The organism is Pseudomonas sp. Leaf129 (assembly GCF_001423465.1).
GTDB lineage: Bacteria > Pseudomonadota > Gammaproteobacteria > Pseudomonadales > Pseudomonadaceae > Aquipseudomonas > Aquipseudomonas coleopterorum.
This window is the reverse complement of sequence record NZ_LMOC01000012.1, coordinates 57,672-100,248: the sequence shown is the minus strand read 5'-3', so window position 1 is coordinate 100,248 and position 42,577 is coordinate 57,672. Positions and strand designations below refer to the sequence as shown.

The window sequence follows — 42,577 nt, the reverse complement described above, 5'->3', positions numbered from 1 at the left end:
TGAAGACCGAAGCACTTCCTCACTGCCTGAACGACTAACTCATTGATTAACAAGGCGTTTATCGTTTCGGCTGCGCCGGAAGTGGGGCGAATTATAGACACTTCGAATTCGCCGTCAAGCCCTTGTTTTGAATTATTCGATTTTTAGCGTAATGCGGGCGAAAGCCTTCTTGCCGGCCTGTACAACATGAGTTGCGCCCAGCGGGAAGATGAATGCGCGGTCTACCACAGCACCGTCGACGCGAACACTTCCGGCATTGAGAAGATCGCGCGCGCCTGCGGCGTTCTTGACCAGCCCTGCCTTATTAAGGATAGCCGCTATAGGCATGTCTTCAGCGGCTGCGACATCCACTTCCGGCAAATCTTCTGGCAGCTCACCCTCCTTCATGCGGTTGCCCGCTGCCTTATGGGCGCTCTGTGCCGCTTCCTCGCCATGGAAGCGCGCAACGATCTCTTCGGCCAGCTTGATCTTGATGTCACGCGGATTGGCACCGGCTTCCACATCCGCCTTGAAAGCGTCGATCTCATCCATGCTGCGGAAGCTGAGCAGCTCGAAGTAACGCCACATCAGTGCATCGGGAATGGATACCAGCTTGCTGTACATGATGCCGGGCGCTTCCTGAATGCCCACGTAGTTGCCCAATGACTTGGACATCTTCTTGACACCGTCCAGACCTTCCAGCAACGGCAAGGTGACGATGCACTGGGCATCCTGACCATAAGAGCGCTGCAGCTCACGCCCCATCAACAGGTTGAATTTCTGGTCGGTACCGCCCAGCTCGACGTCTGCCCGCAGGGCAACGGAGTCATAACCCTGGACCAGGGGATAGAGGAACTCGTGAATCGCGATCGGCTGGTTGCTGGTGTAGCGCTTGTCGAAATCATCGCGCTCGAGCATACGGGCCACGGTGTACTGCGAAGCCAGGCGAATGAAGTCAGCTGGGCTGAGGACGTCCATCCAGGTGGAGTTGAACGCCACTTCTGTTTTGGCAGGATCCAGGATCTTGAACACCTGGGCCTTGTAGGTCTCGGCATTCTCCAGCACCTGCTCACGCGTCAGCGGTGGACGTGTGGCGCTCTTGCCACTGGGGTCGCCGATGGAGCCGGTGAAGTCACCTATAAGGAAGATGACCTGGTGACCCAGCTCCTGGAACTGTCGCAGCTTGTTGATCAGCACGGTGTGGCCCAGGTGCAGATCCGGGGCGGTGGGATCGAAGCCTGCCTTGATACGCAGGGGCTGACCGCGCTTGAGCTTCTCGACCAGTTCGGATTCGACCAGCACCTCTTCAGTGCCGCGCTTGATCAGCGCCAGCTGCTCTTCAACAGACTTCATATAAGGTCCTACAACGCTCGGATTCAAAAGGCTCAACGATACAAGATCACCGGTCAAATACAAGGCGCGGGCACAGATGTGACTCATTGGCGCCAAGCAAACGTCTGCGAGCTTGCTTTGGAGGGGTTTTGGTTATATTTTATACAGTTATTTCATCTTCATCATGTCATTCATCTCATCTTTCCATCTTTAAAAGTCAAAAAATCACCTATGACCAAGCAACCGCCTAAAGCGCCGCCGCTTTATCCGAAGAGCCACCTTGTGGCTGCCAGCGGCCTGGCCGCCCTCCTCAGCCTTGCCTTGCTGGTATTTCCTTCCAGTGATGTAGAAGCAAAACGCACGAACATGAGCCTGGAAATGCCGGCTCCCGTCGAACAGCTCAAGGACGCCGAACAAGACACCCCGGTTGCCCCGATCGCCGAACAGGCAGCCCCTGCACCCTTTGCCCAGATTGAAACGCCTGCCTCGACCGACACCGAGCACGCTGCACAGCCATCCGAGCATCAAGCCCCCCACGTTGCTACAACCAAGGAAGCACCCGCTGCCAAGGAAGTCGCTGCCGCGAAGAAAGAGCCGGGACATCGTCAGGTGGTGGTTGCCAAGGGCGACACGCTTTCCACGCTGTTCGAGAAGGTCGGTTTGCCGGCGTCGACCGTGGCCGACGTCATGGGCAGTGACAAGAAGGCCAAACAGTTCACTCAGCTCAAGCGTGGACAACTGCTGGAATTCGAACTGTCGCCGGAAGGCGAATTGCTCAGCCTGCACAGCAAGGTCAGCGACCTGGACACCATCCGGCTGACCAAGGCTGGCACGGGTTTCGCCTTCGAGCGTGAAACCAGCAAGCCGGTGACTCGTGAAGCGTATGCCCATGGCGTGATCAAGAACTCGCTGTCGCAGTCAGCGGCGCGTGCCGGGCTGTCCCATAGCCAGACGATGGATATGGCCAGCATCTTCGGATATGACGTGGACTTTGCTCAGGATATTCGCCAGGGCGATGAGTTCGACATCATCTACGAGCAGCGTGTACTCAACGGCAAGGTCATCGGTACCGGCGGCATTCTCGCTGCGCGCTTCACCAACCGCGGCAAGACCTATACCGCAGTGCGCTATACCAACAAGCAGGGCAACAGCAATTACTACACCGCCGATGGCAACAGCATGCGCAAGGCGTTCATCCGTACCCCGGTGGACTTTGCCCGCATCAGCTCGCGTTTTTCGATGGGCCGCAAGCATCCGATTCTGAACAAGATCCGTGCGCACAAGGGCGTTGACTATGCTGCGCCGCGCGGTACGCCGATCAAGGCGGCCGGTGACGGCAAGATCACCTTGGCCGGTCGTCGTGGCGGCTATGGCAACACCGTGATCATTCAGCACGGCAACAGCTACACCACGCTGTACGGACACATGCAGGGCTTCGCCAAAGGCATCAAGACCGGTGGCAGCGTCAAGCAAGGCCAGGTGATCGGTTACATCGGTACCACCGGTCTGTCGACAGGTCCGCATCTGCACTACGAGTTTCAGGTAAACGGCGTGCACGTCGATCCTCTGGGCCAGAAGCTGCCAATGGCTGACCCGATCGCCAAGTCCGAGAAACAGCGCTTCAACCAGCTGAGCCAGCCGCTGATGGCGAAGATGGACATAGAGCGCAGCACCCTGCTGGCGAGTAAGCGCTGAGCCATGGCGTACTACCTTGGGGTCATGTCCGGCACCAGTCTTGATGGGCTGGACATCGCCCTGATCGAGCAGGATCAATCCACTCGGCTCGTGGCAACACACTACGTGCCCATGCCCGAGGCATTGCGCAGCCAGCTACTGGAACTGTGCGCCAGCGGGCCGGATGAAATCGCTCGAGCTGCCGTCGCCGAGAACCAGTGGGTAGCACTGGCAGCCGATGGCATCTCTGCCTTGCTGGCCTCACAGCATCTTGCACCTGCCGACATCCGTGCGATTGGTAGCCACGGACAGACTGTGAGGCACGAGCCAGCTCGGGGCTTCACCGTGCAGATCGGCAATCCGGCGTTGTTGGCGGAGCTGACGCAGATCACCGTCGTGGGCGATTTTCGCCGACGCGATGTGGCCGCCGGCGGTCAGGGTGCACCCTTGGTTCCAGCCTTCCACGAAGCGCTGTTCGGTGCCGAAGGCGAGGCGCGTGCGGTGCTCAATGTGGGTGGCTTCAGCAATCTCAGCCTGATCGGCGGCAATCAGCCAGTAAGCGGTTTCGACTGCGGACCTGGCAACGTGCTGATGGATGCCTGGATTCAGCTCAAGCGTGGCCAGAACTATGATCGAGCAGGCGCCTGGGCAGCGACCGGTACGCTGCAACCGCATTTGCTGAGTGCTCTGCTAAGCGATCCATTCTTCGCTGGCAGCGGCCCGAAAAGCACGGGGCGCGAGGTATTCAACCTGAGCTGGCTGCAACGACACCTGGATAGCCTTCCTAAGTTCGACGACGCCGACGTTCAAGCAACGCTTCTGGAGCTGACCGCGCAAAGCATCGTACAGTCGCTGCGTGTCGCCCAGCCGAGCACTCATGCACTGCTGGTGTGCGGTGGCGGGGCTCACAACCAGGCCCTGATGGCGCGACTGCAAGCCTTGCTGCCGGGAACTCGGGTCAAGAGCACGGCAGCGGCGGGTGTCGATCCGGATTGGGTCGAAGCCATGGCTTTTGCCTGGCTGGCTGATTGCTGCCTGCAAGGCGTTGCGGCCAATCGGCCTAGTGTGACCGGCGCGCGAGGCCTGCGAGTGTTGGGCGCCATCTACCCGGCCTGAAGCTGGATACCTGAAACGCAAAACGCCGTGCAATTGCACGGCGTTTTTCATGGGCGCTGGCTCAGATCGAGAAGGACTGACCGCAACCGCAGGTGGTGCTGGCGTTGGGGTTGTTGATCACGAATCGCGAACCTTCCAAGCCTTCCTGGTAATCAACCTGTGCGCCGGCCAGGTATTGGAAGCTCATGGGATCGACCACGAGACTGACGCCTTCGCGCTCGACGATGGTGTCGTCTTCGGCGACGTCTTCATCGAAGGTAAAGCCATACTGGAAGCCCGAGCAGCCGCCACCGGTGACGAAGACGCGCAGCTTGAGACGATCGTTACCCTCTTCATCGACCAGGGTCTTGACCTTGATGGCAGCCCCTTGGGTGAATTGCAAAGCCATGGGGGTAAAGGATTCGACGCTCATGTAGAAGTTCTCCCGGCGTACGCCGTCATAATGCTCAATGGCGGCATTATCCTCTTCTCCTACGAAAATGGTCAAGAATTAGCCAGTAGCTAAAGCAGAGAGGCCCGCAACGCGGGCCTCTGGGCGATGCTGCGGAAATGGTCAGGGCAGCATGCCGGCGTGGGACAGACCGAAGCGTTCGTCCAGACCGAACAGGATGTTCATGTTCTGCACGGCTTGGCCCGACGCGCCTTTGACCAGGTTGTCGATGACCGAAAGCACGACCACCAGGTCGCCACCCTGGGGGCGGTGCACGGCGATGCGGCAGACGTTGGCGCCGCGCACGCTGCGGGTTTCGGGGTGGCTGCCGGCTGGCATGACGTCGACGAAGGGTTCATCGGCGTAGCGTTCTTCATACAGCGCCTGCAGATCGACCGACTTGTCGACCACCGTGGCATACAACGTGGAGTGGATGCCGCGGATCATGGGTGTGAGGTGGGGGACGAAGGTCAGACCCACCTCGCCACCGGCGGCGCGACGCAGGCCTTGGGTGATTTCGGGAAGGTGACGGTGGCCTTTGACCGCATAGGCCTTCATGCTTTCGCCAGCTTCGCAGAACAGTGAACCTACGCTGGCGCCGCGACCCGCGCCACTGACGCCCGACTTGCAGTCGGCGATCAGACGCGTGTTGTCGGCCAGTCCAGCCTCGAGCAGCGGCAGGAAGCCCAGCTGGGTGGCCGTCGGATAGCAGCCTGGCACGGCGATCAGGCGCGCCTGGCGGATCTGCTCGCGGTTGACCTCGGGCAAGCCATAGACGGCATCGGCCAGCAGCTCGGGCGCACCGTGCGGCTGACCGTACCACTTGGCCCACTCATCGGCATCCTGCAGGCGGAAGTCGGCGGACAGGTCGATGACCTTGGTACCTGCTGCCAGCAACTCGCCGGCCAGGGCGTGGGCGACACCGTGGGGGGTGGCGAAGAACACCACGTCGCAGGCACCCAGGGTCTTGATGTCCGGGACGCTGAACGCCAGGCCGTCGTAGTGACCGCGCAGGTTGGGGTACAGGTCGGCAACCGGCAGGCCAGCCTCGGATCGGGAGGTGATGACCTCTACCTGCGCCTGCGGATGCTGCGCCAGCAGACGTAGCAGTTCGACTCCGGTGTAACCCGTGCCGCCGACGATACCGACCTTGACCATACACTGCCCTCTTCACGATGCGACTGGAAAGCCTTCGATGATAGGGGCCTGGGGCTTGAGTCACAACCGTTGAGATGACTCGAACGCCGACAGACTCTACTATCGACGCTACCGTGAACCTGAGAAGACCGAAAATGCTTTATCTATGGATCAAGGCTCTGCATATCGTCAGCGTTGTCTGCTGGTTTGCCGGGTTGTTCTACCTGCCTCGCCTGTTCGTCTACCACGCGCAGAGCGAGGACACCGTCAGCCGCGAACGCTTTGCTGTCATGGAGCGCAAGCTTTATCGCGGCATCATGACTCCGGCGATGATCGCCACGTTCATCTTCGGTATCTGGCTGATTGCACTCTCGCCGGGCTGGATGAGCCAGGGATGGATGCACGCTAAGCTGACCCTGGTCATATTGCTGACCGGCTACCATCACGTGTGCGGTGCGCAGATGAAGCGCTTCGCACGTGGCGAGAACAAACGCAGCCATGTGTATTATCGCTGGTTCAACGAAATTCCAGTGCTGATCCTGCTGGCCGTTGTGATCCTGGTGGTGGTCAAGCCGTTCTGAGGTCACGCACAAGCTGCGAGCCCAAACGTGAACGCGCGCGGTAGAATGTCCATATGAAACCGCGCCAGCTTGCCTGGCGGGGGTATGGAGAATTCGATGACCCGTTATGCCATGATCACAGGCGCGTCGGCAGGCTTGGGCCTGGCCATGGCCGAAGCCCTGGCCAGGCGTGGGCGCAGCCTGCTTCTGGTAGCGCGCCAGCGTGACCAGCTTGAAATCATTGCCGCTGAACTGACGCAGCGCTTTGGTGTGGAAGTATTGTTTCGTGCCTGCGACCTGGGCGAACCCCTGCGGCTCTCGGGGTTTCTGTTGGAGCTTGAAGAAAGCGAACGCCAGATCGACCTGTTGGTGAACTGCGCGGCCGTACGCTCCTATGGGCACTTTCTGGCTCAGGACTGGAGCCAGGAACAGGATCTGATCGAACTGAACGTTCTAGCCCTCACCCGCCTCTGTCACGCCTTGGGCAATGCCATGGCCGTGCAGGGCGGCGGGCAGATTCTCAACGTCGCCTCGCTGGCCGCCTTCCAGCCCGGCCCGTGGATGAGCAGCTACGCGGCGAGCAAGGCCTATGTGCTGCATCTCTCCGAGGGACTGCGCGAGGAACTCAAGCAGACCGGGGTAAAGGTTTCGGTGCTGTGTCCTGGGCCGGTACGCTCCAGCCAGCGGCGCATTCCGCGCTTGGCGAACAGTTCGCAGGTGCTGGATCCCGAGCAGGTAGCGCTGCAGACGGTGCGAGCGCTGGCCCGCAATCGCGCGGTGATCGTGCCCGGGCGGCGCAATGCCTGGCTGGCCAGGGCTCCGCGCCTGGGCTCACGGTGGCTGACGCGCATCGTGAGTGGATGGATCAACAAGGCTTTCGCCCCCCATTGAAGCTGGCAAGGCTGGGCGCTGGGCACAAGCCTCAGTACACTGAACCTTCGACTGCCATGGAGATGCATTGTGGATACTTTGTTTACCAAGATCATCAACCGGGAGATTCCGGCCAAGATCATCTACGAGGATGACCAGGTACTGGCCTTCCACGATATCGCGCCACAGGCCCCGGTGCATTTTCTGGTGATCCCGAAAAAACCCATCCGCACGCTCAACGACTTGACCGAAGACGACAAGGGCCTGGCTGGACATATCCTGTTCACCGCCCAGCGGTTGGCCAAGGAGCTGGGTTGCGAAGAGGGCTTTCGAGTGGTCATGAACTGCAACGAACTGGGCGGTCAGACCGTCTACCACATACACATGCATGTACTGGGACAGCGCCAGATGAACTGGCCGCCCGGTTGAGCGGCATTCATGCAGGCCAGGTTTTCAACGGAGGTGCCCATGGCTACCCAGCGTCACTACTCGCCCATTGATCGTTTGCTGCTGCAGGCCGATACGGCCATGCGCACGCTGTTACCGTTCAGCGGACATCCATCGCGCCCCTCGCCGGCGCTCGTCCAGCCCGAGGTGACGATGGACAAGCAGCAGAGTCGGCACGTGGCCGGCCTGATGCGCATCAATCACACCGGTGAGGTCTGCGCTCAAGCGCTGTATCAAGGACAGGCCCTGACCGCGAAGCTGCCCCAGGTGCGCAAGGCCATGGAGCATGCGGCCGAAGAGGAAGTGGACCACCTGGCGTGGTGCGAGCAGCGCATTCGGCAACTGGGCAGCCATACCAGTGTGCTCAATCCGTTGTTCTACGGCATGTCGTTCGGTATCGGCGCGGTAGCGGGCGTCATCAGTGACCGGGTGAGCCTGGGTTTCGTGGCGGCGACCGAGCATCAGGTGGTCAAGCATCTGGATGAGCACTTGCTGCAACTGCCCGCCGAAGACGTCAAGTCGCGGGCGATCCTGGCGCAGATGCGCAGTGATGAGCAAGCCCATGCCGAATCGGCCCTCGACGCAGGCGGGGCCAGGTTTCCGGCGCCGTTGCGCTTTGGCATGAGCCTGTTGGCCAAGGTCATGACCAAGAGCACCTACCGGATTTGATTGTTTGCGGCAGGTAGAACAGGGGCGCTCGATGAGCGCCCTTTTCGCATGTCCTTGAAGTCAGCCCAGCTCGACGATTTCGTAGTCATGAGTGATGTCCACGCCGGCGCGACCCAGCATGATGGATGCCGAGCAATACTTCTCTGCCGACAGCTCCACTGCACGCTTGACCTGAGCTTCTCTCAGGCCGCGGCCCTTGACCACGAAGTGCAGGTGGATCTTGGTGAAGACTTTCGGGTCTTCGCTAGCGCGTTCGGCTTCCAGAAAGGCTTCGCAGCTTTCGATGGGCTGGCGCGATTTCTTGAGGATGCTGACCACGTCATAGTTGCTGCAGCCGCCCAGGCCCAGCAGCAGCATTTCCATGGGGCGCACGCCGAGGTTGCGGCCGCCGCTCTCGGGAGGTCCGTCCATGACCACGACATGGCCGCTACCTGACTCGCCCAGAAACATGGCCTCGCCGGCCCACTGAATACGCGCCTTCATCTTTCCGGACTCCCGTGTTCATAAAGCGGGTGAGCTTAACACAGCGCACCTGTAACAATTCGCGAGGTCGAAACGGTCAAATCCCACGTTCTGCAGTCAAATGCCGTGTGACCCCACTATGCGTCTGATAAACTGACGCCAATGTACTGGCGTATTGCCGTGATTCATGCAAGATCGATTGCCCTTTCCGGAACCAAGCCATGACTGCTGCCGCGCACAAGATCAAGAACCTCGAAAAGCTGCTTGCGCAAGGTCAGCGCCATCGATTTGCCGCGAAGACTACGCTGATCGCGGCCGGTGCACGGGATGACATGCTTTCATTGATTCTCAAAGGCTCGGCAACGGTGATGATCGAAGCCGAGGAGGGTCGGGAGTTGGTGATTGCCTACCTCAATCCCGGAGATTTCTTTGGTGAGCTGGGCCTTTTCCAATCAGTCCATAGCACACAGGCACACGATGCCTGTGTACGCGCCAGGACCGAATGCGAAGTGGTGCAGATCAGCTATGCGGCGTTTCGCGAGTTGGCGCAGCAGGAGCCGGACATGCTCTATGCCGTGGGTGGGCAAATGGCGCAACGTCTGCGCGACACCACGCGCAAGGTGGGCGACCTGGCGTTCTTCGATGTGACTGGGCGGGTAGCTCGTTGCTTGCTGGATCTGTGCAAGCAGCCCGATGCGATGACCCACCCCGACGGTATGCAGATCAAGATCACGCGTCAGGAAATCGGCCGCATCGTGGGTTGTTCACGGGAGATGGTCGGACGGGTTCTCAAGGACCTGGAAGAGCGCAGCGTGGTCCACGTGAAGGGCAAGACCATGGTGGTGTACGGCACCCGCTGACCGTCAGGCTCAGGCCAGTGCCGTCAGCATTCGGGTATAGACGATTTGCAGTTCGTCGATCAGACCCGAGGCGGGGTGACGCTCGTGCAGTGCTATATGGCTGGAAGCCTTGACGCGCTGCTCCAGCCCACACTGCTGATTGAACAGATTGACGGCGGCCGCCATCGATTCGCGCTCGTCCTCCATCAACATCGCTCCGTGAACCAATACCACCGGACGCGTGCCGCTCAGGCCCTGGCGCCAGCGCTGTGCAGTGCCCACCCATTTGCGGCCGTCGAGATTGACGTTGAAGCGGCCATCGCAGAAGGCGCCTTCTATTTCGCCCAGTGACGCGCTGCCACCCAGGCGCTCGAGGGCGTCGAGCAAGGGCTGGCACAGGCGGCGGTAGGCCGTTTCGATACGGTGCTGATCACCTTCCTGCTGCGGGGCCACGTACACCAGCGCAACGTTGATGGTCGAGGGCGACTGTGGCACCGGTTCACCGCCAGTCTCGCGCAGCAGCACAGGCCAGCCGCTGGCAGCCGATGCGAGGCTGGCCTGCTCGAAGCCATCGAGGCGGCTCATGCGTCGCGGCATCACCAAGGTGCGATCGGTCGGGCACCAGAACAGCAGGCCCCAAGCCTGCTCGCCCTTGCAGACGCTGCCGAGCAGATCCTGCTCGGCGCGCAACCCCTGTTCCGTAGGCAAATGCTCAAGCATGAGGGGCGATACTCGTGTGAGGTGAAGGTCAGGAAGACCGTTGGCTCAGGGGAAGAACAGCCGCTGCAGTTCCACGCCTGGATCTTCGGCCCGCATGAACGCTTCGCCGACCAGGAACGAGTAGACCCCGTTGATTTCCATTAGCTGGACATCGGCGCGGTTGAAGATGCCGCTCTCGGTGATCACCACGCGATCACGTGGAATACGCGGCAGCAGGTCCAGGGTGGTTTCCAGGCTGACGTCGAAGGTGTGCAGGTTGCGGTTGTTGACGCCGACCAGCGGGGTGTCCAGGGTTTTCAGCGCGCGCTCCAGTTCATTGCCGTCGTGGACTTCGACCAGCACGTCGAGGCCAACGCCCTTGGCGACAGCGGCCAGCTCGGCCATTTGCGCATCCTGCAGCGCCGAGACGATCAACAGGATGCAGTCCGCCCCCAATGCGCGCGCTTCGACCACCTGATAGGGGTCGATCATGAAGTCCTTGCGGATCACCGGCAGCTGGCAGGCAGCGCGCGCCTGTTGCAGGTACAGGTCCGCCCCTTGGAAATAGTCGATGTCGGTCAGCACCGACAGGCAGGTAGCGCCGCCTTTCTCGTAGCTGGCGGCGATGTCGGCGGGTACGAAGTGCTCGCGGATGACACCTTTGCTGGGCGAGGCTTTCTTGACCTCGGCAATGACCGCCGGCCTCTTCGAAGCGGCCTGGGCGATCAAGGCCTGGGCAAAACCACGCGGCGCATCGGCTGCGGCGGCAAGGCGCTCGAGTTCGGCCAGGCCGACTCGCTCGCGGCGCTCGGCCACTTCCTGCGCCTTGCGCGCCAGTATGTTCTCTAACACCGTAGGCACGCTCATGCTTCGTTCTCCTGCTTGAATACAGCGGTAAAGGCACCCAGCTCCTCGAGCTTTTCGCGGGCCAGGCCGGTATGCAAGGCATCGTGCGCCATGGCCACGCCCTCTTGCAGGCTGCTCGCCACATCGGCGGCGTACAACGCTGCGCCGGCATTGAGGACGATCATTTCGGCGGCTTTCTCGCCATGTTCGGTCTTGCGTCGACCCAGCGCATCGCGGATCAATTCGAGCGAAGCCGCCGGGCTGTCGACCACCAACCCGTGCAAGCTCTGGCTCTTGATGCCCAGGTCTTCGGGCTCGACCCAGTATTCGGTAACTTCGCCATCCTTGAGCTCGGCGACGAAGGTTGGCGCGGCGAGGCTGAACTCGTCCAGACCGTCGCGCGAATGCACCACCAGTACGTGTTTGCTGCCCAGGCGCGCCAGCACTTCGGCCAGCGGTCGGCACAGGGCCTGGGTGAACACACCGACCACCTGATGCTTGACGCCTGCCGGATTGGTCAAGGGCCCGAGCATGTTGAACAGGGTCCGCAGGCCCAGATCACGGCGCGGGATGGCGGCGTGTTTCATGGCGCTGTGATGAGCCTGGGCGAACATGAAGCCGATGCCGACGCTGTCGATGCAACGGGCGACCTGAGTGGCGTCCAGATTGAGGTAGACGCCGGCAGCTTCGAGCAGGTCAGCGCTGCCGCTCTTGCCCGAGACCGCACGGTTGCCATGCTTGGCCACCGTGCAACCGGCCGCCGCGACGACCAGTGCCGAGGCAGTGGACACGTTGAAGATGTTGGCGCCATCGCCACCGGTGCCGACGATGTCGACCACCTTGTCCAAGGTCCGCAGTTCGACCTTGCTCGCCAGCTCGCGCATCGCCGACACGGCGCCGACGATCTCGTCGATGGTCTCGCTTTTCATGCGCATGCCCATCATGAAGGCGCCGATCTGCGCTTCGCTGCATTGGCCGGTCATGATGTCGAGCATCACCGTGCGCATTTCCTCGGTGCTGAGGTCCAACTGGCTGACGATACGGGTCAGCGCGCTTTTGATATCCATGGGTATCCCTTAGCCCTGGCGGCTGCCGCCGGTCTGCTTGAGAAAGTTGGCGAACAGCTCGTGGCCTTGCTCGGTCAGGATCGATTCGGGGTGGAACTGCACACCCTCGACATTCAGGGTCTTGTGCCGCAGGCCCATGATCTCGTCCACCGTGCCGTCTTCGTGTGTGGTCCAGGCCGTCAGCTCCAGGCACTCGGGCAGGGTCTGCGCCTTGACTACCAGGGAGTGATAGCGGGTGACGGTCAATGGGTGGCTGAGACCTTCGAATACACCCAGGTCGGTGTGGGTGATCGGGCTGGTCTTGCCGTGCATGACCTGCCGAGCGCGCACCACGTCACCGCCGAAGGCCTGGCCGATCGACTGATGGCCCAGGCAGACGCCAAGGATGGGCAGCTTGCCGGCAAAGTGGCGAATGACGTCAAGAGACACACCGGCTTCGTTGGGCGTGCAGGGTCCGGGCGAAACGACGATGCGCTCCGGGGCCAGGGCCTCGATTTCGGCGATGGTCAGTTCATCGTTGCGGATGACCTTGACGTCAGCGCCAAGCTCGCCCAGGTACTGGACGACGTTGTAGGTAAAGGAGTCGTAATTGTCGATCATGAGCAACATGGTGCTTAACCTCTCGAATCTGCTGACGGGTCACCGGTTGTCTGGAACCGGTGAACACTGGCTTGCCGGGTCCGGTATCAGTCTGGCGATTGCTCGGCCAGGGCCACGGCCTTGAACATGGCGCGACGCTTGTTCAGCGTTTCTTCCCATTCCAGGGCAGGCACCGAGTCGGCCACGATGCCGCCGCCAGCCTGCACGTGCAGTTCACCGTTCTTGATGACCGCGGTACGGATGGCGATCGCGGTATCCATGTTGCCGTTCCAGGCGAAGTAGCCGACCGCACCGCCGTAGACACCGCGTTTGACCGGCTCCAGCTCGTCGATGATTTCCATGGCGCGGATCTTTGGGGCACCGGACAGGGTGCCAGCCGGCAGGATGGCACGCAGGGCGTCCATGGCGGTCAGACCCTGCTTGAGGTGGCCGGTCACGTTGGACACGATGTGCATCACGTTGGAGTAACGCTCGATGACCATCTTCTCGGTCAGCTTCACCGAGCCGACTTCCGATACCCGGCCCACGTCGTTGCGGCCCAAGTCGATCAGCATCAAGTGCTCGGCGATCTCCTTGTCATCGGACAGCAGATCGACTTCCAGCGCATGGTCTGCTTCTTCGGTCGCGCCGCGCGGGCGGGTTCCGGCAATCGGCCGTACCGTGATCAGGTCGTCCTCGACCCGTACCAGCACTTCGGGCGAGCTGCCGACCACATGGAAATCGCCGAAATTGAAGAAGTACATGTAGGGCGTTGGGTTGAAGCAGCGCAACGCGCGGTACAGATCGATCGGTGCTGCCTTGAAGTCGATGGACATGCGCTGCGAAGGGACCACCTGCATGACGTCGCCTGCCAGGATGTATTCCTTGATGGTGTCGACGGCGCCTTCGTAGTCCGATTGGGTGAAACTGGAACGAAACACCGGGTCGGCAGCCTGCGGACGATTGAAGTCCAGCCCGCGGCGCGGCGCGATGGGCTGGCGCAGGCGGTCCATCAGGGCTTCGAGCTGATCGCGGGCCTGCTCGTAGGCATCGGCCTGCGCAGGATCGGCCAGGACGATGGCGTGCATCTTGCCGGCCAGGTTGTCGAACACCACCACCGCATCGGAGACCATCAACAGGATGTCCGGAACGCCCAGCGGATCCGGGTTCGGGCACTGGCCCAAACGCTTCTCGACGTAACGCACGCAGTCATAGCCGAAATAGCCCACCAGGCCACCATTGAAGCGTGGCAAGCCAGCGATGGTCGGCACGTTGTAGCGGGCCTTGAAAGTCTCGACGAAGGCCAGCGGGTCTTCGACATCGCAGGCTTCGATCTCGACGCCGTCGCAGGTCACGCTGGCATGGTAGCCGTGCACGCGCAGGACGGTGCGGCACGGCAGGCCGATGATCGAGTAGCGGCCCCATTTCTCGCCGCCCTGCACCGATTCCAGCAGATAGGAATTGGGCTGGTCGGCCAGTTTCAGGTAGATGGACAGGGGTGTGTCGAAGTCGGCCAGGGTTTCGTGGGCCATCGGGATACGGTTGTAGCCTTCGGCGGCCAGGCGCAGAAATTCTTCGCGGGTCATGATTCAGCCTCGTGATGGAGGGGTCGAACGGTCTGTGGGCAAACGCTGGAACGGGAAAGTCAGGCGCGCCAACGCCAGCGGGCCAAGGCCTTGATGACTTTCATCCAGAGTTTGCGAGTGACCACCACGATGGAATCTCTATGAGCGGGGGAGTTGCCGTGGGCCAACGTTATCCCAGTGGCCGGATCGAAGCAACCAGGCATCAGTGCGCGCAGATCGTCGATCACCAGTGCCGGTGATTCCTCCGCGATCGGTCGGCCATGGTTGTAACCGTAGCTGAGCGCGATACAGGTCACGCCCGCGGCCTTGGCGGCTTGCACGTCACTGCGCGAATCGCCGACGAACAAGGCGTGCTGCGTCTTGACCTTGGCCATTTTCATGACGAACAACAGGGCTGCCGGATCGGGCTTCTGCTGGGGTAGCGTATCGCCGCCGATGATCCACTTGAAATAGCGTCCCAGGCCCATCTGGTCCAGCAAGGGCGCGACGAAGCGTTCCGGCTTGTTGGTGATCAGGGCCATCTTTACGCGTTTCTTGTGCAGCCATTTGAGGGTTTCGTGAACCCCCGGGTAGACCTGGGTCAGGCCATGGCTTGCGGCATAGGCCGCTGAAAACAGCTCGAGGGCGTGTTCGGTGTCCGCCTCGTCGATGTGCTGGTGATCGATGCCGCCTGCCAGCGCACGGCGAACCAGCACGCGGGCACCGTTGCCGATCCATTCGCGCACGGCTTCGATTCCGGCCGGCTCACGGCCCAGCTGGGCCAGCATGGTATCGACGGCTGCGGCCAGGTCAGGCACCGAGTCCACCAGGGTGCCGTCCAGGTCGAACATCACCAAGCGCGGCAGACTGCCGGGAAACAGCCGCTCCAGCGCGCTCATGAGCGGGCCAGCGTCAGTTCCGTGCGCATTTGCTCGATCACGTGGCGGTAGTCGGGCGCGTTGAAGATGGCCGAGCCGGCGACGAAGGTGTCGGCACCGGCTGCGGCGATCTCGCGAATGTTGCCCACGTTGACGCCGCCGTCGATTTCCAGGCGGATGTCGCGCCCGCTGGCGTCGATCAGGGCGCGTGCTTCACGCAGTTTGTTCAGGGTGCCGGGAATGAACTTCTGGCCGCCGAAACCGGGGTTGACGCTCATCAACAGGATCATGTCGACCTTGTCCATGACGTATTCGAGCAGGTTCAGCGGGGTTGCCGGATTGAAGACCAGACCGGCCTTGCAGCCGCCTTCGCGGATCAACTGCAGCGAGCGGTCGATGTGCTGAGTCGCTTCAGGGTGGAAGGTGATGTAACTGGCACCCGCCTCGATGAAGTCACCGATGATACGGTCGACCGGGCTGACCATCAGATGGACATCGATGGGCGCACTGATGCCGTACTTGCGCAGCGCCGCGCAGACCATCGGGCCGATGGTGAGGTTGGGGACGTAGTGGTTGTCCATCACGTCGAAGTGGACGATATCGGCGCCCGCGGCGAGTACGTTATCGACTTCTTCGCCCAGGCGGGCGAAATCCGCAGAGAGGATGGACGGGGCAATTGCGAAGGGCTGCATGGCGCACCTATTCAGGCTGGAATCACGGTGGCGCGCATTGTAGCTCAGGTGCGATGGGCGGGCGAATCGCGCTGGAACGCATTGCAGAACCGGGGGCGGAGCAAAGGGGGAACATTCGCTGTGAACGACCTTTGCGTGGATGGCACTAAGCTATAGGCTTGGAATTTCAACCGGTGTCGAACACAAGAATCATTGATCTGGACGGAAAGTACCGATGAAAGCTGTTCACATCAGAGCGGTCTGCCTGGCATTGCTCGTTCCGCTGCACGGCTTTGCGCTGGCCGAGGACGCCGCACCGGCGAAGGGTGCGGCGGATGTTCGTCAACCTTTGCCTGAGCGCAGCGTCGAGGATGCCCAGGCACTGGAACGTCAACTGCCTGCCAGCGAGCAGCAACAGTTGCAGGCCGGCAGCGACGAGTTCCTGTCGCTGTGGCGTCCAGCCAATACTGCCGATGCGCAGGGTACGGTCATCATCGTGCCAGGTGCCGGGGAAACCGCGGACTGGCCGCAGGGCGTGGGGCCGTTGCGGCGCAAGTTGCCGGACGCGGCGTTCAACAGCCTGAGCCTCAGCCTGCCGGACCTGGTCAGCCAGATGCCTTCGGCCAGGCCAGCCGAGAAGCCGCCATTGCCGGTGACTACCGAAACCCAGGCGACGCCGCCGGACGCCGGCGCCGGGGTGGAAAAGGCCACAGCGCAGGATGCCGAAGCGGCCAGCCCCGAGGTGCAGTTGCAAGACCCGATGAAGGTGGACGCCGAGCGCATCTTTGCGCGCATCGAAGCAGGCATCGCTTTCGCCCAGCAACACAACTCGCGCAGCATCGTATTGGTAGGTCATGGCAGCGGTGCCTACTGGGCGACCCGCTACATGGCCGAACGGCAACCTGCACACGTCCAGCGACTGGTGTTGGTTGACACGCGCACGCCGGACAATGCACCCCAGCAGATCGACGAGTTGGCCGCATTGCTCAAGGTGCCGACCACGGACATTTTCTACAGCGATCGTCAGGCGGCGGCCGCTGCTGCGCAACTGCGTCTGCAAGCCAGCAAGCGCAACAAGGGCGCGGTGTATTCCCAGGTTTCGCTCAAGTCGCTGCCGGACAGGGATGCACAGGCCGAGCAGTTGTTCCGGCGGGTCAAGGGTGCCTTGAGCGCACAGTAGACGATTGCGCGCTCGCCAGCGGACCGGCCCATCAACGCAGATCGCGGCGCTCGCGGATCAGGCTGTAGGCGTTGTGCAGCTCACGGGTGCGGTCGGTCGCCTCGCGAATCTGCGCCGGGGTTGCGCCACTGCCGACCAGCTTGTCGGGGTGATGTCGGCTCAAGAGGCGCCGGTAGGCGCGCTTGATCTGATCCGGCTCGGTGGTCGAGGACACTCCCAGCAAACGCATCGCTTCTTCGTAGGCACCGCCACGCTTGGTCACCGGTCTGTGGCGCGGCTCGTAGTCTTGCCCAAGCCCCTGCACGCGCGCCGACGACCAGCCCAGCCACTTGCCCCAGGTGACCACCAGCTCGCGTTCGGCGGTTCCGGCGCGACCATCGGCCCAGACCATCCGCCAGCAGGCACGCAGCATGCCTTCGGCGGAATTGGGTTGATGCTTGAGGCGCAGCAGGTGCCCGCGCAACTGATCACCCCCCGCCTTGCCCCGATTGAATGCACCGATGGCGCGGCGACGTGCCTGCTCGTTGAGGTTCAAAGAGCGCATTTCCAGGCGCGCCTGCTGGATATGCGCCGCGAGCACCTGGCCTTCGGCCTTGGCCACCCGGCCCAGCAGGACGAACAACAGCTCTTCGTCGCGCAGCACCGACTTGCCCTTGAGCCGATCCAGCAACTCCCCCCAGGTCTGTAACCTGAGATGGCGATCCAGCGCTTGACCAAGCACCAGGCCTAGCAGCGCGCCTGGAATGTCGGCAATGGCATAACCTGCCGCTGCGCCGGCTACCGTTGCGGGCCACAGCATATCAACCCCGCTCGGCCAGGAGCCGATCCAGGTCGCTCAGCCGCTGCGGCGTGCCGACGTCGATCCACTGACCCCGGTAGTGCTCGCCGGTCACCTGCCCCACGTCCATCGCGCGGCGCAACAACGGCGCGAGCTTGAAAGCGGTTTCGCCATGGCCGTCGAACAGCTCGGGGTCGAGCACGGCGATGCCGCTGTAGGTCAACCCGGGCTGGTCGCGCACCTGGCCTTCGAGCAGGGTGAAGTCACCCTGCGGATGCTGGGCCGGGTTGTCGACCAGTACCAGATGAGCCTGGCCCGCCAATGGGCCGCGCAATTGGCTGAAATCGTAGTCAGTCCAGATGTCGCCATTGACCACCAGAAACGGTGCATCACCCAGCAGCGGTAACGCCTGACGAATGCCGCCGCCGGTTTCCAGCGGTTCGGTCTCGCGCGAATACTCGATGGCCACACCATAACGAGCGCCGTCGCCCAGGTAGTCTTCGATCTGCTGGCCCAGCCAGGCGTGATTGATCACCACTTCGTTGAAGCCCGCCTTGGCCAACGCGAGCAGGTGGTATTCGATCAACCGTTTGCCACCGACGCTCAGCAACGGCTTGGGCGTGGTCAGGGTCAGCGGGCGCATGCGCTCGCCCTTGCCTGCCGCCAGGATCATGGCTTTCATGAGGACACTCCAAGGCTTTTGAACAGTTGACCCAATTCAGCCAGCTCGGGACGCCGCGCCAGTACCGTTTCTATATAAGAGAAGAAACGCGGTACGTCGGCCAGGTAACGGGGTTTGCCGTCACGATGGCAGATACGGGCGAAAATGCCGATCACTTTAAGATGGCGCTGCACGCCCATCAGGTCGCTGGCACGGCAGAACTCGGCGAAGTCCAGCTGCACCGGTATGCCCTGCTCGCCTGCCTGCTCCCAGTAACGCTGCAGCCATGCCTGCACACGCTCCTCTGGCCAGCTGAGAAAGGCGTCCTTGAACAGGCAGGTGATGTCGTAGGTGACCGGGCCGTAGACCGCATCCTGAAAGTCCAGCACGCCTGGATTAGGCTCGCTGACCATGAGATTGCGCGGCATGAAGTCGCGATGCACCAGTACCTTGGGCTGCGCCAGGGCGCTATCGATCAGGCGCGTGCTCACGCGCTGCCAGGCCGCCAGTTGCTCGGCGTCCAGCTGTTTGCCCAAGGCCTTGCCAACGTACCATTCCGGAAACAGTTCCAGCTCGCGCCGCAGCAGCGCCACGTCGTAGCTGGGCAGGTCGCCGCTGGCCGGTAGTTTCTGCAGCGCCAGCAAGGCGTCGATGGCGTCGGCGAACAGCGCTTCGGCGTTGTCCGCATCGATCACGTCCAGGTAGGTCTGGTGGCCAAGATCGCTCAACAGCAGGAAGCCACGTTCCAGGTCCTGGGCATGAATCTGCGGCACATTGAGGCCGGCAGTCGCCAGCAATTCGTCGATTTTCACGAACGGCGCGCAGTTTTCCTGGGGCGGTGGCGCGTCCATGACGATAAAACTGCGACCCTGGCCCTGCCAGCGGAAGTACCGACGAAAACTGGCATCGCTACTGGCCGCAGTCAACGTGGCCGGGGGTACGGCGCCCCATTCACGAGCCTGGAAGAGTTTCTCCAGTTGCTCGTCGAGCCATGTTTTGAGGTGTTGCAGGCGTACATCTTGATCAGGCATTGCAAGGGTCTCCGACGGCGCTAGCCGTCAAGCGGGTCATGCTTTATTATCCAGCATCTTTTTCAGACCATCGAGAGGCGTGCGGCCCCCCCGCGGGCAAGATGGCACGCAGGAAGCCCGGACTAATAAGATGGCATTGAAATCCCCCGCGTTTCGTAAAAAATTTCCGTTGCTGGTCACTGGCGGTTTGCTGGTGATGCAACCCATGGCCACCCAGTTCGTCTTTGCTGCAGAGCAATTCGACTGCCAAGTTTCCGCTGCCGGCGCCTGGGACTGCAACCCCAAGGCCCCGGCTGCGCAGCTGCCGCCACGCCCCGTGCACGACGGCGCGGCGGTGGCAGGCAGTGGCGGCGGCTCTTCGCGTGAAGAGAAGACCGTCGGCCCGGTGGCCGTCACCCAGAGCAAGGGCCGTGGCCTGACCTCGCGCAGCGCCGACTACAGCCACTTGGACTGGGTACCGCGCAGCAAGCTGACTGCCGCGCAACTGGCCGAAACCGGGCCGTACTGCTCCGGTGCGTACATCGAACCCGTGCGTCCCGGCATGAGCGACAACACGCCCAAGAGCGAGTCTCCGACCTTCATCGGCGCCAAGGCTTCGCGCTACCAGACCGAAGAGCAGATCGCTTCGCTGGCCGGTGACGTGGTGATGCGCCAGGGCAGCATGCAGATCGAGGCCGACGAGGCCAGCCTGCATCAGGCCGAGAACCGTGGCGAGCTCAACGGCAACGTCAAGCTGCGCGACAACGGCGCGCTGGTCGTGGGCGACCACGCCCAGGTCCAGCTCGACACCGGCGAAGCCCAGGTCGACAACGCCGAATACGTGCTGCACAAGTCGCGCATCCGCGGCAGTGCGCTGTACGCCAAGCGTGCCGAAAACGCGATCATCCGCCTCAAGGACGGTACCTATACCACCTGTGAGCCGGACAGCAACGCCTGGCAGCTCAAGGGCAACAACATCACGCTGAACCCGGCCACCGGTTTCGGCACCGCGACCAACGTCACCCTTCGCGTGAAGGATATTCCGGTGCTGTACACGCCGTATATCTACTTCCCGATCGACGACCGTCGCCAGTCCGGCTTCCTCCCGCCGTCCTTCGCCACCGACAGCGACAGCGGCTTCACCCTCGTCACGCCGTACTACTTCAACCTGGCGCCCAACTACGACGCCACGTTGTATCCGCGCTACATGGCCAAGCGCGGCGTGATGATGGAAGGCGAGTTCCGCTACCTGACCAAGACCAGCGAAGGCCAGTTCGGTGGTGCGTACCTCAACGACGAGAACGACGATCGCCGCCTGCAGTCCGACTACGACAAGACTCGCTGGATGGTCAACTGGCAGCACAAAGGTGGTCTGGATTCACGCCTGACCACTGAAGTCGACTACACCGACATCAGCGATCCTTACTACTTCCAGGACCTGCAGTCCGACCAGATCGGCGTCGAGCGCCACGACTGGATCAACCAGCAGGGTGCCCTGACCTATCGTGGCGATACCTACACCGCACGCTTGAACGTCCAGGCGTACAAGCTGGCGACCGTGGCGGACATCACTCCGTACAACCGCATGCCGCAGATCACCTTCAACGGTGCACTGCCTTACCATCCGGGTGGTCTGGACTTCACGTACAACAGCGAGATCGTTCGTTTCGAGCGTGATCTGCGCACCGGTACGTTCATCAACGAAGATGGTTTCAGTGATCGCCGTATCGACAACAACGTCTCCGGCCTGGCCCGTGCCAACGGCAACCGCCTGAACCTGGAACCTGGTGTGGCCCTACCGCTGAACTGGAACTGGGGCTTCGTGCGTCCGTCGCTCAAGTACATGTACACCCAGTACGACCTGGATCTGGACAGCCGCGGCAAGAACACCCTGCTGGCCGACGAGCGTTTCAGCAGCTCGCAGAACCGTGGTGTACCGATCGCCAGCATCGACAGCGGCCTGTACTTCGATCGCGACACGCAGATGTTCGGTACCAACTTCCGCCAGACTCTGGAGCCGCGCCTGTTCTACCTCTATGTACCTGAGGAAGACCAGACCGACATTCCCGTGTTCGACACCTCGGAAACTACCTTCAGCTACGGTTCATTGTTCCGTGAAAACCGCTTCACCGGTACCGACCGCGTGGGCGACGAGAACAAGCTGTCGCTGGGCGTGACCAGCCGCTGGATCGAAGACAACGGTTTCGAGCGTCAGCGTGTCAGCGTCGGTCAGGCCCTGTATTTCCGGGATCGCGAAGTGCAACTGCCGGGCGTCGACTTCAAGACCCGCGACGATGCACAGGCCAACGTTTCGCCGTACGCCCTGGAATACGAATACCGCTTCAACCGCGACTGGCGCTTCAGCTCGGATTTCAACTGGGATCCAGACAGCCGCAGCACTCGTTCGGGCAGCGCGATGTTCCACTACCAGCCTGAAGACAACCCCAACAAGGTGGTCAACCTGGGCTATCGCTACCGCGACGACACCGTGCACTACGATTCGGCGACCGGTCGCTGGACCTTCGGTGGCGACTACGGTCAGCCGGGCGATCCGAACTACGTGAAGGACTACTACAAGATCCAGCAGCATGACTTCTCGGTCATGTGGCCGATCGTGCCGCAGTGGAGCGTCATCAGCCGCTGGCAGTTCGACTACAACCGCAACCGCACGCTGGAAGCCTTCGGTGGTTTCGAGTACGACAACTGCTGCTGGAAGATGCGTCTGATCAACCGTTACTGGGTTGACTACGACGAATACAGCCAGGCCGCCCCGCAGAACGAAAAAGGCGACCATGGCATCTTCCTGCAAATCGTGCTGAAGGGCCTCGGTGGCGTGGTAGGCAATAAGGTTGAGGGTTTCCTCGACAAGGGCATTCAAGGTTATCGTGAACGTGAAGACCAAGCTATGTGATCTGCTGCGCCCAGTCGTGCTGGGCGCCATGCTGCTGGGCACCACGGCGCACGCCGCGGTGCAACAGCTGGACCGTGTCGTGGCCATCGTCGACAACGACGTGGTCATGCAAAGTCAGCTCGACCAGCGCGTCAAGGAAGTGCAGCAAACCATCGCCAAGCGTGGCGGCAGTGGTGGCGTGCCTCCCGCCAGCGTCCTGCAACAGCAGGTGCTGGAACGCCTGATCGTCGAGAATCTGCAACTGCAGATCGGCGAGCGTTCCGGCATTCGCATCACCGACGAAGAACTCAACGGTGCCATCGCCACCATCGCCCAGCGCAACAACATGTCGACCGCGCAGTTCCGCGCCGCATTGGCGCATGACGGCCTGTCGTATGACGATGCGCGCGAGCAGGTGAAGCGCGAGATGATCATCAGCCGCGTGCGTCAGCGTCGCGTGGCCGAGCGCATCCAGGTGTCGGAGCAGGAAGTGAAGAACTTCCTCGCCTCGGACCTGGGCAAGATGCAGCTGTCCGAGGAACTGCACCTGGCCAACATCCAGATCCAGGTTCCGGAAAGCGCCAGTTCGGCGGCCATCCAGGCAGCGGCCAGCAAGGCCGAAGATATCTATCGCCAACTCAAGCAGGGTGCCGACTTCAACAAGCTGGCCATTGCCAGCTCGTCGAGCGAGAACGCCCTCGAAGGCGGCGACATGGGCTGGCGCAAGCCGGCGCAATTGCCACCACCTTTCGATCGCATGCTGAGCACCATGCCGGTTGGTGATGTCACGCAACCAGTGCGCACGCCTGTGGGCTTCATCATCCTCAAGGTGCTGGACAAGCGCGGCGGCGGCGTCCAGACCGTCGACGAAGTGCATGTACGCCACATTCTGTTGAAGCCGAGCGAGATTCGCAGTCCGGCGCAAACCGAAGAGCTGGCGCGCAAACTGTACGAGCGTATCGAGAACGGCGAAGACTTCGCCACCCTGGCGAAGAATTTCTCGGAAGATCCAGGCTCGGCACTCAACGGTGGCGACCTGAATTGGGTCAACCCACAGTCGCTGGTACCCGAGTTCCGCGAAACCATGGCCTCGACACCAGTGGAATCGGTCTCGCGTCCATTCCAGACGCAGTTCGGCTGGCACGTTCTGCAGGTACTCGGCCGCCGCGCGACCGACAACACCGAGCAGGCTCGCGATCAGCAGGCAATGAACGTGTTGCGTAACCGCAAATACGACGAAGAGCTGCAGACCTGGATGCGCCAGATCCGCGACGAAGCCTACGTTGAAATCAAGCTGCCTGGCGCCGACCAGGCCGCACAGTGACACCCAAGCGTTTCGCATTGACGCCCGGCGAACCGGCGGGCATAGGTCCTGACCTATGCTTGTTGCTCGCCGCGCAACCCCAGCCTCACCCCCTGATAGCCATCACCAGTCGTGACCTGCTCGCCGAGCGGGCCGCGCAACTGGGGCTGGCCGTCAGTCTGCTGGCAGTCGATGCCGACGCCCTCCCCGACCATCCTGCGCCCGCTGGCAGTCTGTACGTATGGGATACACCGCTGGGCGCGCCTGTGCGTACAGGTGAGCTGGATACAGCCAATGCCGCGTTCGTGCTGCAGACCCTGACCCGTGCGGCCCAAGGCTGTCTCGACGGTCTGTTCGCAGGCATGATCACCGCGCCGGTGCACAAGGGTGTCATCAACGACGGTGGCATCGCGTTTTCCGGACATACCGAATTCCTCGCCGACCTCACCGCGACCGAACAGGTAGTGATGATGCTGGCCACCGGCGATCTGCGCGTGGCGCTGGTGACCACTCACCTGCCGCTGCGCGACGTAGCCGACGCAATCACCTCCGAACGCCTGGAGCGGGTCACTCGCATTCTGCATGCCGACCTGCAGGGCAAATTCGGCCTGGCTCGCCCGCGCATCCTGGTCTGCGGCCTCAACCCGCACGCCGGTGAGGGCGGCCACTTGGGTCGCGAAGAAATAGACATCATCGAGCCCACCCTGGAGCGTCTACGCACCGAGGGCATGGATCTGCGTGGGCCGCTGCCTGCCGATACGCTCTTCACTCCCAAATACCTGCAGCATTGCGACGCGGTGCTGGCGATGTATCACGACCAAGGCCTGCCCGTACTCAAGTACAAGGGCTTTGGCGCGGCGGTCAACGTCACCCTGGGGCTGCCAATCATCCGCACCTCCGTGGACCATGGCACCGCCCTCGACCTGGCCGGGACCGGCAAGGTCGATACCGGCAGCCTGCGCGTCGCCCTCGACACCGCCTATCGAATGGCCGAGACATTTTAATGACCGAGCAATACCAACACCGGGCGCGCAAGCGCTTTGGTCAGAACTTTCTTCATGACGCCGGCGTTATTGACCGTATCCTTCGCTCGATCCATGCCAAGCCCGGTGAACACCTGCTGGAAATCGGACCGGGCCAGGGCGCGCTGACCGAAGGCCTGCTGGGCAGCGGCGCGCAACTGGACGTCGTGGAACTGGACAAGGACCTGGTGCCGATTCTCAATCAGCAGTTCGCAGGCCGTGACAACTTCCGTCTGCACCAGGGCGACGCGTTGAAGTTCGACTTCACCAGTCTGGGTGCCGAGCCCGCTACCCTGCGCGTAGTCGGTAACCTGCCGTACAACATTTCCACACCGCTGATCTTCCATCTGCTGCACAACGCCCATCTGATTCGCGACATGCATTTCATGCTGCAGAAGGAAGTGGTCGAGCGCATGGCTGCAGGGCCTGGCGGTGGCGACTGGGGTCGTCTGTCGATCATGGTTCAGTACCACTGCCGCGTCGAACACCTGTTCAACGTCGGACCCGGTGCGTTCAATCCACCGCCCAAGGTCGATTCGGCCATCGTGCGACTGGTGCCTCATACCACCCTGCCCCATCCGGCCAAGGATCACCGCCTGCTCGAACGTGTCGTCCGCGAAGCGTTCAACCAGCGCCGCAAGACCTTGCGCAATACCCTCAAGGCGTTGCTGCCCAATGAGGCGATCGAAGCGGCCGGCGTCGACGGCAGCCTGCGGCCCGAGCAACTCGACCTGGCAGCTTTCGTACGCCTGGCCGATCAATTGGCCGAACGAAGCGACGCGCTCTGACCTCTAACGTGGACCACGCGTTGGTCCACAGGCCCTCTATTTGACCTAGACTGACCTGAACCGGCCGACGCCGGCTACATTCGCTCTCGTTTTCAAGGCCTTTTGCATGTCCGATCCTCGCTATCAGATCGACGTCAGCGTCGTGACCCGTTTCCTGCCCGAACAGTCCCAACCCGAGCAGCATCGTTTTGCTTTCGCCTATACCGTGACCGTGCTCAACAACGGGCAACTGCCGGCTCGCCTGCTATCACGTCATTGGGTGATCACCGATGGCGACGGCAAGGTCGAAGAAGTCCGTGGCCCGGGCGTGATCGGCCAGCAACCGCTTATTGCTGCAGGCGCGAGTCATACCTACTCAAGCGGTACGGTCATGGCCACCACCGTGGGCAACATGCAGGGCAGTTATCAGATGCAAGCCGAGGACGGCAAGCAGTTCGAAGCCGTAATCGCGCCGTTTCGCCTCGCCGTGCCGGGAGCTCTGCACTGATGGCGGTGTACGCAGTCGGTGACTTGCAAGGCTGTCTGGAACCCCTCGAGTGCCTGCTGCAGCGGGTCGCCTTCGACCCGACGAAAGACACCTTGTGGCTGGTGGGTGACCTGGTCAATCGCGGACCGAGCTCGCTGGAAACCCTGCGCTATCTGTATGCCATACGCGAGTCGGTGGTCTGCGTGCTGGGCAACCATGACCTGCACCTGCTGGCGGTAGCTCACGACGCCGAACGACTCAAGCGCGGCGATACTCTGCGCGAGATCCTCGAAGCGCCAGACGGCCCGCAACTACTCGACTGGCTGCGCCGCCAGAAGCTGCTGCACTACGATGAGCAACGCAATACCGTTCTGGTTCATGCCGGGATTCCGCCCCAGTGGTCGCTGCGCAAGGCCCTGCGTCTGGCCGCCGAAGTCGAGACGGCCCTGCGTGACGACAACCTGTTTCAGCCCTATCTGGATGGCATGTACGGTAACGAGCCGAACAAGTGGGACAAGGAACTGCAGGGCGCCGCTCGTCTGCGTGTGATCACCAATTACTTCACCCGCATGCGCTTCTGCACCGCTGACGGCAAGCTCGACCTCAAGGGCAAGGAAGGCGCCGACACCGCGCTGCCCGGTTACGCGCCCTGGTTCGCGCACAAGGAGCGCAAGACCCGCGACCTCAAGATCATCTTCGGCCATTGGGCGGCCCTGGAAGGTCGCTGCGACGCGCCGGGCGTTTTCGCGCTCGACACCGGTTGCGTATGGGGCGGCGCGATGACCCTGCTCGACGTCGACAATGGCGTGCGCCTGTCATGCCAATGCACCGACCAGGGCGGGGCAATTACACCCGAACCGATGCCTGCGGCAGATTTCCCTCCCCCCGGCGACAAACGCTAGAATGGATGCCCAGCCCAGGAGCCTGCCCATGACCGAATTCCAACGCATCCCTCCGCAACAAGCCCACAGCCTGCGCGAACAGGGTGCCGTGGTGGTCGACATCCGCGATCCGCAGACCTTCGCGGCCAGCCACATCACCGACTCCACGCACCTGGACAACCACTCGCTGCACGATTTCATCAAGGCAGCCGACCTGGACAAACCGCTGGTCGTGGTCTGCTACCACGGCAACTCCAGCCAGAGCGCCGCCGCCTATCTGGTCAGCCAAGGGTTCTCCGACGTCTACAGTCTGGATGGTGGCTTCGAGTTGTGGCGCACCACCTTTCCGAGCGAAACCAGCCAGGCCTGAATCCTCGGCGGCGGGCAAGGCGCGACGAATTTTTTTTCGCGCGCCGACGCCGCGCCCCACGGGCCTTCCCGGCATCGGCGCAAAGCCTTACCGAGACTTAATTGCGCATCCGCCCTTGAAGTCCCCGATTACCAACTATCCTTTAGCTCAGGCCATCCATAACAGGGGAGAGCCGGTACACCGGCGCGCGGGTCAATCGGTAAAGACTACATGGGTGTTCTGGGGGGTATACGGCCACCAAGGGGTTCAGGTGACCGCCAGCATCAACTGAGTGATCCGACGTCGGCTCCACGTATCGAGCGAGGTGACGTCATGAGTATTTTTAGCCACTTCCAACAACGCTTCGAATCCACACGCCAGGAAGAGCTCTCATTACAGGAGTACCTCGAGCTGTGCAAAAAGGACCGTAGCACCTACGCCTCCGCCGCCGAGCGGATACTGATGGCGATCGGGGAGCCCGAATTGCTCGATACGTCGACCAATTCCAGGCTGTCGCGCATCTTTTCCAACAAGGTGATCCGCCGCTACCCCGCCTTCGAAGACTTCCACGGCATGGAGGAATGCATCGACCAGATCGTGTCGTACTTCCGCCATGCTGCGCAGGGTCTGGAAGAAAAGAAACAGATCCTGTACCTGCTCGGCCCGGTCGGTGGCGGCAAGTCGTCGCTGGCCGAGAAGCTCAAGCAGTTGATCGAGAAGGTGCCGTTCTATGCCATCAAGGGCTCGCCGGTGTTCGAGTCGCCCCTGGGCCTGTTCAATGCCACCGAGGACGGCGCGATCCTGGAGGAAGACTTCGGCATTCCGCAGCGCTACCTGAGCACCATCATGTCGCCTTGGGCGACCAAGCGCCTGGCTGAATTCGGCGGCGACATCAGCCAGTTCCGCGTGGTCAAGCTTTATCCTTCCATCCTCAACCAGATCGCCGTGGCCAAGACCGAGCCGGGGGACGAGAACAACCAGGACATTTCCGCGCTGGTGGGCAAGGTGGACATCCGCAAGCTGGAGGAATACCCGCAGAACGACGCCGACGCCTACAGCTACTCCGGTGCCCTGTGCCGCGCCAACCAGGGGCTGATGGAGTTCGTCGAGATGTTCAAGGCGCCGATCAAGGTGCTCCATCCGTTGCTGACTGCCACTCAGGAAGGCAACTACAACAGCACCGAAGGTCTGGGCGCGATTCCCTACTCCGGCATCCTGCTTGCGCACTCCAACGAATCGGAATGGCACAGCTTCCGCAACAACAAGAACAACGAGGCGTTCATCGACCGGATCTACATCGTCAAAGTGCCGTACTGCCTGCGCGTGAGCGACGAGATCAAGATCTACGACAAGCTGCTGTTCAACAGTTCGCTGTCCAAGGCCCACTGCGCACCCGACACCCTGAAGATGCTCGCCCAGTTCACCACCCTGTCGCGGCTCAAGGAGCCGGACAACTCCAACATCTACTCGAAGATGCGCGTGTACGACGGCGAAAACCTCAAGGACACCGATCCCAAGGCCAAGTCGATCCAGGAATACCGCGACACAGCAGGTGTGGACGAAGGGATGAATGGTCTGTCGACGCGCTTCGCGTTCAAGATCCTGTCCAAGGTGTTCAACTTCGATCCACACGAAATCGCCGCCAACCCGGTGCACCTGCTTTATGTACTGGAGCAGCAGATCGAGCAGGAGCAGTTCCCTGCTGAGGTGCGTGAGCGCTACCTGCGCTTCCTCAAGGAATACCTGGCTCCGCGCTACATCGAGTTCATCGGCAAGGAGATCCAGACCGCGTACCTGGAGTCCTACAGCGAGTACGGCCAGAACATCTTCGACCGTTACGTGCTGTACGCCGATTTCTGGATTCAGGATCAGGAATACCGCGATCCGGAAACCGGGGAAATCCTCAATCGCGTGGCCCTCAACGAAGAGCTGGAGAAGATCGAGAAGCCGGCCGGCATCAGCAATCCGAAGGATTTCCGCAACGAGATCGTCAACTTCGTGTTGCGCGCCCGCGCCAACAACAATGGCAAGAACCCGACCTGGCTCAGCTACGAGAAGCTGCGCGTGGTGATCGAGAAAAAGATGTTCTCCAACACCGAGGATCTGCTTCCGGTCATCAGTTTCAACGCCAAGGCCAGCAAGGAGGACCAGCAGAAGCACAACGATTTCGTCACTCGCATGGTCGAGCGCGGCTATACCGACAAGCAGGTACGTCTGCTGTCCGAGTGGTATCTGCGGGTCAGGAAGTCGCAGTGATCGCGCGGTAAGCTTCAGGCAGCGAAGGGCCCGGACGGACATGACCGTCCGGGCGCCTCGCCGCTCTCGACTTGTGGCTTGCAGCCAGGCTGCCCGGAGGCCTAATGAGCTATGTGATCGACCGACGCCTCAATGGCAAGAACAAGAGCACGGTGAACCGCCAGCGATTTCTGCGGCGTTACCGTGATCACATCAAGAAGGCCGTGGAAGAAGCGGTCGGCCGCCGCTCCATCACCGACATGGAACACGGCGAGCAGATCAGCATTCCCGGTCGCGACATCGACGAACCGGTGCTGCATCACGGCCGTGGTGGCAAGCAGACCGTGGTGCACCCCGGCAACAAGGAGTTCACGGCCGGTGAACACATCGCTCGCCCCCAAGGCGGTGGGGGTGGCGGCAAAGGGCCTGGAAAGGCGGGCAACTCCGGCGAAGGCATGGACGAGTTCGTGTTCCAGATCACCCAGGAAGAATTCCTCGAATTCATGTTCGAAGACCTCGAACTGCCCAACCTGGTCAAGCGCAACCTCAGCGGTACCGACACCTACAAGACGGTACGCGCCGGGATAAGCAACGAGGGCAACCCCTCACGCATCAACATCATCCGCACCCTGCGTTCCGCCCACGCGCGGCGCATCGCGCTCTCGGGCAGCAGCCGCGCCAAGCTCAAGGCGGCCAAACTCGAACTCGAACGCCTGAAGATCGAAGAGCCAGACAATTTCGGTGACATCCAGGCCCTGATGGGGGAAATCGAGAAGCTCAGCGCCCGCATCCATCGAGTGCCCTTCCTCGACACCTTCGACGTGAAGTACAACCTGCTGGTCAAACACCCCAACCCCAGCTCCAAGGCGGTCATGTTCTGCCTGATGGATGTGTCCGGCTCCATGACCCAGGCGACCAAGGACATCGCCAAGCGGTTCTTCATCCTGCTGTACCTGTTCCTCAAGCGTAACTACGACAAGATCGAGGTGGTATTCATCCGCCACCACACCAGCGCCCGCGAAGTCGACGAGGAGGAGTTTTTCTATTCTCGCGAGACTGGCGGCACCATCGTTTCCAGCGCGCTGAAATTGATGCAGGAAATCATGGCGGCGCGCTACCCGACCAACGAGTGGAACATCTACGCGGCCCAGGCCTCGGACGGCGACAACTGGAACGACGACTCGCCCATCTGTCGGGAAATCCTCACCAAGCAGATCATGCCGTTCGTGCAGTACTACACCTATGTGGAGATCACGCCGCGCGAACATCAGGCGCTGTGGTACGAATACGAGCGCATCAGCGATTCGTTCGCCGATACGTTCGCCCAGCAACAGCTGGTGTCGGCCGGGGATATCTATCCGGTCTTCCGTGAACTCTTCCAGCGCAGGTTAGCGACATGACCGCCAGAGAGCAGAAGCGTCAACCCATCTCCACGGGCTCGGAATGGACGTTTGAGCTCATCCAGACCTATGACCGGGAAATCAGCCGCATCGCCGAGCGCTATGCGCTGGACACCTACCCCAACCAAATCGAGGTGATCACCGCCGAGCAGATGATGGATGCGTACGCCTCGGTCGGCATGCCGCTGGGCTATCACCATTGGTCCTACGGCAAACACTTTCTCAGTACCGAGAAATCCTACACGCGCGGTCAAATGGGGCTGGCCTACGAGATCGTCATCAACTCCGATCCGTGCATCGCCTACCTGATGGAAGAGAACACCATCTGCATGCAGGCGCTGGTGGTGGCTCACGCCTGCTACGGGCACAACAGTTTCTTCAAGGGCAACTACCTGTTCCGCACCTGGACCGACGCCAGTTCGATCATCGATTACCTGGTGTTCGCCAAGTCCTACATCATGAAGTGCGAAGAGCGGCATGGTATCGATGCCGTGGAAGACCTGCTCGACTCCTGCCACGCGTTGATGAACTACGGTGTCGATCGCTACAAGCGTCCGTATCCGATTTCCGCCGAGGAGGAACGTCGCCGCCAGGCCGACCGCGAGGAACACCTGCAGCGCCAGATCAACGATCTGTGGCGCACCATCCCCAAGGGCGCCGACAAGAACCGCGAGGAGGACAACGCCCGGTTTCCGGCCGAGCCGCAGGAGAACATCCTGTACTTCATCGAGAAACACGCGCCGTTGCTCGAGCCATGGCAACGCGAGATCGTCAGGATCGTGCGCAAGATCGCGCAGTACTTCTATCCCCAGCGCCAGACCCAGGTGATGAACGAAGGCTGGGCGACGTTCTGGCACTACACCCTGATGAACGACCTCTACGACGAGGGCCTGGTCACCGACGGTTTCATGATGGAGTTTCTGCAGTCGCACACCAGCGTGGTGTTCCAGCCGGGTTTCGACAGCCCCTACTACAACGGTATCAACCCCTATGCGCTGGGTTTTGCCATGTACCGGGACATACGGCGCATGTGCGAACACCCGGACGACGAGGATCGCCGCTGGTTTCCCGAGATTGCCGGCAGTGACTGGCTGTCGACGATCAAGTTCGCCATGAGCAGCTTCAAGGACGAGAGCTTCATCCTGCAGTACCTGTCGCCCAAGGTCATTCGCGACCTGAAGCTGTTCAGCATCATGGACGACGACCAGCGCGACGAACTGCTGGTGCCGGCGATCCACGACGAGAACGGCTACCGCACGATCCGTGAAACCCTGGCGGCGCAATACAACTTGGGCAACCGCGAGCCCAACGTGCAGATCTGGAGCATCGATCGACGCGGTGACCGCTCATTGACCCTGCGTCATCAGCAACACGACCGCAAGCCGCTGGGCGAATCCACTGAGGAAGTGCTTAAGCACCTGCACCGTTTGTGGGGCTTCGACATCCATCTGGAGACGCTGCAGGGCGATCAACTGGTCAAGACGCACCACGTGCCACCGCGCAACGAGCACACGGACGGCAGCCATGGGCGGGCGGACCTCAACGTCGTGCACCTCTGAGCCCGGTGCACTGGGCAAACCTTCGGTGGCTTGGTGTTATCCTTCGCGGCCATCGGAGGTGTTGCAATGAAGATCTATGAAGTGGGCGGCGCGGTGCGCGATCGCCTTCTGGGTATACCTGTCACCGACATCGATCGCGTAGTCGTGGGTGCCAGCGCCGAACGAATGCTCGCTGACGGGTACCGGCCGGTCGGCAGCGATTTCCCGGTGTTTCTGCATCCGCAGACCGGCGAAGAATATGCCCTGGCGCGTACCGAGCGCAAAAGCGGGCGCGGCTACGGTGGTTTCGTGTTCCATGCCAGCCCGGACGTCACTCTGGAAGAGGACCTGTCGCGGCGCGACCTGACCATCAATGCCATGGCCGAGGACGACGAAGGTCGGATCATCGATCCCTACGGTGGCCAGCAAGACCTGCATGACCGCCTGCTCAAGCACGTCTCCCCCGCTTTCATCGAAGATCCCCTGCGCGTATTGCGGGTTGCACGCTTCGCTGCCCGCTATGCCGGACTGGGTTTTCAAGTGGCCGAACCGACCTTGCAATTGATGCGTCAGCTGAGTGAATCGGGCGAGTTGCAGGCCCTGACGGCCGAACGCAGTTGGAAGGAAATTTCCCGGGCGCTGTTGGAAGCGCACCCACACGTGTTCATTCAGGTGCTGCGCGACTGCGGAGCGCTGGAACAATTGCTCCCCGAAGTGGACGCGTTGTTCGGCGTACCGCAACCGCCTGCTCATCATCCGGAGATCGACACCGGGGTGCATACCTTGAGCGTGCTGGAACAGGCGGCGCGGCATGAGCAGCCGCTGACCGTGCGCTGGGCGTGTCTGCTGCACGATCTGGGCAAGGGCACCACGCGACCCAGCGAGTGGCCGCGGCATATCGCTCACGAGCAGCGCGGCGTGAAGTTGATCAAGGCGGTCAACGAGCGCTTTAAGGTGCCCAAGGATTGCCAGGAACTGGCGGTGCTGGTCGGTGAATACCATACCCATGGGCATCGGGCTCTGGAGCTCAAACCGTCGACCTTGCTGGAGCTGTTGCAGAATTTCGACGTGTACCGCCGTCCCCAGCGCTTCGAGGAGTTCATCATGGCGTGCGAAATGGACGCGCGTGGACGGTTGGGGTTCGAGGCACGGGAATATCCTCAGGCGGATTATCTGCGCGGTGCGGCTGCAGCCGCGCGGGGGGTGGCGGTACAGCCGCTGGTTGCTCAGGGGTTCAAGGGGCAGGCGCTGGGTGAAGCGTTGAAACGGGCGCGGTTGGAGGTGTTGAAGGAGTACAAGGCGGGCGTTTGAATGGGGATGGTTGAGGGTGGCTTGGCGGGCCTCTTCGCGGGCAGAGGCCCGCTCCCACAGGGAAGTGGGATCACCTGGGGCTCCCATGGGAAGTGTGACCACCTGGGGCTCCCATAGGGAAGTGAGATCACCTGTGGGAGCGGGTCTCTGCCCGCGAAGAAGGCGCAAGCGATCTAAAGCGTGGCAGGGGTCAATTGCTGTCCGCGCCATTCGAAGGGGACAGGCGCCAATACCTGATCGATAATCGCCTCGCGCCACAACTGGCCAAGACTCACGCCTGTACCCGGATGCACCAACTCTGGCGCAATCAGCGCCAATGGCCACAGGACGAACGCGTTTTTCAGAATTTCGGCACGCGGCAATATCAGCCCATCGAAGTTGCCGACCAGGTCGGCGTACAACAATACATCGATATCCAGCGGCAGCCCCTTGCGGTCCGGGGCGTAGCGGCCATTGTCGGCCTCGATGAATTTCAGCCGGCGGTCCAGCTCCTCCAACGGCAGATCGGTCAGCGCGGTGACCACCAGGTTGAAGAACGGGCCGCTCTTGATACCCACCGGCTGGCTTTCGAATACGGCCGAGCAACGCAGGTCCACGAGGAACGCGGCCAATGCGTCGAGCCCGGCGCACAGATGGCGCTGACGATCGACGTTGCTGCCCAAGCCCAGATAGATTCGATTCAGCGACATCCGCGCTCGATCTCCACACCCACACCCTGCGCCGCCACGACGGCACCCGGCTTGGTGACTTTGAGCCGCAGCCAGGGAATACCGAATTCGCTCATCAGCAATTGGGCAAGGCGCTCGGCGAAGGTCTCGACCAGCTCGAAGCGCGCCTGGGCGGCAAAGGCCTGGATGCGCTGCGAGACGGTCGCGTAGTCCAGCGCGAGCGTCAGGTCGTCGCCCGCGGCAGCCGGACGGTTGTCCCAGGCGAATACCAGGTCCAGACGCAGGCACTGACGAATGTCACGCTCCCAATCATAGGCGCCGATCACCGTGTCGACTTCCAGGCCTTCGATAAACACTCTGTCCAAGCACTTCACTCCGCAGCACGACAAGGGCGCCTGGCGCCGTTAGAATCAAGGGTTTCCCTACCCGGAAATAAAGCATGTTCTGGTTGCTGGCGCTTGGCGCCTACCTGCTCGGCTCGCTGTCCTTCGCTATCGTGCTCAGCCGCGCGACGGGCACTCCCGACCCGCGAATGAGCGGTTCGGGCAACGCCGGCGCGACCAACATGCTACGCCTGGCCGGTAAAAAGCTCGCCATCCTCACTCTGCTGGGCGACTTGTGCAAGGGTTTGCTGCCGGTACTGATTGCCGCGCAAGCCGGGATGACGCTCGCACAGCAAGCCTGGATCGGGCTCTGCGCGGTGATCGGCCACCTGTTTCCGCTGTATTTCCGCTTCAAGGGCGGCAAGGGCGTGGCCACCTCCGCCGGCCTGCTGCTGGGCCTGTACCCGCCTGCCGCGCTGCTGGCCATGGCTGCCTGGGCGCTGACCTTTCGGCTCACGCGCACCAGTTCACTCGCAGCCCTGATCGCCACGCCACTGACTTTGCCGCTGCTGGCCTGGCAACGCCCAGAGACACTGCTGCCCCTGAGCGTGCTGACCATCCTGATCATCTGGCGTCACCGCGGCAACCTGCGCGATCTGTTCGCTGGCCGCGAGCGGCACTTCTGAGCAGGCTGGCCGGCGCGTTCAGAGCGCTGGCAATTGCTCCATCGGCCAACGTGCCTGGACACTGATGGCCAGGGTTTCCTGCTGCCCGGCCAACAGACGCTGACATCCAGCATAGGCGATCATGGCCCCGTTATCGGTGCAGAACTGCGGGCGGGCGTAATAGACGTTGCCACCCAGCTCGCCCAGCATCTTCTCCAGGCCTTGGCGCAATGACTGGTTGGCACTCACCCCACCGGCGATCACCAGGCGCTTGAGGCCGGTCTGCTTCAAGGCCCGGCGGCATTTGTAGGTCAGCGTATCGACCACCGCCTGCTCGAACGCCAGAGAGATATCGCAGCGAGTCTGCTCGCCGTCGTCGCCAGCGCTGCGGCACTGCTGCCAGGTGTTGAGCGCGAAGGTCTTCAGACCGCTGAAACTGAAATCCAGGCCGGGACGGTCGCACATCGGCCGTGGGAAGGTGAAGCGCCCGGCCACGCCCTGTCTGGCCAGGCGGGCAATCTCCGGGCCGCCCGGGTAGTTCAGGCCGATCAGCTTGGCAGTCTTATCGAAGGCTTCCCCGGCCGCATCGTCCAGGGTCTCGCCGAGCAAGGCGTACTGGCCAATGCCGTCGACTTGCACCAACTGCGTATGGCCGCCGGACACCAGCAGGGCGACGAACGGAAACTGCGGCGGTTGCTCTTCCAGCATGGGTGCCAGCAGATGGCCTTCCATGTGGTGCACGCCCAACGCCGGTATGTCCCAGGCGAATGCCAGCGCCTGGGCGCAGGAGGCGCCGACCAGCAGCGCGCCGACCAGACCGGGGCCGGCGGTATAGGCGATGGCGTCGATCTCGGTGGCCGCGCAGTCGGCCTCGGCCAATACCTGACGGATCAGCGGCAGCATGCGCTTGACGTGGTCGCGCGAGGCAAGCTCGGGCACCACCCCGCCATAGGCGCGGTGCAGGTCGATCTGGCTGAACAGCGCATCGGCCAGCAGGCCGCGTTCACTGTCGTATAATGCGACACCGGTTTCGTCGCAGGACGTTTCCAATCCCAGTACTAGCATGGCCAGGCCTTGTGGAGCTGTATTCGAAGGCGCGCATGATAGTCGTCGAACAGGGCACCGACCAGCGGTTTTCGATCAGAGGCTTTGCATTCCTGCTGGGTAAGGGTTAACATCCGCAACCCTTAAAAACCGACGTACTTATGCGCGCTTTTGCCATGAGATGTCGACCCCGGTAATGAATGAAGGTAGCTCTGGATGCCAGCCGTCAAAGTTAAAGAGAACGAACCCTTCGACGTAGCTCTGCGTCGTTTCAAGCGCTCCTGCGAAAAAGCCGGTGTACTGGCTGAAGTTCGTAGCCGCGAATTTTACGAGAAGCCGACTTCGGAGCGTAAGCGCAAGGCAGCAGCCGCTGTCAAACGTCACGCCAAGAAAGTCCAGCGCGAACAGCGCCGCGCCGTTCGTCTGTACTAATACACAGACGTTCGTCGCAAGCTTCTGCCTTGCCCGGCCCACAGCCGGGCTGCCGGCAGTTGCCGTAGTACCCCGCCTCAAACGTCAGAACTGGCTTCATTGCCAGATCGTGCACGTCATCCTGACGAGCCTTGCAAGGCTGCAGACGAGCACACTTATTCCGTTGGTAACGCCCTCCTTCGACTGCTGCCCAAGGCGCCGTTGAACGCAGAGACGTTTCCGACATAGAAATCAGCGCTGCAAAACCTGCCAGACCGATTTCCAATGGGTACACTTCCGCTCCTGGGCTGCTGATAAAGAGAACGCCATGGCCGGGCTGATTCCCCAAGGCTTCATCGACGACCTGCTCAACCGCACCGACATCGTCGATGTGGTGCAGTCACGTCTGCAAATGAAGAAAGCCGGCAAGAACTACACCGCCTGCTGCCCGTTTCACAAGGAAAAGACCCCCTCTTTCAGCGTTAGCCCCGACAAGCAGTTCTATTACTGTTTCGGATGCGGCGCTGGTGGCAACGCCCTTGGTTTCATCATGGACCACGACAACCTGGACTTTCCCCAGGCCGTCGAGGAACTGGCCAAGGCCGCCGGCATGGAAGTGCCGCGCGAAGACAGCGGGCGCAACAGCAAACCGCGCCAGCCGACCGACTCACCGCTGTATCCGCTACTGGAAGCCGCCGCAGAGTTCTATCGCCTGGCGCTCAAGGGGCACCCGCAACGCCGGGCGGCCGTCGACTACCTCAAGGGCCGCGGCCTGTCCGGCGAGATCGCGCGCGATTTCGGCCTGGGTTTCGCACCGCCCGGCTGGGATAACCTGTTCAAGCACCTGAGCAGCGACAGCCTTCAGCAGAAAGCCATGATCGATGCCGGCCTGCTGGTGGAAAACGCCGACTCGGGCAAGCGCTACGACCGTTTCCGCGACCGCGTGATGTTTCCCATCCGCGATAGCCGCGGGCGGGTCATCGCCTTTGGTGGCCGGGTCTTGGGTGACGACAAGCCCAAGTACCTGAACTCTCCGGAAACCCCGGTGTTCCACAAGGGCCAGGAACTGTACGGCCTGTACGAGGCGCGCAAGCACAACCGCAACCTCGACGAGATCATCGTCGTCGAAGGCTACATGGATGTCATTGCCCTGGCCCAGCAAGGCTTGCGCAACGCCGTCGCGACTCTGGGCACGGCCACCAGCGAGGAGCACCTCAAGCGTCTGTTCCGCGTGGTGCCCAGCGTGCTGTTCTGCTTCGACGGCGACCAGGCCGGCCGCAACGCCGCCTGGCGCGCGCTGGAAGCTGCGCTGCCGAGCTTGCAGGATGGGCGCAAGGCGCGCTTTCTGTTCCTGCCCGAAGGCGAAGACCCGGACACCCTGGTGCGCGCCGAAGGCACCGACGCCTTCCGGGCCCGCATCAACCAACACGCGCAGCCGCTGGCGGACTATTTTTTCCAGCAGCTGACCGAAGAAGCCGATCCGCGCTCGCTGGAAGGCAAGGCGCACATGGCGACGCTGGCCGCGCCGCTGATCGACAAGGTACCAGGCGCCAACCTGCGCACCCTGATGCGCAATCGCCTGAGCCAGATCACCGGCTTGAGTGGCGAGGCCGTCAGCCAGCTGGTGCAAAGCGCGCCCCCAGCGCCGACGCCCAGCCACGATCCGATGGCCGATTACGATTCGATGCCGGGTTATTCGCCGGACTTCAGTGACTTTCATGCGCCGCCGGCCTTCGAACCACAGCAACAATGGACATCGGCCAAGACGTCCGGCAAGAAATGGGAAGGCAAGCCGTGGAAAGGCAAGGGCAAGCGTGATTTCGAACCGCGCCCGCAGCCACGCACGCCGGTGACGGTGGAGCCGCCCACGCTCAGTGCACTGCGCACTCTGCTGCACTATCCGCAACTGGCGGAGAAGGTGGAGGATGTCAGTCATTTTGCCGACGAGGAACAGCTGCACGCACAACTACTGGTGGCACTGCTCGAAGCCCTGCAGAAGAATCCCAAGCTACGCTCTCTGCAGTTGATCGCGCGATGGCACGGTACCGAACAAGGCAAGTTGCTGCGCGCATTGGCCGAGAAAGAATGGCTGATCGATGCCGATAACCTTGAACAACAGTTTTTCGACACTATAACTAGCTTGTCCGCTCGCCAACGCGAGCGTTGTCTCGAGCATTTGCTCAGGAAATCAAGACAGAGTGAACTGAGCGCAGAGGAAAAGAATCAACTGCGCGAGCTCCTCAGCCGCAATGTTCACGCACAAACCCCGACCTCAACTGGCGCGTGAGGTCCTAGCTCGGGTATAATCCTCGGCTTGTTTTTTGCCCGCCAAGACCTTCAGTGGATAGGGTGTTATGTCCGGAAAAGCGCAACAGCAATCTCGCATCAAAGAGTTGATCACCCGTGGTCGTGAGCAGGGCTACCTGACTTACGCGGAGGTCAACGATCACCTGCCCGAGGATATTTCAGATCCGGAGCAGGTGGAAGACATCATCCGCATGATCAACGACATGGGGATCAACGTATTCGAGAGTGCTCCGGATGCGGATGCCCTTTTGTTGGCCGAAGCCGATACCGACGAAGCGGCGGCCGAAGAGGCCGCTGCGGCGTTGGCAGCGGTCGAGACCGACATCGGTCGCACGACCGACCCGGTGCGCATGTACATGCGCGAAATGGGTACGGTCGAGCTGCTCACGCGTGAAGGCGAAATCGAAATCGCCAAACGTATCGAAGAGGGCATCCGTGAGGTGATGGGCGCGATCGCGCACTTCCCCGGCACGGTCGAGCATATCCTCAGCGAATACGACCGCGTGACCACCGAGGGTGGTCGCCTGTCCGACGTGCTTAGCGGCTACATCGATCCGGACGACGGCATCGCGCCGCCGGCCGAGGTGCCGCCGCCGGTCGAGAAACCGGCCGACAAGGCCGACGCCAAGGATGACGACGAAGAAGAAAGCGACAGCGACGACGAGGAAGAGACCGAGAGCGGTCCCGATCCGGTCGTGGCCCAGCAGCGCTTCGGCGCCGTGTCCGATCAACTCGCCGTTACCCTGAAAGCGCTGAAGAAGCATGGCCGTCACAGCAAGCAAGGCATCGCCGAGATGCTCGCGCTGGCCGAGCTGTTCATGCCGATCAAGCTGGTGCCCAAGCAGTTCGAAGGCCTGGTGGAGCGCGTTCGTGGTGCCCTGGATCGCCTGCGTCAGCAGGAACGCGCCATCATGCAGCTGTGCGTTCGTGATGCTCGCATGCCGCGCGCCGACTTCCTGCGCCAGTTCCCTGGCAACGAAGTCGACCAGACCTGGAGCGATGCTCTGGCCAACGGCAAGGCGAAGTACGCCGAGGCCATCGGTCGCCTGCAGGCCGATATTCAGCGCTGCCAGCAGAAACTGAGCGCGCTGGAAGCGGAAACCGGTCTGACCATCGCCGAGATCAAGGACATCAACCGTCGCATGTCGATCGGTGAAGCCAAGGCTCGCCGGGCGAAGAAGGAGATGGTCGAAGCCAACCTGCGTCTGGTGATCTCGATCGCCAAGAAGTACACCAACCGTGGCCTGCAATTCCTCGATCTGATCCAGGAAGGCAACATCGGCTTGATGAAGGCGGTGGACAAGTTCGAATACCGTCGCGGGTACAAGTTCTCGACGTACGCCACCTGGTGGATTCGTCAGGCCATCACCCGCTCGATCGCCGACCAGGCGCGCACCATCCGTATTCCGGTGCACATGATCGAGACCATCAACAAGCTGAACCGCATTTCGCGGCAGATGCTGCAGGAGATGGGTCGCGAGCCTACGCCGGAAGAGTTGGGCGAGCGCATGGAGATGCCCGAGGACAAGATCCGCAAGGTCTTGAAGATCGCCAAGGAGCCTATCTCCATGGAGACGCCGATCGGTGACGACGAAGACTCCCATCTGGGTGACTTCATCGAAGACTCGACCATGCAGTCGCCGATCGACGTGGCCACCGTGGAAAGCCTCAAGGAAGCCACGCGCGAAGTGCTGGGCGGCCTGACGGCACGGGAAGCCAAGGTGCTGCGCATGCGCTTCGGCATCGACATGAACACCGACCACACCCTCGAGGAAGTCGGCAAGCAGTTCGATGTCACCCGTGAGCGTATTCGTCAGATCGAAGCCAAGGCGCTGCGCAAGCTGCGTCATCCGACGAGAAGCGAGCACCTGCGCTCCTTCCTCGACGAATAAGCCTCAGCGACGAGCACCACCAGAACCCCCGGCCTTGCCGGGGGTTTTGCGTGATGGACCCATGACCCCAAAGTTTGTTCGCCCCCCTCTTCCCGCTGGCTGCCGCGCCCGACTACACTGGCCCTTCCTGCGATGGTCCAACGAGGCTGCCATGCATCGACTGCCGGCACTTGTGCTGCTGACTTCGCTCGCCGGGGCAGCCATCGCCGACACTTTTTCTCCCGCTGGTTACCCGTCTGGGCTGGTTGAACATCCGCCTTTGCTTGCGAGTGTGGCCGAGGCGCGCCCCCTGCTTGCCGCGGCGCCAGACGCCAGTGTGCCAACGACGCAGCAAGCCTCGTCGGCCAATGCTGCGCCCGCCCGTGACTGGTACTCCGCCCTGATCTACGGCCTGCCCGGCCTGGTCATGCTGGTCATTGCCCTGGGCGTGGTGATCCGCATCAACCGTCGCCTGACCTCGGAAATCAGCCAGCGCATCGCTCTGGAACGTGAGCTGCGTAGCAGCGAATACCATTACCGCGGCCTGATCGAGAGCCTATCGGCCATCGCCTGGGAAGCCGACACGACCGACTACACCTACAGCTACGTCTCACCCCATGCCGAGGCGCTGCTGGGCTACCCGTTGCAGAGCTGGCTGGAGCCCGGTTTCTGGCAGCGCATCCTGCATCCGGAGGACGCGAGCTGGGCGCGCGATTACTGCGCCGAGCAGACCGCTGCAGGGGTGGGGCACTCCCTCGAATACCGCGTGATCACTGCAGACGGTCGCAGCCTGTGGGTGCGCGACATCGTCAGCCTGATCAAGCATGACCAGCGACCGGTGATGCGCGGCCTGATGATCGACATCAGTGAAACCAAGAAGATCGAAGAAGCCCAGCGCCTGTCCGAGCAGAAGTTCGCCTCGGTGTTTCGTCAGTGTCCCGACATTCTGGTCATCGCGCGGCTCAGCGACGGCTCCCTGCTGGAGGTCAACGAAGCCTTCGAGGAACAGATCGGCCTCAAGGCGGCACAGGTGGTCGGACGGCGCGCAGCGGAGCTCGACATCTGGGGCGTGGACGGCGTCGCGCCGCGACTGCTCAAGCGCCTGCAGGGCGGCAGCATCCGCAACCTGGAGATGACCTTTCGCCGCGACAACGGCCAGCGCTTCACCGGCCTGCTCTCGGCCGAGCCGCTCCAGCTGGAAACCACGGCGGCGATGGTCGTGGTGGTGCGCGACATCAGCGAGCTCAAACAGACCCAGCAGCGCCTGCAGATTTCCGAGGAGAAGTTCGCCAAGGCGTTCCACGCCTCGCCCGATGGCATGCTGCTGACCCGGCAGAGCGACGGCTTGCTGATCGAAGTCAACGAAGGCTTCAGCATCATGACCGGGCACAAGAGCAAGACATCCCTGGATCGCTCGACCCTCGAACTGGGCATCTGGGCCGATCCCAACGAGCGCAAGCGGCTGCTGGACAAGCTGCAGCGCCAAGGCTTCGTTCGTGACTTCGTCTGCCGCATCCGTCGTATCGATGGCCAGGTGCGCCTGTGTGAGGTGTCGGTACGGCCGCTGCCCATCGGTGGGGACGCCTGCATGCTGACCATTGCCCGGGACATTACCGAGCGCCAGCAGATGCAACACAAGCTGACCCTGGCGGCGAC

Annotated in this window: 40 protein-coding genes and 1 pseudogene (1 of these 41 running past the window's edge); 24 read left to right on the top strand and 17 right to left on the bottom strand. The window is 61.9% G+C overall.

What is annotated here, in order from left to right; genetic code table 11:
• Positions 1-132: 132 nt before the first annotated feature.
• Complete coding sequence (tyrS, locus tag ASF66_RS21695) at positions 133-1,332, bottom strand: tyrosine--tRNA ligase (protein WP_056845333.1); 1,200 nt, start codon at positions 1,330-1,332, stop codon at positions 133-135.
• A 210-nt stretch (positions 1,333-1,542) separates the two neighbouring features.
• Here tyrS and ASF66_RS21690 point away from each other — a divergent pair, with 210 nt between their 5' ends.
• Both ASF66_RS21690 and ASF66_RS21685 read left to right on the top strand, forming a co-directional pair.
• Complete coding sequence (locus ASF66_RS21690) at positions 1,543-3,006, top strand: peptidoglycan DD-metalloendopeptidase family protein (RefSeq protein WP_056845332.1); 1,464 nt, start codon at positions 1,543-1,545, stop codon at positions 3,004-3,006.
• Between the two features lie 3 nt (positions 3,007-3,009).
• Positions 3,010-4,101 (top strand): anhydro-N-acetylmuramic acid kinase, encoded by a 1,092-nt coding sequence (locus ASF66_RS21685; RefSeq protein ID WP_056845331.1) that lies wholly within the window; start codon positions 3,010-3,012, stop codon positions 4,099-4,101.
• Between the two features lie 61 nt (positions 4,102-4,162).
• Here the strand turns inward: ASF66_RS21685 and erpA are convergent, their stop codons facing one another.
• Both erpA and argC read right to left on the bottom strand, forming a co-directional pair.
• Entirely contained in the window at positions 4,163-4,513 is a 351-nt protein-coding gene (gene erpA, locus ASF66_RS21680; protein WP_043192502.1) for an iron-sulfur cluster insertion protein ErpA, read from the bottom strand.
• Between the two features lie 141 nt (positions 4,514-4,654).
• Positions 4,655-5,689 carry an N-acetyl-gamma-glutamyl-phosphate reductase gene (gene argC / locus ASF66_RS21675; protein ID WP_056845330.1) on the bottom strand — a complete coding sequence of 345 codons (1,035 nt, stop codon included), beginning with the start codon at positions 5,687-5,689 and terminating at the stop codon, positions 4,655-4,657.
• A gap of 134 nt (positions 5,690-5,823) precedes the next feature.
• Here argC and hemJ point away from each other — a divergent pair, with 134 nt between their 5' ends.
• From hemJ to coq7, 4 genes are all read left to right on the top strand, one after another.
• Positions 5,824-6,249, top strand: coding sequence for a protoporphyrinogen oxidase HemJ (gene hemJ / locus ASF66_RS21670; protein WP_049862385.1), 426 nt, complete (start codon positions 5,824-5,826; stop codon positions 6,247-6,249).
• Positions 6,250-6,345: 96 nt separating this feature from the next.
• Positions 6,346-7,119, top strand: coding sequence for an SDR family NAD(P)-dependent oxidoreductase (locus tag ASF66_RS21665; RefSeq protein ID WP_056845329.1), 774 nt, complete (start codon positions 6,346-6,348; stop codon positions 7,117-7,119).
• Between the two features lie 69 nt (positions 7,120-7,188).
• Entirely contained in the window at positions 7,189-7,527 is a 339-nt protein-coding gene (locus tag ASF66_RS21660; protein WP_049862388.1) for a histidine triad nucleotide-binding protein, read from the top strand.
• A gap of 39 nt (positions 7,528-7,566) precedes the next feature.
• On the top strand, positions 7,567-8,214 hold the full coding sequence (gene coq7 / locus ASF66_RS21655) for a 2-polyprenyl-3-methyl-6-methoxy-1,4-benzoquinone monooxygenase (protein ID WP_056845328.1): 648 nt from the start codon (positions 7,567-7,569) through the stop codon (positions 8,212-8,214).
• 60 nt (positions 8,215-8,274) lie between these two features.
• On the opposite strand, the gene ASF66_RS21650 is transcribed toward coq7, so the two are convergent.
• Positions 8,275-8,697, bottom strand: coding sequence for an OsmC family protein (locus ASF66_RS21650; protein ID WP_056845327.1), 423 nt, complete (start codon positions 8,695-8,697; stop codon positions 8,275-8,277).
• A 200-nt stretch (positions 8,698-8,897) separates the two neighbouring features.
• On the opposite strand from ASF66_RS21650, the gene crp reads away from it, so the two are divergent.
• A complete protein-coding gene (gene crp / locus ASF66_RS21645) occupies positions 8,898-9,536 on the top strand; it encodes a cAMP-activated global transcriptional regulator CRP (protein ID WP_056845326.1) in 639 nt (212 codons plus the stop codon).
• 9 nt (positions 9,537-9,545) lie between these two features.
• Here the strand turns inward: crp and ASF66_RS21640 are convergent, their stop codons facing one another.
• From ASF66_RS21640 to rpe, 7 genes are all read right to left on the bottom strand, one after another.
• Positions 9,546-10,235 carry a lipoate--protein ligase family protein gene (locus ASF66_RS21640; protein WP_056845325.1) on the bottom strand — a complete coding sequence of 230 codons (690 nt, stop codon included), beginning with the start codon at positions 10,233-10,235 and terminating at the stop codon, positions 9,546-9,548.
• A 45-nt stretch (positions 10,236-10,280) separates the two neighbouring features.
• A complete protein-coding gene (gene trpC, locus ASF66_RS21635; protein ID WP_056845324.1) occupies positions 10,281-11,081 on the bottom strand; it encodes an indole-3-glycerol phosphate synthase TrpC in 801 nt (266 codons plus the stop codon).
• The gene (gene trpD, locus ASF66_RS21630; protein ID WP_056845323.1) at positions 11,078-12,127 is read right to left on the bottom strand and encodes an anthranilate phosphoribosyltransferase; all 1,050 of its coding nucleotides are present in this window, start codon (positions 12,125-12,127) and stop codon (positions 11,078-11,080) included. The genes trpC and trpD overlap by 4 nt, the downstream gene beginning before the upstream one ends.
• A gap of 9 nt (positions 12,128-12,136) precedes the next feature.
• A complete protein-coding gene (locus ASF66_RS21625) occupies positions 12,137-12,736 on the bottom strand; it encodes an aminodeoxychorismate/anthranilate synthase component II (RefSeq protein WP_049862397.1) in 600 nt (199 codons plus the stop codon).
• 77 nt (positions 12,737-12,813) lie between these two features.
• Positions 12,814-14,292, bottom strand: coding sequence for an anthranilate synthase component I (gene trpE / locus ASF66_RS21620; protein ID WP_049862398.1), 1,479 nt, complete (start codon positions 14,290-14,292; stop codon positions 12,814-12,816).
• 59 nt (positions 14,293-14,351) lie between these two features.
• A complete protein-coding gene (locus tag ASF66_RS21615) occupies positions 14,352-15,170 on the bottom strand; it encodes a phosphoglycolate phosphatase (RefSeq protein ID WP_056845322.1) in 819 nt (272 codons plus the stop codon).
• Entirely contained in the window at positions 15,167-15,841 is a 675-nt protein-coding gene (gene rpe / locus ASF66_RS21610) for a ribulose-phosphate 3-epimerase (RefSeq protein ID WP_056845321.1), read from the bottom strand. Before rpe ends, ASF66_RS21615 begins: the two co-directional genes overlap by 4 nt.
• Before the next feature lie 214 nt (positions 15,842-16,055).
• Between rpe and ASF66_RS21605 the strand changes: the two genes are divergently transcribed.
• Positions 16,056-17,000, top strand: coding sequence for an alpha/beta hydrolase family protein (locus ASF66_RS21605; protein ID WP_056845320.1), 945 nt, complete (start codon positions 16,056-16,058; stop codon positions 16,998-17,000).
• Between the two features lie 31 nt (positions 17,001-17,031).
• Here ASF66_RS21605 and ASF66_RS21600 read toward each other — a convergent pair whose 3' ends face one another.
• The 3 genes from ASF66_RS21600 to ASF66_RS21590 are packed head-to-tail and all read right to left on the bottom strand — an operon-like array spanning position 17,032 to position 19,470.
• Complete coding sequence (locus ASF66_RS21600; RefSeq protein WP_056845319.1) at positions 17,032-17,799, bottom strand: DnaJ domain-containing protein; 768 nt, start codon at positions 17,797-17,799, stop codon at positions 17,032-17,034.
• Position 17,800: 1 nt separating this feature from the next.
• Positions 17,801-18,460, bottom strand: a complete 660-nt coding sequence (gene murU / locus ASF66_RS21595; protein ID WP_056845318.1) for an N-acetylmuramate alpha-1-phosphate uridylyltransferase MurU — start codon at positions 18,458-18,460, stop codon at positions 17,801-17,803.
• Positions 18,457-19,470 carry an aminoglycoside phosphotransferase family protein gene (locus tag ASF66_RS21590; protein WP_056845317.1) on the bottom strand — a complete coding sequence of 338 codons (1,014 nt, stop codon included), beginning with the start codon at positions 19,468-19,470 and terminating at the stop codon, positions 18,457-18,459. Before ASF66_RS21590 ends, murU begins: the two co-directional genes overlap by 4 nt.
• Positions 19,471-19,600: 130 nt before the next feature.
• Between ASF66_RS21590 and ASF66_RS21585 the strand changes: the two genes are divergently transcribed.
• The 11 genes from ASF66_RS21585 to ASF66_RS21535 all read left to right on the top strand — a co-directional run bounded on the left by ASF66_RS21585 (position 19,601) and on the right by ASF66_RS21535 (position 33,632).
• The gene (locus ASF66_RS21585) at positions 19,601-22,360 is read left to right on the top strand and encodes an LPS-assembly protein LptD (RefSeq protein ID WP_049862406.1); all 2,760 of its coding nucleotides are present in this window, start codon (positions 19,601-19,603) and stop codon (positions 22,358-22,360) included.
• Positions 22,335-23,663, top strand: coding sequence for a peptidylprolyl isomerase SurA (gene surA / locus ASF66_RS21580; RefSeq protein WP_177327982.1), 1,329 nt, complete (start codon positions 22,335-22,337; stop codon positions 23,661-23,663). Before ASF66_RS21585 ends, surA begins: the two co-directional genes overlap by 26 nt.
• Positions 23,660-24,646 (top strand): 4-hydroxythreonine-4-phosphate dehydrogenase PdxA, encoded by a 987-nt coding sequence (gene pdxA / locus ASF66_RS21575; RefSeq protein WP_056845316.1) that lies wholly within the window; start codon positions 23,660-23,662, stop codon positions 24,644-24,646. The genes surA and pdxA overlap by 4 nt, the downstream gene beginning before the upstream one ends.
• On the top strand, positions 24,646-25,452 hold the full coding sequence (gene rsmA / locus ASF66_RS21570) for a 16S rRNA (adenine(1518)-N(6)/adenine(1519)-N(6))-dimethyltransferase RsmA (RefSeq protein WP_056845315.1): 807 nt from the start codon (positions 24,646-24,648) through the stop codon (positions 25,450-25,452). The genes pdxA and rsmA overlap by 1 nt, the downstream gene beginning before the upstream one ends.
• A 106-nt stretch (positions 25,453-25,558) precedes the next feature.
• A complete protein-coding gene (gene apaG, locus ASF66_RS21565) occupies positions 25,559-25,939 on the top strand; it encodes a Co2+/Mg2+ efflux protein ApaG (RefSeq protein WP_049862410.1) in 381 nt (126 codons plus the stop codon).
• The gene (locus ASF66_RS21560; RefSeq protein ID WP_056845314.1) at positions 25,939-26,820 is read left to right on the top strand and encodes a symmetrical bis(5'-nucleosyl)-tetraphosphatase; all 882 of its coding nucleotides are present in this window, start codon (positions 25,939-25,941) and stop codon (positions 26,818-26,820) included. Before apaG ends, ASF66_RS21560 begins: the two co-directional genes overlap by 1 nt.
• A 28-nt stretch (positions 26,821-26,848) precedes the next feature.
• The gene (gene glpE / locus ASF66_RS21555; RefSeq protein ID WP_049862412.1) at positions 26,849-27,169 is read left to right on the top strand and encodes a thiosulfate sulfurtransferase GlpE; all 321 of its coding nucleotides are present in this window, start codon (positions 26,849-26,851) and stop codon (positions 27,167-27,169) included.
• 312 nt (positions 27,170-27,481) lie between these two features.
• Complete coding sequence (locus ASF66_RS21550; protein ID WP_049862413.1) at positions 27,482-29,404, top strand: PrkA family serine protein kinase; 1,923 nt, start codon at positions 27,482-27,484, stop codon at positions 29,402-29,404.
• A gap of 104 nt (positions 29,405-29,508) precedes the next feature.
• Positions 29,509-30,783, top strand: a complete 1,275-nt coding sequence (locus ASF66_RS21545) for a YeaH/YhbH family protein (RefSeq protein ID WP_049862414.1) — start codon at positions 29,509-29,511, stop codon at positions 30,781-30,783.
• Entirely contained in the window at positions 30,780-32,342 is a 1,563-nt protein-coding gene (locus tag ASF66_RS21540; protein WP_056845313.1) for a SpoVR family protein, read from the top strand. The genes ASF66_RS21545 and ASF66_RS21540 overlap by 4 nt, the downstream gene beginning before the upstream one ends.
• 66 nt (positions 32,343-32,408) lie before the next feature.
• Positions 32,409-33,632 (top strand): multifunctional CCA addition/repair protein, encoded by a 1,224-nt coding sequence (locus ASF66_RS21535; RefSeq protein ID WP_056845312.1) that lies wholly within the window; start codon positions 32,409-32,411, stop codon positions 33,630-33,632.
• 173 nt (positions 33,633-33,805) lie between these two features.
• On the opposite strand, the gene folK is transcribed toward ASF66_RS21535, so the two are convergent.
• Both folK and folB read right to left on the bottom strand, forming a co-directional pair.
• On the bottom strand, positions 33,806-34,321 hold the full coding sequence (gene folK, locus ASF66_RS21530; protein WP_056845311.1) for a 2-amino-4-hydroxy-6-hydroxymethyldihydropteridine diphosphokinase: 516 nt from the start codon (positions 34,319-34,321) through the stop codon (positions 33,806-33,808).
• Positions 34,312-34,665, bottom strand: coding sequence for a dihydroneopterin aldolase (gene folB, locus ASF66_RS21525; protein ID WP_056845310.1), 354 nt, complete (start codon positions 34,663-34,665; stop codon positions 34,312-34,314). The genes folK and folB overlap by 10 nt, the downstream gene beginning before the upstream one ends.
• Positions 34,666-34,739: 74 nt before the next feature.
• Between folB and plsY the strand changes: the two genes are divergently transcribed.
• The gene (gene plsY, locus ASF66_RS21520; RefSeq protein WP_049862419.1) at positions 34,740-35,309 is read left to right on the top strand and encodes a glycerol-3-phosphate 1-O-acyltransferase PlsY; all 570 of its coding nucleotides are present in this window, start codon (positions 34,740-34,742) and stop codon (positions 35,307-35,309) included.
• Between the two features lie 18 nt (positions 35,310-35,327).
• On the opposite strand, the gene tsaD is transcribed toward plsY, so the two are convergent.
• The gene (tsaD, locus tag ASF66_RS21515; protein ID WP_049862420.1) at positions 35,328-36,353 is read right to left on the bottom strand and encodes a tRNA (adenosine(37)-N6)-threonylcarbamoyltransferase complex transferase subunit TsaD; all 1,026 of its coding nucleotides are present in this window, start codon (positions 36,351-36,353) and stop codon (positions 35,328-35,330) included.
• A gap of 195 nt (positions 36,354-36,548) precedes the next feature.
• Between tsaD and rpsU the strand changes: the two genes are divergently transcribed.
• From rpsU to ASF66_RS21495, 4 genes and pseudogenes are all read left to right on the top strand, one after another.
• The gene (gene rpsU / locus ASF66_RS21510; protein ID WP_002551877.1) at positions 36,549-36,764 is read left to right on the top strand and encodes a 30S ribosomal protein S21; all 216 of its coding nucleotides are present in this window, start codon (positions 36,549-36,551) and stop codon (positions 36,762-36,764) included.
• Between the two features lie 307 nt (positions 36,765-37,071).
• A complete protein-coding gene (gene dnaG / locus ASF66_RS21505; protein WP_056845309.1) occupies positions 37,072-39,030 on the top strand; it encodes a DNA primase in 1,959 nt (652 codons plus the stop codon).
• Positions 39,031-39,097: 67 nt separating this feature from the next.
• Positions 39,098-40,942 carry an RNA polymerase sigma factor RpoD gene (gene rpoD / locus ASF66_RS21500; RefSeq protein WP_049862422.1) on the top strand — a complete coding sequence of 615 codons (1,845 nt, stop codon included), beginning with the start codon at positions 39,098-39,100 and terminating at the stop codon, positions 40,940-40,942.
• A 373-nt stretch (positions 40,943-41,315) separates the two neighbouring features.
• Positions 41,316-42,577, top strand: a pseudogene (locus tag ASF66_RS21495) (sensor domain-containing protein) (its annotated part continues 1,687 nt past the right edge of the window); the annotation flags it as partial.

Coding starts and splice junctions, on each gene's coding strand:
- tyrS (WP_056845333.1), bottom strand. CDS start 1,332: ATGAAGTCTGTTGAAGAGCAGCTGGCGCTGATCAAGCGCGGCACTGAA.
- ASF66_RS21690 (WP_056845332.1), top strand. CDS start 1,543: ATGACCAAGCAACCGCCTAAAGCGCCGCCGCTTTATCCGAAGAGCCAC.
- ASF66_RS21685 (WP_056845331.1), top strand. CDS start 3,010: ATGGCGTACTACCTTGGGGTCATGTCCGGCACCAGTCTTGATGGGCTG.
- erpA (WP_043192502.1), bottom strand. CDS start 4,513: ATGAGCGTCGAATCCTTTACCCCCATGGCTTTGCAATTCACCCAAGGG.
- argC (WP_056845330.1), bottom strand. CDS start 5,689: ATGGTCAAGGTCGGTATCGTCGGCGGCACGGGTTACACCGGAGTCGAA.
- hemJ (WP_049862385.1), top strand. CDS start 5,824: ATGCTTTATCTATGGATCAAGGCTCTGCATATCGTCAGCGTTGTCTGC.
- ASF66_RS21665 (WP_056845329.1), top strand. CDS start 6,346: ATGACCCGTTATGCCATGATCACAGGCGCGTCGGCAGGCTTGGGCCTG.
- coq7 (WP_056845328.1), top strand. CDS start 7,567: ATGGCTACCCAGCGTCACTACTCGCCCATTGATCGTTTGCTGCTGCAG.
- ASF66_RS21650 (WP_056845327.1), bottom strand. CDS start 8,697: ATGAAGGCGCGTATTCAGTGGGCCGGCGAGGCCATGTTTCTGGGCGAG.
- crp (WP_056845326.1), top strand. CDS start 8,898: ATGACTGCTGCCGCGCACAAGATCAAGAACCTCGAAAAGCTGCTTGCG.
- ASF66_RS21640 (WP_056845325.1), bottom strand. CDS start 10,235: ATGCTTGAGCATTTGCCTACGGAACAGGGGTTGCGCGCCGAGCAGGAT.
- trpC (WP_056845324.1), bottom strand. CDS start 11,081: ATGAGCGTGCCTACGGTGTTAGAGAACATACTGGCGCGCAAGGCGCAG.
- trpD (WP_056845323.1), bottom strand. CDS start 12,127: ATGGATATCAAAAGCGCGCTGACCCGTATCGTCAGCCAGTTGGACCTC.
- ASF66_RS21625 (WP_049862397.1), bottom strand. CDS start 12,736: ATGTTGCTCATGATCGACAATTACGACTCCTTTACCTACAACGTCGTC.
- trpE (WP_049862398.1), bottom strand. CDS start 14,292: ATGACCCGCGAAGAATTTCTGCGCCTGGCCGCCGAAGGCTACAACCGT.
- ASF66_RS21615 (WP_056845322.1), bottom strand. CDS start 15,170: ATGAGCGCGCTGGAGCGGCTGTTTCCCGGCAGTCTGCCGCGCTTGGTG.
- rpe (WP_056845321.1), bottom strand. CDS start 15,841: ATGCAGCCCTTCGCAATTGCCCCGTCCATCCTCTCTGCGGATTTCGCC.
- ASF66_RS21605 (WP_056845320.1), top strand. CDS start 16,056: ATGAAAGCTGTTCACATCAGAGCGGTCTGCCTGGCATTGCTCGTTCCG.
- ASF66_RS21600 (WP_056845319.1), bottom strand. CDS start 17,799: ATGCTGTGGCCCGCAACGGTAGCCGGCGCAGCGGCAGGTTATGCCATT.
- murU (WP_056845318.1), bottom strand. CDS start 18,460: ATGAAAGCCATGATCCTGGCGGCAGGCAAGGGCGAGCGCATGCGCCCG.
- ASF66_RS21590 (WP_056845317.1), bottom strand. CDS start 19,470: ATGCCTGATCAAGATGTACGCCTGCAACACCTCAAAACATGGCTCGAC.
- ASF66_RS21585 (WP_049862406.1), top strand. CDS start 19,601: ATGGCATTGAAATCCCCCGCGTTTCGTAAAAAATTTCCGTTGCTGGTC.
- rsmA (WP_056845315.1), top strand. CDS start 24,646: ATGACCGAGCAATACCAACACCGGGCGCGCAAGCGCTTTGGTCAGAAC.
- apaG (WP_049862410.1), top strand. CDS start 25,559: ATGTCCGATCCTCGCTATCAGATCGACGTCAGCGTCGTGACCCGTTTC.
- ASF66_RS21560 (WP_056845314.1), top strand. CDS start 25,939: ATGGCGGTGTACGCAGTCGGTGACTTGCAAGGCTGTCTGGAACCCCTC.
- glpE (WP_049862412.1), top strand. CDS start 26,849: ATGACCGAATTCCAACGCATCCCTCCGCAACAAGCCCACAGCCTGCGC.
- ASF66_RS21550 (WP_049862413.1), top strand. CDS start 27,482: ATGAGTATTTTTAGCCACTTCCAACAACGCTTCGAATCCACACGCCAG.
- ASF66_RS21545 (WP_049862414.1), top strand. CDS start 29,509: ATGAGCTATGTGATCGACCGACGCCTCAATGGCAAGAACAAGAGCACG.
- ASF66_RS21540 (WP_056845313.1), top strand. CDS start 30,780: ATGACCGCCAGAGAGCAGAAGCGTCAACCCATCTCCACGGGCTCGGAA.
- ASF66_RS21535 (WP_056845312.1), top strand. CDS start 32,409: ATGAAGATCTATGAAGTGGGCGGCGCGGTGCGCGATCGCCTTCTGGGT.
- folK (WP_056845311.1), bottom strand. CDS start 34,321: ATGTCGCTGAATCGAATCTATCTGGGCTTGGGCAGCAACGTCGATCGT.
- plsY (WP_049862419.1), top strand. CDS start 34,740: ATGTTCTGGTTGCTGGCGCTTGGCGCCTACCTGCTCGGCTCGCTGTCC.
- tsaD (WP_049862420.1), bottom strand. CDS start 36,353: ATGCTAGTACTGGGATTGGAAACGTCCTGCGACGAAACCGGTGTCGCA.
- rpsU (WP_002551877.1), top strand. CDS start 36,549: ATGCCAGCCGTCAAAGTTAAAGAGAACGAACCCTTCGACGTAGCTCTG.
- dnaG (WP_056845309.1), top strand. CDS start 37,072: ATGGCCGGGCTGATTCCCCAAGGCTTCATCGACGACCTGCTCAACCGC.
- rpoD (WP_049862422.1), top strand. CDS start 39,098: ATGTCCGGAAAAGCGCAACAGCAATCTCGCATCAAAGAGTTGATCACC.